At 72.8% G+C, this 54,742-nt stretch carries 57 protein-coding genes, 5 tRNA genes, 1 other RNA gene and 1 pseudogene; 24 read left to right on the top strand and 40 right to left on the bottom strand.

Translation table 11 applies throughout. From position 1 onward, the window contains the following. Positions 1–940: 940 nt before the first annotated feature. The 3 genes from AB0Q96_RS32760 (at position 941) to AB0Q96_RS32770 (ending at position 3,764) form a co-directional block, all read left to right on the top strand. Positions 941–1,645 carry a DNA alkylation repair protein gene (locus AB0Q96_RS32760; RefSeq protein WP_365331900.1) on the top strand — a complete coding sequence of 235 codons (705 nt, stop codon included), beginning with the start codon at positions 941–943 and terminating at the stop codon, positions 1,643–1,645. A gap of 123 nt (positions 1,646–1,768) precedes the next feature. Next, positions 1,769–3,301, top strand: coding sequence for an MFS transporter (locus AB0Q96_RS32765; RefSeq protein ID WP_365331902.1), 1,533 nt, complete (start codon positions 1,769–1,771; stop codon positions 3,299–3,301). Between the two features lie 121 nt (positions 3,302–3,422). After that, the gene (locus AB0Q96_RS32770) at positions 3,423–3,764 is read left to right on the top strand and encodes a DoxX family protein (protein WP_046911660.1); all 342 of its coding nucleotides are present in this window, start codon (positions 3,423–3,425) and stop codon (positions 3,762–3,764) included. Between the two features lie 4 nt (positions 3,765–3,768). Here AB0Q96_RS32770 and AB0Q96_RS32775 read toward each other — a convergent pair whose 3' ends face one another. From AB0Q96_RS32775 to AB0Q96_RS32790, 4 genes and pseudogenes are all read right to left on the bottom strand, one after another. Beyond that, positions 3,769–3,933, bottom strand: coding sequence for a DUF397 domain-containing protein (locus tag AB0Q96_RS32775; protein WP_365331904.1), 165 nt, complete (start codon positions 3,931–3,933; stop codon positions 3,769–3,771). A gap of 20 nt (positions 3,934–3,953) precedes the next feature. Next, positions 3,954–4,148 carry a DUF397 domain-containing protein gene (locus AB0Q96_RS32780; protein ID WP_365331906.1) on the bottom strand — a complete coding sequence of 65 codons (195 nt, stop codon included), beginning with the start codon at positions 4,146–4,148 and terminating at the stop codon, positions 3,954–3,956. An 11-nt stretch (positions 4,149–4,159) separates the two neighbouring features. Further along, positions 4,160–4,270 (bottom strand): annotated as a pseudogene (locus AB0Q96_RS32785) (DUF397 domain-containing protein); the annotation flags it as partial. Beyond that, entirely contained in the window at positions 4,239–5,189 is a 951-nt protein-coding gene (locus AB0Q96_RS32790) for a helix-turn-helix transcriptional regulator (RefSeq protein ID WP_365331908.1), read from the bottom strand. The gene AB0Q96_RS32790 and the pseudogene AB0Q96_RS32785, both read right to left, overlap by 32 nt. Before the next feature lie 127 nt (positions 5,190–5,316). Between AB0Q96_RS32790 and AB0Q96_RS32795 the strand changes: the two genes are divergently transcribed. From AB0Q96_RS32795 to AB0Q96_RS32810, 4 genes are all read left to right on the top strand, one after another. Continuing rightward, positions 5,317–5,688 carry a hypothetical protein gene (locus tag AB0Q96_RS32795; RefSeq protein WP_365331910.1) on the top strand — a complete coding sequence of 124 codons (372 nt, stop codon included), beginning with the start codon at positions 5,317–5,319 and terminating at the stop codon, positions 5,686–5,688. Between the two features lie 12 nt (positions 5,689–5,700). Then, entirely contained in the window at positions 5,701–5,958 is a 258-nt protein-coding gene (locus AB0Q96_RS32800; protein WP_365331912.1) for a hypothetical protein, read from the top strand. Positions 5,959–6,022: 64 nt separating this feature from the next. Further along, entirely contained in the window at positions 6,023–6,586 is a 564-nt protein-coding gene (locus AB0Q96_RS32805; protein WP_365331914.1) for a WHG domain-containing protein, read from the top strand. After that, the gene (locus AB0Q96_RS32810) at positions 6,583–7,422 is read left to right on the top strand and encodes an alpha/beta hydrolase (RefSeq protein ID WP_365331916.1); all 840 of its coding nucleotides are present in this window, start codon (positions 6,583–6,585) and stop codon (positions 7,420–7,422) included. Before AB0Q96_RS32805 ends, AB0Q96_RS32810 begins: the two co-directional genes overlap by 4 nt. Here the strand turns inward: AB0Q96_RS32810 and AB0Q96_RS32815 are convergent. The 9 genes from AB0Q96_RS32815 to AB0Q96_RS32855 form a co-directional block, all read right to left on the bottom strand. Continuing rightward, positions 7,403–8,194, bottom strand: a complete 792-nt coding sequence (locus AB0Q96_RS32815; RefSeq protein WP_365331918.1) for a hypothetical protein — start codon at positions 8,192–8,194, stop codon at positions 7,403–7,405. The two genes, AB0Q96_RS32810 and AB0Q96_RS32815, sit on opposite strands and share 20 nt — an antisense overlap. Before the next feature lie 51 nt (positions 8,195–8,245). After that, positions 8,246–9,229, bottom strand: a complete 984-nt coding sequence (locus tag AB0Q96_RS32820) for a SigB/SigF/SigG family RNA polymerase sigma factor (RefSeq protein WP_365331920.1) — start codon at positions 9,227–9,229, stop codon at positions 8,246–8,248. A gap of 235 nt (positions 9,230–9,464) precedes the next feature. Beyond that, positions 9,465–10,310, bottom strand: a complete 846-nt coding sequence (locus tag AB0Q96_RS32825) for an RNA polymerase sigma factor SigF (RefSeq protein WP_365331922.1) — start codon at positions 10,308–10,310, stop codon at positions 9,465–9,467. 189 nt (positions 10,311–10,499) lie between these two features. After that, on the bottom strand, positions 10,500–10,799 hold the full coding sequence (locus AB0Q96_RS32830) for a Dabb family protein (RefSeq protein ID WP_329422435.1): 300 nt from the start codon (positions 10,797–10,799) through the stop codon (positions 10,500–10,502). Between the two features lie 11 nt (positions 10,800–10,810). Next, positions 10,811–10,975 carry a hypothetical protein gene (locus AB0Q96_RS32835; RefSeq protein ID WP_164986384.1) on the bottom strand — a complete coding sequence of 55 codons (165 nt, stop codon included), beginning with the start codon at positions 10,973–10,975 and terminating at the stop codon, positions 10,811–10,813. Positions 10,976–11,371: 396 nt separating this feature from the next. Beyond that, a tRNA-Ser gene (locus AB0Q96_RS32840) sits at positions 11,372–11,459 on the bottom strand. 67 nt (positions 11,460–11,526) lie between these two features. Next, complete coding sequence (gene tadA, locus AB0Q96_RS32845; protein ID WP_365332061.1) at positions 11,527–11,955, bottom strand: tRNA adenosine(34) deaminase TadA; 429 nt, start codon at positions 11,953–11,955, stop codon at positions 11,527–11,529. 65 nt (positions 11,956–12,020) lie between these two features. Then, a complete protein-coding gene (locus AB0Q96_RS32850) occupies positions 12,021–12,548 on the bottom strand; it encodes a hypothetical protein (protein ID WP_365331924.1) in 528 nt (175 codons plus the stop codon). A gap of 259 nt (positions 12,549–12,807) precedes the next feature. After that, complete coding sequence (locus AB0Q96_RS32855; RefSeq protein ID WP_361168009.1) at positions 12,808–13,011, bottom strand: hypothetical protein; 204 nt, start codon at positions 13,009–13,011, stop codon at positions 12,808–12,810. 93 nt (positions 13,012–13,104) lie between these two features. Between AB0Q96_RS32855 and upp the strand changes: the two genes are divergently transcribed. After that, entirely contained in the window at positions 13,105–13,740 is a 636-nt protein-coding gene (upp, locus tag AB0Q96_RS32860; RefSeq protein WP_365331926.1) for a uracil phosphoribosyltransferase, read from the top strand. 77 nt (positions 13,741–13,817) lie between these two features. Here the strand turns inward: upp and AB0Q96_RS32865 are convergent, their stop codons facing one another. Then, a complete protein-coding gene (locus AB0Q96_RS32865; RefSeq protein WP_365331928.1) occupies positions 13,818–14,450 on the bottom strand; it encodes a LytR C-terminal domain-containing protein in 633 nt (210 codons plus the stop codon). 131 nt (positions 14,451–14,581) lie between these two features. Further along, entirely contained in the window at positions 14,582–14,878 is a 297-nt protein-coding gene (locus AB0Q96_RS32870) for a type II toxin-antitoxin system VapB family antitoxin (protein WP_017240525.1), read from the bottom strand. Positions 14,879–14,984: 106 nt separating this feature from the next. On the opposite strand from AB0Q96_RS32870, the gene AB0Q96_RS32875 reads away from it, so the two are divergent. After that, complete coding sequence (locus AB0Q96_RS32875) at positions 14,985–16,652, top strand: helicase HerA-like domain-containing protein (RefSeq protein ID WP_365331930.1); 1,668 nt, start codon at positions 14,985–14,987, stop codon at positions 16,650–16,652. Positions 16,653–16,714: 62 nt separating this feature from the next. Here AB0Q96_RS32875 and AB0Q96_RS32880 read toward each other — a convergent pair whose 3' ends face one another. The 5 genes from AB0Q96_RS32880 to AB0Q96_RS32900 form a co-directional block, all read right to left on the bottom strand. Continuing rightward, on the bottom strand, positions 16,715–18,268 hold the full coding sequence (locus AB0Q96_RS32880; protein WP_365331932.1) for a M28 family metallopeptidase: 1,554 nt from the start codon (positions 18,266–18,268) through the stop codon (positions 16,715–16,717). A 115-nt stretch (positions 18,269–18,383) separates the two neighbouring features. Beyond that, positions 18,384–19,052 carry an HhH-GPD-type base excision DNA repair protein gene (locus AB0Q96_RS32885; RefSeq protein ID WP_365331934.1) on the bottom strand — a complete coding sequence of 223 codons (669 nt, stop codon included), beginning with the start codon at positions 19,050–19,052 and terminating at the stop codon, positions 18,384–18,386. Between the two features lie 41 nt (positions 19,053–19,093). Continuing rightward, on the bottom strand, positions 19,094–20,059 hold the full coding sequence (gene pip / locus AB0Q96_RS32890) for a prolyl aminopeptidase (protein ID WP_365331936.1): 966 nt from the start codon (positions 20,057–20,059) through the stop codon (positions 19,094–19,096). Positions 20,060–20,069: 10 nt separating this feature from the next. Continuing rightward, the gene (locus tag AB0Q96_RS32895) at positions 20,070–20,645 is read right to left on the bottom strand and encodes an alpha/beta hydrolase (RefSeq protein ID WP_365331938.1); all 576 of its coding nucleotides are present in this window, start codon (positions 20,643–20,645) and stop codon (positions 20,070–20,072) included. Positions 20,646–20,765: 120 nt separating this feature from the next. Beyond that, a complete protein-coding gene (locus AB0Q96_RS32900; protein WP_365331940.1) occupies positions 20,766–21,413 on the bottom strand; it encodes a helix-turn-helix domain-containing protein in 648 nt (215 codons plus the stop codon). Between the two features lie 149 nt (positions 21,414–21,562). Here AB0Q96_RS32900 and wrbA point away from each other — a divergent pair, with 149 nt between their 5' ends. Then, complete coding sequence (gene wrbA, locus AB0Q96_RS32905) at positions 21,563–22,171, top strand: NAD(P)H:quinone oxidoreductase (protein WP_365331942.1); 609 nt, start codon at positions 21,563–21,565, stop codon at positions 22,169–22,171. Positions 22,172–22,271: 100 nt separating this feature from the next. Here wrbA and AB0Q96_RS32910 read toward each other — a convergent pair whose 3' ends face one another. The 11 genes from AB0Q96_RS32910 to AB0Q96_RS32960 form a co-directional block, all read right to left on the bottom strand. Next, a complete protein-coding gene (locus AB0Q96_RS32910; RefSeq protein ID WP_365331944.1) occupies positions 22,272–22,559 on the bottom strand; it encodes a metal-sensitive transcriptional regulator in 288 nt (95 codons plus the stop codon). Between the two features lie 174 nt (positions 22,560–22,733). Continuing rightward, positions 22,734–23,927 (bottom strand): sigma-70 family RNA polymerase sigma factor, encoded by a 1,194-nt coding sequence (locus tag AB0Q96_RS32915; RefSeq protein ID WP_365332063.1) that lies wholly within the window; start codon positions 23,925–23,927, stop codon positions 22,734–22,736. 83 nt (positions 23,928–24,010) lie between these two features. Then, positions 24,011–24,445, bottom strand: coding sequence for a YciI family protein (locus AB0Q96_RS32920; protein WP_365331946.1), 435 nt, complete (start codon positions 24,443–24,445; stop codon positions 24,011–24,013). A gap of 194 nt (positions 24,446–24,639) precedes the next feature. Continuing rightward, positions 24,640–25,845, bottom strand: a complete 1,206-nt coding sequence (locus AB0Q96_RS32925) for a winged helix DNA-binding domain-containing protein (RefSeq protein ID WP_365331948.1) — start codon at positions 25,843–25,845, stop codon at positions 24,640–24,642. A gap of 172 nt (positions 25,846–26,017) precedes the next feature. Next, positions 26,018–27,079, bottom strand: coding sequence for an aldo/keto reductase (locus AB0Q96_RS32930; protein WP_365331950.1), 1,062 nt, complete (start codon positions 27,077–27,079; stop codon positions 26,018–26,020). Positions 27,080–27,189: 110 nt separating this feature from the next. Then, positions 27,190–28,071 (bottom strand): alpha/beta hydrolase, encoded by an 882-nt coding sequence (locus AB0Q96_RS32935; protein WP_365331952.1) that lies wholly within the window; start codon positions 28,069–28,071, stop codon positions 27,190–27,192. Between the two features lie 27 nt (positions 28,072–28,098). After that, positions 28,099–28,311: a DUF4287 domain-containing protein gene (locus AB0Q96_RS32940; protein ID WP_365331954.1), complete on the bottom strand. Its 213-nt coding sequence runs from the start codon at positions 28,309–28,311 to the stop codon at positions 28,099–28,101. Positions 28,312–28,495: 184 nt separating this feature from the next. Further along, complete coding sequence (locus AB0Q96_RS32945) at positions 28,496–30,775, bottom strand: FtsX-like permease family protein (protein WP_365331956.1); 2,280 nt, start codon at positions 30,773–30,775, stop codon at positions 28,496–28,498. After that, the gene (locus AB0Q96_RS32950) at positions 30,772–31,431 is read right to left on the bottom strand and encodes an ABC transporter ATP-binding protein (RefSeq protein WP_365331958.1); all 660 of its coding nucleotides are present in this window, start codon (positions 31,429–31,431) and stop codon (positions 30,772–30,774) included. Before AB0Q96_RS32950 ends, AB0Q96_RS32945 begins: the two co-directional genes overlap by 4 nt. A 21-nt stretch (positions 31,432–31,452) precedes the next feature. Continuing rightward, on the bottom strand, positions 31,453–31,869 hold the full coding sequence (locus tag AB0Q96_RS32955) for a hypothetical protein (RefSeq protein ID WP_365331960.1): 417 nt from the start codon (positions 31,867–31,869) through the stop codon (positions 31,453–31,455). A 182-nt stretch (positions 31,870–32,051) separates the two neighbouring features. Then, positions 32,052–32,645, bottom strand: coding sequence for a dienelactone hydrolase family protein (locus AB0Q96_RS32960; protein WP_365331962.1), 594 nt, complete (start codon positions 32,643–32,645; stop codon positions 32,052–32,054). Positions 32,646–32,926: 281 nt separating this feature from the next. Between AB0Q96_RS32960 and AB0Q96_RS32965 the strand changes: the two genes are divergently transcribed. From AB0Q96_RS32965 to AB0Q96_RS32975, 3 genes are all read left to right on the top strand, one after another. Continuing rightward, positions 32,927–33,247 carry a hypothetical protein gene (locus AB0Q96_RS32965; RefSeq protein ID WP_365331964.1) on the top strand — a complete coding sequence of 107 codons (321 nt, stop codon included), beginning with the start codon at positions 32,927–32,929 and terminating at the stop codon, positions 33,245–33,247. A gap of 359 nt (positions 33,248–33,606) precedes the next feature. Further along, positions 33,607–35,466 (top strand): hypothetical protein, encoded by a 1,860-nt coding sequence (locus AB0Q96_RS32970; protein ID WP_365331966.1) that lies wholly within the window; start codon positions 33,607–33,609, stop codon positions 35,464–35,466. Positions 35,467–35,537: 71 nt separating this feature from the next. After that, entirely contained in the window at positions 35,538–36,098 is a 561-nt protein-coding gene (locus AB0Q96_RS32975) for a hypothetical protein (protein ID WP_365331968.1), read from the top strand. 41 nt (positions 36,099–36,139) lie between these two features. On the opposite strand, the gene AB0Q96_RS32980 is transcribed toward AB0Q96_RS32975, so the two are convergent. Together AB0Q96_RS32980 and AB0Q96_RS32985 are read right to left on the bottom strand one after the other, a co-directional pair. After that, complete coding sequence (locus AB0Q96_RS32980) at positions 36,140–36,907, bottom strand: hypothetical protein (RefSeq protein WP_365331970.1); 768 nt, start codon at positions 36,905–36,907, stop codon at positions 36,140–36,142. 197 nt (positions 36,908–37,104) lie between these two features. Continuing rightward, a tRNA-Ser gene (locus AB0Q96_RS32985) sits at positions 37,105–37,192 on the bottom strand. A gap of 117 nt (positions 37,193–37,309) precedes the next feature. On the opposite strand from AB0Q96_RS32985, the gene ffs reads away from it, so the two are divergent. The 6 genes from ffs (at position 37,310) to AB0Q96_RS33015 (ending at position 46,009) form a co-directional block, all read left to right on the top strand. After that, positions 37,310–37,408, top strand: an RNA gene (ffs, locus tag AB0Q96_RS32990) — signal recognition particle sRNA small type. 137 nt (positions 37,409–37,545) lie between these two features. Beyond that, positions 37,546–39,681, top strand: a complete 2,136-nt coding sequence (locus tag AB0Q96_RS32995) for a DNA polymerase III subunit gamma and tau (RefSeq protein WP_365331972.1) — start codon at positions 37,546–37,548, stop codon at positions 39,679–39,681. 61 nt (positions 39,682–39,742) lie between these two features. Continuing rightward, a complete protein-coding gene (purD, locus tag AB0Q96_RS33000; RefSeq protein ID WP_365331974.1) occupies positions 39,743–40,993 on the top strand; it encodes a phosphoribosylamine--glycine ligase in 1,251 nt (416 codons plus the stop codon). Positions 40,994–41,293: 300 nt separating this feature from the next. Further along, positions 41,294–43,159: a hypothetical protein gene (locus AB0Q96_RS33005; RefSeq protein WP_365331976.1), complete on the top strand. Its 1,866-nt coding sequence runs from the start codon at positions 41,294–41,296 to the stop codon at positions 43,157–43,159. A 404-nt stretch (positions 43,160–43,563) separates the two neighbouring features. After that, positions 43,564–45,024, top strand: a complete 1,461-nt coding sequence (locus AB0Q96_RS33010) for a N,N-dimethylformamidase beta subunit family domain-containing protein (RefSeq protein WP_365331978.1) — start codon at positions 43,564–43,566, stop codon at positions 45,022–45,024. Between the two features lie 88 nt (positions 45,025–45,112). Further along, positions 45,113–46,009, top strand: a complete 897-nt coding sequence (locus AB0Q96_RS33015; protein WP_365331980.1) for a phosphoribosylaminoimidazolesuccinocarboxamide synthase — start codon at positions 45,113–45,115, stop codon at positions 46,007–46,009. Between the two features lie 52 nt (positions 46,010–46,061). On the opposite strand, the gene AB0Q96_RS33020 is transcribed toward AB0Q96_RS33015, so the two are convergent. The 4 genes from AB0Q96_RS33020 to AB0Q96_RS33035 all read right to left on the bottom strand — a co-directional run bounded on the left by AB0Q96_RS33020 (position 46,062) and on the right by AB0Q96_RS33035 (position 46,980). After that, positions 46,062–46,137: transfer RNA gene (locus AB0Q96_RS33020), tRNA-Gly, on the bottom strand. 171 nt (positions 46,138–46,308) lie between these two features. Then, a tRNA-Gly gene (locus AB0Q96_RS33025) sits at positions 46,309–46,381 on the bottom strand. Between the two features lie 80 nt (positions 46,382–46,461). Beyond that, positions 46,462–46,533 (bottom strand) — tRNA-Gly (locus AB0Q96_RS33030). Between the two features lie 102 nt (positions 46,534–46,635). Next, positions 46,636–46,980, bottom strand: a complete 345-nt coding sequence (locus AB0Q96_RS33035) for an Lsr2 family protein (protein WP_365331982.1) — start codon at positions 46,978–46,980, stop codon at positions 46,636–46,638. Positions 46,981–47,341: 361 nt separating this feature from the next. Here AB0Q96_RS33035 and purS point away from each other — a divergent pair, with 361 nt between their 5' ends. The 3 genes from purS to purL are packed head-to-tail and all read left to right on the top strand — an operon-like array spanning position 47,342 to position 50,513. Beyond that, positions 47,342–47,587, top strand: coding sequence for a phosphoribosylformylglycinamidine synthase subunit PurS (purS, locus tag AB0Q96_RS33040; protein ID WP_362467710.1), 246 nt, complete (start codon positions 47,342–47,344; stop codon positions 47,585–47,587). Beyond that, positions 47,584–48,264, top strand: a complete 681-nt coding sequence (gene purQ, locus AB0Q96_RS33045) for a phosphoribosylformylglycinamidine synthase subunit PurQ (RefSeq protein ID WP_365331985.1) — start codon at positions 47,584–47,586, stop codon at positions 48,262–48,264. The genes purS and purQ overlap by 4 nt, the downstream gene beginning before the upstream one ends. After that, positions 48,264–50,513, top strand: a complete 2,250-nt coding sequence (purL, locus tag AB0Q96_RS33050; RefSeq protein WP_365331987.1) for a phosphoribosylformylglycinamidine synthase subunit PurL — start codon at positions 48,264–48,266, stop codon at positions 50,511–50,513. Before purQ ends, purL begins: the two co-directional genes overlap by 1 nt. A 113-nt stretch (positions 50,514–50,626) precedes the next feature. Here purL and AB0Q96_RS33055 read toward each other — a convergent pair whose 3' ends face one another. Further along, complete coding sequence (locus AB0Q96_RS33055; RefSeq protein WP_365331989.1) at positions 50,627–51,037, bottom strand: nuclear transport factor 2 family protein; 411 nt, start codon at positions 51,035–51,037, stop codon at positions 50,627–50,629. A 65-nt stretch (positions 51,038–51,102) separates the two neighbouring features. Here AB0Q96_RS33055 and AB0Q96_RS33060 point away from each other — a divergent pair, with 65 nt between their 5' ends. Continuing rightward, positions 51,103–51,891, top strand: coding sequence for a sterol carrier family protein (locus AB0Q96_RS33060; protein ID WP_365331991.1), 789 nt, complete (start codon positions 51,103–51,105; stop codon positions 51,889–51,891). Positions 51,892–51,952: 61 nt separating this feature from the next. Continuing rightward, entirely contained in the window at positions 51,953–52,783 is an 831-nt protein-coding gene (locus AB0Q96_RS33065; protein WP_365331993.1) for an META domain-containing protein, read from the top strand. A gap of 22 nt (positions 52,784–52,805) precedes the next feature. On the opposite strand, the gene AB0Q96_RS33070 is transcribed toward AB0Q96_RS33065, so the two are convergent. Then, complete coding sequence (locus AB0Q96_RS33070; RefSeq protein ID WP_365331995.1) at positions 52,806–54,212, bottom strand: sulfatase-like hydrolase/transferase; 1,407 nt, start codon at positions 54,210–54,212, stop codon at positions 52,806–52,808. 157 nt (positions 54,213–54,369) lie between these two features. Further along, on the bottom strand, positions 54,370–54,462 hold the full coding sequence (locus AB0Q96_RS33075) for a putative leader peptide (RefSeq protein ID WP_365331997.1): 93 nt from the start codon (positions 54,460–54,462) through the stop codon (positions 54,370–54,372). Positions 54,463–54,742 lie beyond the last annotated feature (280 nt).

Raw genomic sequence — 54,742 nt, forward strand, 5'->3', positions numbered from 1 at the left:
GTGTGTCGGCTGGGTGGGTGGGGGCTGGGTTTGTGGCCGGGGCCGGTGGGGCGGGCTTGGGTCGGTTCGGGGTGCGCGGGAGTGGAGTGGGGCGGCTGGGCTCGGCTCAGCGGCGGATGGGTTGGCGATGGGCGGGGCTTCAGGCCCCGCTGGTCATTGCCGGAGGGGGGATCGCCTTCGGGGAGGGCGGGCGGTCGAGGGTTCCGGGCCCGAGCCGACCAACGCCGCTCACTTCCCGCCCGAGAGCACCGCCGACCACCTCCCACGTCACACGAGTCCCTCCCCGCCCCATCGAGGGCGGGAAGAGCGGACTTTGCATGACCGGAGGACCGGATGCCTGGATGGCCGGGGCAGGGGAGGGGAGGGAGTCACCTCTCCCGTCACACCAGCCGCCTCCCGTCCCATCGAGGGCAGGGAGGGCGGGGAGAGCGGGCCGTGCACGCCCGTACGGGGTGGAGCGCCATGCAAAGTCCCCCCAACTCGCACGCCCTACGACCGACCTTCGCCTCTCCCGCCACACGAGTCCTCACCCGTCCCATCCCGGCCCGGAATCGCGGACTTTGCATCCCACAGTCCCAGAGTGACCAGCCGGGCCTGAAGCCCAGCCCATCGCCAACCCTTCCGCCGCTGAGCCGAGCCCGACCGCCCCATTCCACTGCCGCGCACCCAGGACAGACCGACGTCCGCCCACCGGCCCCGGCCACAAGCCAAGCCCCCACCCACCCAGCCGACACACACCAAACAAGGCCCGTCGATACCCGGCCCCACCCCCACCGGCCTGACGGCCGCGCACCCACGCCAGCGACTCCCCTACCCCCCGCGTGGCCGGGCCCGCGGCGCTGGAAGGTGCGACTCTCGGAAAGAGGGCGGCCGCACCAGAAGCCCACCCGCACCCCCACCCCGACGAACCCGAGTGACCAGCGCGACCAGGAGAACACCGATGCCCGAGACGCCCGTACCCGCCGCATCCTCCGTACCCGCCGTCCCCGACGTACCCCACGTCCTGGCCGAGCTGGCCGCGTTGGAGGACCCGAAGGCGCGGGCCGTGAACGAGCGGCACGGTGACGACCACGGGGTGAACCTCGGCAAGCTGCGTGCGCTCGCCAAGCGGCTCAAGACGCAGCAGGAGCTCGCGCGCGGGCTCTGGGCCACGGACGACACGGCCGCGATGCTCCTCGCGCTCCTGATCTGCCGCCCCAAGGCGTTCGAGCGCGACGAGCTCGACGCGATGCTGCGGCAGGCCCGTACGCCCAAGGTGCACGACTGGCTCGTCAACTACGTCGTCAAGAAGAGCCCGCACACCGAGGAGCTCCGCGTGGCCTGGTCCGCCGACCCGGACCCCGCCGTCGCCAGTGCCGGCTGGGCCCTCACCACCGAGCGCGTCGCCAAGAAGCCCGACGGGCTCGACCTCCCCGCCCTCCTCGACGTCATCGAGGCAGACATGAAGGACGCCCCCGACCGCCTCCAGTGGGCCATGAACCACTGCCTCGCCCAGATCGGGATCGAGCACCCCGAGTACCGCACCCGCGCGATCGGCATCGGCGAGCGCCTCGAAGTCCTGAAGGACTACCCGACCTCCCCGGGCTGCACGTCCCCCTTCGCGCCCGTCTGGATCGCCGAGATGGTCCGCCGCCAGACGGCGTGACGCGGCCGTCCGGGTGGACGCCGTCCTCCGAACGGCGGGGTGGGCGTAGCGGGCTCGGCCCCGGTCCTACGGTGCTCGCGTCCGCATCGGTGTGATCATGTGTCGAATCCGGAGTGAGTGCCCATGGTGGAATCCGGCCCCCCGACAGCGTCGTCAGCGTCGGCAGCGGCGGCTGCGTCGTCCAAGGCACCCTCCGGGGTCCTCGCGGCGACGTGCGTCTCCGCCTTCGTCGTCAACGCGAACACCTCTGCCGTCAGCATCCTTCTGCCCGCCATCAGCGAGGACACCGGCGCCTCCCTCGCCACCCTCCAATGGGCGGTGACCGGCTACTCCCTCGTCGGCGCGGCCGTGATCGTCACCTCGGGCGCGCTCGGTGACATCTTCGGGCGCCGGCGGATCTTCCTCTGCGGCCTGCTGCTGTTCGTCGTCTCCTGCGTGCTGATCGCCCTCGGCGACAGCGGTGCCACCGTGATCGTCGGCCGCGCGATCCAGGGCGCGGCGGGTTCGACGATCCTGGCGTGCGGGCTCAGCCTCCTCTCGGCGGGTACGTCGGGCGACGCGCAGATGCGGGCGGTGTCGCTGTGGGGAGCGGCCTCGGCCGCCGGTGCGGCGGCCGGGCCGCTGCTCGGCGGCGTCCTGGTCGACGTCACCGGCTGGCAGGGCCTGTTCTGGATCGACGCGGGCATCGCCGCCGCCTGCGTACCGCTGACGCTGCGCGCCGTGCCGGAGTCCCGCGACCCGTCGCGGCCCCGTTCCGTCGACCTGGCGGGTACGGTCCTGATCGCCGCCGTGCTCGTCCCGTTCGTGTTCGCCGTGACCGAAGGCGCGGACTGGGGCTGGCTCAGTGCCCCGACCCTGGTGTGCTTCGTGATCTCGGCCGTGGCCCTGGTCGGCTTCGTCCTGGTCGAGCAGCGGGTCAGCACCCCGCTGCTCGACCTGGCGCTCCTCAGGAACCGGATCCTGGTCGGTTCGAGCGTCGCCATCCTCGTGGTCGCGGGCTGCATCAACGCGATCATGTACGTCTGCAGCCTGTACTTCCAGAACCCCGACGGCCTGGGCATGAGCCCCTTGGAGGCCGGCGTGGCCACCTTGCCCGCGGCGGCCGGCATCGTCGTGACCGCGCCCCTGATCACCCGCTTCGTCGACCGGCTGGGCGCCCGTACGGTCATCGCCGGGGGCTTCGGGATCGCGACCGCCGCGTTCGTCGTCTTCGCCTTCGTCAGCGCGTCCTGGCAGTACGCCACGTTCGCCGTCCCGCTCGTCGTGCTCGCCGTCGGCCTCGGGCTCGCGAACGGCCCGTCGTCCTCCGTCGCCACGGCCTGCGTCACCAAGGACCAGGTCGGGGCCGCCTCCGGCATCTCCAACATGGGCCGGTACGTCGGCGCGGCGGTCCTCACCGCCGTCACCGCGGCCCTCTTCGGCTCCGTCTACACCCGCCACCACGCGGCCGGCTCCGCGACGGCGGACGCCCTCGCGGCCGGCTTCTCCCGCGCGGCCATCGGGCTCGCCCTCTTCTGCGCGTTCGGCATCGCGCTGGCCCTCCTGGTCGGCCGCTTCCGTCAGGCGGGCCCGCCGACCGCCGCCCACTACGCCGCCGCGGCGGCCGCGAGCGCCCATACCGTTCCGATCCGGCCGACGAACGGAGCGGGCTCCTGAGACGGCCGGAAAAACGCTCGGAAAAAAACTTCGGCCGACCGGTCACACGTCCGTCGGGGGCGGTGTCAGAGGGATAGAGCGAGCGAGAAGCGCCCGCCAACGCCCCTCCGAGGAGCCTCCGATGTCCACCACCGCCATCGTCGTCACCGCCGTCGCCGCCTTCATGGCCGGGTTCTCGGGTGCCTCGATCTTCTTCAAGGCGAAGTTCACCGTCGAGCCGCTCGCCGAGTACGGCGTCCCGCGCGCCTGGTGGAACTGGCTGGGCGCCGCCAAGGCGGCCGGCGCGGTCGGTCTGCTCGTCGGCTATGCGATCCCCGCGATCGGGATCGCCGCCGCGATCGGCCTGGTCCTGTACTTCCTCGGCGCCGTGATCACGGTCCTCCGCGCCAAGGCGTACGCCCACGCGGCCTTCCCGCTCGTCTACATGGCCCCGGCGGTCGCGGTCCTGGCCCTGGCGGCGTGACCCGTCAGAGACTCCGCACGAACGAGTCCCACACGGACCGCCCGAAGACGACAGCAGGGCCCTCAGGGGCCTTGCTGTCACGTACGGGGACGAGGCCGGGGAATCCGGGGGCGATTTCGAGGCAGTTTCCGCCGTTGTCCCCGCTGTAGCTGCTCTTGATCCAGATCACGGTGTCCGGCCTTTCGGCAGTCAGCCCCGAAGGGCCCCGATGAATGCGGCCCAAGCGGGGGCGGATGCTTTGAGTACCGGCCCGGTGGGCGCCTTGCTGTCACGTACGGGCACCCAGCCCGCGAACCCGGCAGCGATCTCCACGCAGTTGCCGCCGTCGTTCCCGCTGTAGCTGCTCTTGATCCAGGACGCGTTGTTCAGATCGGGCTGGCGCACGGCGGGGCTCCTCAGTTCCGGATCGACTCGACGAACGTCGCCCAAGCCCGCGCGGACACGGGCAGCACCGGTCCGGTGGGGCGCTTGCTGTCACGTACGGGGACGAGGCCGGGGAATCCGGGGGCGACTTCGAGGCAGTCTCCGCCGTTGGCCCCGCTGTAGCTGCTCTTGATCCAGGTCGCCACGGTCAGATCGCGCCTCTGCATGGTGCCCGTACCCTTCCATCATGTCGCTGATCAGAGCGGCGGACTCGCGGCCCGACAAGCAATCGGCTCTCAGCACATCATAGGTCTGGCTGTGCCGGGCGATGATGGCCGGATCATCGCTGAAGTGGCCGCCGTCGAGCGATTCCGAGTACACCCATTGGTGCCCGTCAGGCAGCAGGATCAGGGACATCGACGCGTCCGGGCGGTCGATGCCGGGCTGGCTGAACGGTGCAACCTGGACACGGACGTTGGGGAGCTGGCCCACGTCCAGCAAGTGAGCACACTGCTCGCGCATCACATCCGCGCCTCCCATCATGTTGCGGAGGCAGCTCTCGTCCAGCACCGCGATGTACGCCGGACCGCCGGGGGAGAGGAAGCGCTGCTGGCGGCTCAGTCGGGCGCGGACCCGGTCTTCCACTTCCTCTGGGTCTTCCAGCCGTTGCGCGTAGAGAGCGTGGGCGTATGCCGGGGTCTGCAAGAGGCCCGGCACTACCTGGATCTGATACGCACGGATCTGAGCGGCCTGCGCGTCCATCTCCGCCCGCCGCTCGAACCAGTCCGGGTGTTCCACCTGCGGGTACCAGTCGATCCTCCCCCACAGCCGCAGCAGCACCCCGCCCGTGCCCAGGATCCTGTCGCAGGCGCGGGCGAACGACTCCGTGGGCACCCGTTTCGCCGCCTCCACCCTCGCGACCTGTGAGCGGTCACAGGGGATGACGGCGGCCAGGGCTGCCTGGGTCAGGCCCGCTGACTCGCGGTAGTGGCGGAGGAGTTCGCCGAAGACTTCCGCCGTCGTGGCGGCCGACTCGGGTACTGCGATGTGTCTCCTGGTCACTCCGAACCCCCTCGTGACAGCACTCCTTGGCACGCCGCAAGCGTTGTCGTCGCCCCCTCCATTGAGCAACGCTTGGCGCACAGAGAGTAGTCGCCCGATCGGGTGACCGTGAGGTGGAGGAGTGGGCATGGCAGGGCACGAGGAGTGCGGCGCGTACCTGTACGACCCGGCGGCGAGGAAGGTCGGCGAGTACCGGGGGCAGGCCGGGCCGTACGCCATGCTGCGGCCGCTCGGGGGTGGGCGGGAGTGGCAGGCGGATCCGGAGCGGGTGCGGCCGGCGACGCCCGAGGAGCGGCTGAGTGCGGGGGTGCGGGCGGCCAACACGCTGTCGACGGCCTCGTACGAGGTGAGCCGCCCGCCCGTTCCCGTGCCGCACTGTGTGGAGTGCGGCGACCTCGCGCGCTGCCGGGCGGAGGCCCGGGCCCGGTACGACTGGAGTGCCGAGACGGATGCGAACGTCCTGCTGCGGCGGCACCTCCAGGTGGGTCATCCCGAGTGACGGGCGGGGCGCGTGGTCGTTGGCCGCGTCGTGAACATGAAGAAGCCGGCCGTCGCGGCCGCCCTCGTCCTCGCCGCCGTCTCGGTCGCGGTGCCCGCCCATGCCGACGAGGACGGTGATGTCGGCGGAGGCGGCCGTACCTCCGTCGGTGACTGTCTCCAGGAGCTGGTGGACCTGCCGATGTTCGGTGAGGGGTCGGGCAACTACCAGCGGAACTGCTCCAGCGGGAACGTCGTCGCCCACCTCGACCAGTCGGGTGCGGGCAGGTAATTGCCCGCAGGAGCTTTCCTGGGGGTGCTAGGTTCAAAGCTAGAGCCCCTAGGAAGGAGCCCGCATGGTCCGCGCCGGCATCACCGTCGACCGTCTCGTCGAAGCCGCGGCCGAGCTCGCCGATACGGACGGCCTCGACAAGGTCACCGTCTCCGCCCTCGCCCGCCGCTTCGGCGTGAAGGACGCGAGCCTCTACTCGCACATCAAGAACCTGCGCGACCTGCGCGTCCGCCTCGCCCTCCGCGCCTCCGGCGAGATGAACGAGGCCATCGGGGCGGCCGTCGCCGGGCGCTCCGGCAAGGACGCGCTCGTCGCCTTCGCCGACGCCTACCGCGGCTACGCGCTGGCCCACCCCGGCCGCTACGCCGCCACCCAGCAGCGGATCGAGCCGGAGGAGATCGGCGACCCCGCCGTCCTGCTCCGCGCCGTCGAGCTGACGTACGGGATGCTGCGCGGCTACGGGCTCGCCGAGCCCGACCTCACCGACGCGGGGCGGCTGCTCCGGGCGACCTTCCACGGCTACATCCATCTGGAGCTGAGCGGCGGGTTCCACGCCGCCCGGCCCGTCACCGACTCCTGGGCGCGCTCGCTCGACGCCCTGCACACCACCCTGGAGAGCTGGTCATGAACGCCGCCGCCCATGTCCTGCGCGTGCCCGGAGCGACCCTTCGCTACGAGACGCGCGGCTCCGGTCCCGTCCTCCTGCTGATACCCGGTGGCGCGGGGGACGCCGGGCTGTACCAGGGGATGGCGGACCTGCTCGCCGCCGCCGGGTACACGGTCGTCTCCTACGACCAGCGCGGCCTCTCCCGCAGCCCGCTCGACGGGCCGCTCGCCGACCAGCGGGTGGGGGAGTGGGCCGAGGACGCCCGCGCGGTCCTCGACGCGGTCGTGCCGGACGGCGAAGCCGCCTACGTCTACGGCGGCAGCTCCGGCGCGATCGTCGCCCTGGCCCTGCTCGCCGCCCACCCGGGGCGTCTGCGCCGCGTCGTCGCCCACGAGCCGCCCCTGGTGGAACTGCTCGCCGACCCCGGCCCGTACCGCGCCCACTTCGCCGAGGTCCGCGAGCTGCACCGTACGCGGGGGCTCGGGCCCGCGATGGCCCGGTTCGCGGAGACGCCCGACGGGCGGCGGCCGCCGCAGGAGGAGCGGCACGCCGAACTGCCGCCCGCCCTCCGCCCGATGGCCTCCCGCATGGCCGCCAACATGCCCGTCTTCCTGGAGCACGTCCTGTGCCCCTTCTCCTCCTCCGCGCCCGATCTCGACGGGCTGCGCGCCGCCGCCGGGAAGCTGGTCCTGGGGGTCGGCCGGGAGTCGGGCGGTCAGGAGGCGCTGGTGGGGCCGGCCCGGCGGCTCGTGGAGGTGACCGGGGCGGCCGAGCTGGTGTTCCCGGGCGGGCACCTCGGGTGCGTCGAGCGGCCGGAGGAGTTCGCCGAGGTGCTGCTCACCGCCATGCGGCCGTGACGGTCCTGGTGTCCACGCGCATGCCGAGCGGGACCCGCCAGGACTCCACGCACACCGTGTAGGTCCTGGTGCGGGTCTCCCCGGCGGCGATCGGGGCGGGCAGGGGCTGGCTGGAGCCGATGGTGGCCCAGTCGACGCCGAGGGCGCCGATGATGTGCGTCGCGAAGGTGACCGTGCCCGAACGGGTCGCCGTTCCACCGGTGTTGCGGAAGGTGACCGTCACGTTCTCGCACCAGCGCTTGTCCGTGTCGGCGAGCGTCGGCGCGGAGAGGGTGAGCGCGGCGGGCGCGGGCGGGGCCGTGGTGCCCGGGGGTGTGGTGGGGCGGGTAGGGCTGGTGGGGCTCGTTGGCTTCGTACCGGGAGTGCCAGGGGTGCCGGGGGCCGAGGACGGGGGCTTGGGGGCCGGTGTCCCGGGGCCGGGTGCCGCCGGTGCTCCGCCGGTACGGGTCGGGGGCGGTGCCGTGGCCGTACGCCCGGTGCCAGGGGTGCCGGGAGCGTCGGGGGGCGTGCCGTCCGGGATTCCGGCGCCCGTACCGCCCGGTGGGCGGGGTGACGGGGACGAGTTTCCGGAGGTGTCTCCGGTGTTCCCGGGGTCCAGTGGGACGAGGGTCACCGATCCGCTGGGCGCGGCCGCGTCCTTGGGGGAGGTGCCGGCGCCCACCGCCGCGTACCCCTCGCCGTCGTCGCCCGATCCGCAGGCGGTGAGCGCTCCGCCGAGGCAGAGCGCGACCACCACGAGTCCCGGACGTTTCCTTCGCCACGAGCTCACCATGGCCGCCAGTGTGGCTGACGGAGCGTCAGGAAGGAAGCGGGGCGGGAGGGTTCAGTCCGCGATCAAGCCCTCCCGCAGCTGTGCCAGCGTGCGGGTGAGGAGGCGGGAGACGTGCATCTGGGAGATGCCGACCTCTTCGCCGATCTGGGACTGGGTCATGTTCGCGAAGAAGCGGAGCATGATGATCTGCCGCTCGCGGGGCGGGAGTTTGGCGAGCAGCGGCTTCAGCGACTCGCGGTACTCGACGCCCTCCAGGGCGGTGTCCTCGTAGCCGAGGCGGTCCGCGAGGGAGCCCTCGCCGCCGTCGTCCTCGGGGGACGGGGAGTCGAGCGAGGAGGCCGTGTACGCGTTGCCGACGGCGAGGCCGTCGACGACGTCCTCCTCCGACACCCCGAGCACCGCGGCGAGTTCGGGCACGGTGGGGGAGCGGTCCAGCTTCTGCGCGAGCTCGTCGCTGGCCTTGGTGAGGGCGAGGCGGAGCTCCTGGAGGCGGCGCGGGACGCGGACGGACCAGGAGGTGTCGCGGAAGAAGCGCTTGATCTCGCCCACGACGGTCGGCATCGCGAAGGTCGGGAACTCCACGCCCCGTTCGCAGTCGAAGCGGTCGATCGCCTTGATCAGGCCGATGGTGCCGACCTGGACGATGTCCTCCATGGGCTCGTTGCGGGAGCGGAAGCGGGCCGCCGCGTACCGCACGAGGGGGAGGTTGAGCTGGATGAGGGTGTCGCGGACGTAGGTCCGCTCCGGGCTGTCCGCGGCGACGCCGCCGTCGTCCAGGGCGCGCAGCCGCAGGAAGAGGGAGCGCGAGAGGGTGCGGGTGTCGAGGGCCTCGGGGGTGACGGCCGGCGGGGCGACGAGGGTCTCGTCGGGCACGGTCGCCGTGTCCGCGGCGTCCGGCGCCGTCGTCTGGGCGGGCACGCCCGTCGGCGGGGCCGTCTGCGCCATGGCGGCCGCCGGCACGGAGACGGGCGTCTGCACGGACGCGGGCATGGGCGTGAGCGTGAGCACCTTCGAGCTGCCCTGATCTGCGGACATGCCACCCCCTTGAGGTCGCGGACGGTCGTGGCGGCCACGACCAACTGAGGAACGCAGCCTCCACCTGAATACCGGAGGCGGGGCCGCGGCAAACTCGGTTTCGGCAGAATGTCACATGTCGGCAACACGCTGTAGTGACTTGTCGACAAGCCGAGGGCGAATATCCGCAGGAAACAAGGGGTGTGCGGCATTTGGGGTGTCGAAAAACTGCTCCGAAACGGTCTACCCGTCTCAGCTACGCCTCGATCCGATTTGCGGATCTCAGCCGGGCGAAGCTGCGGGCGAGGAGCCTTGACACGTGCATCTGCGAGACCCCGAGCTCCTGACTGATCTGGGACTGGGTCAGGTTGCTGTAGTAACGCAGCATCAGGATCCGCTGCTCGCGCTCGGGCAGCTGGACGAGCAGGTGACGTACGAGGTCGCGGTGTTCGACGCCGGCGAGGGCCGGGTCCTCGTAGCCGAGCCGGTCGAGCAGGCCGGGCAGGCCGTCGCCCTCCTGGGCCGCCTCCAGGGAGGTGGCGTGGTAGGAGCGGCCGGCCTCGATGCAGGCCAGCACCTCGTCCTCGCCGATCTTGAGGCGTTCGGCGATCTCGGCGGTGGTGGGGGAGCGGCCGTGAGCCGTGGTCAGGTCCTCGGTGGCGCCGTTGACCTGGACCCACAGCTCGTGGAGCCGGCGGGGCACGTGGACCGTGCGCACGTTGTCGCGGAAGTAGCGCTTGATCTCGCCGACGACGGTCGGCATCGCGAAGGTCGGGAACTGCACGCCCCGGTCGGGGTCGAAGCGGTCGATGGCGTTGATCAGGCCGATCGTGCCGACCTGGACCACGTCCTCCATCGGCTCGTTGCGGCTGCGGAAGCGGGCGGCCGCGTACCGGACGAGGGGCAGGTTGGCCTCGATCAGGGCCCCGCGCACGCGGTGGTGCTCGGGGGTGCCCGGTTGCAGGTTCTTGAGCTGCCCGAAGAGCACCTGGGTCAGGGCGCGGGTGTCGGCGCCGCGGGTGCTCTGGGGGCGGGGGCGCGGGGTCTCGGGCACCCCGGCCTCGTTCTGGGGCGGGACTTGAGGCGCTGTACTGGCCGGCACGTTCACGCCACCCCTTCATGTCAACTTCGGTCGACTCGTCCGTCAAAAGCGGTCATAGCATCACAAGACATGTCCACTGTGTGCAAGCACCGCATAACCACGTGTTGAGGGCACGTTGGGCGGGTAAACCTTCGGGCCCCCCGCCGAAGGTCGGCGAGGGGCCCGGAAGAAGGGAGGGGTGGAGGGGGCTCAGCCCTCGAACGGGTAGTCGGCGATCACCCAGGTCGCGAACTCGCGCCACTGACCCACGCCCGCCTGGTGCGCCGGGTGCTCCAGGTAGCGCTTGAGCGCGTCCGCGTCCTCGACGGCCGAGTTGATGGCGAAGTCGTACGCGATCGGGCGGTCCGAGATGTTCCAGTCGCACTCCCAGAAGCGCAGCTCCGGGATCTGGGACCCGAGGGCGCGGAAGGCCTCGACGCCCGCCACCACGCGGGGCTCGTCGCGCTGCACGCCGTCGTTGAGCTTGAAGAGGACCAGATGGCGGATCACGGGCGGTACTCCTAGTTGACGAGCTCGGTCATGAACTGGCCGACGCCTTGAGCGGCGCTCGATATGCCTTCGAACCCTACCTGGACGAGATCCGCCGCCCGGGCCGGGGACGTGATGATCGTGTACAGCACGAAAACCACGACCGCATAGAGAGCGATCTTCTTCGCCTGCGCCATTGCTCCGCCCTCCCCTGGCCCGCCTCCGCTGGGCGGTCGCCGAGTCTAGCCCAGGCCCTCCTCACGGGTCCTTTATGGACCAAGGGCCCGGCGATCGGGGCCTTTTGCCGCCTGCCGGACAGGTGGCGGAGGAGCAGTATTGATCTCGAGCCCGGCGGATCTGGCAGGAATTCGCAGGGTTCGAGGAACCGGCCCTCACTGCGGGGTCCGCGCCGCGAGCTTCCCCCCTGACTGCGGCGCAGGACTTGCAGGACCGGTTCTCATCGGGGGGAGCGGCTTGTCCCCCCGATGCCGCTCCCCCCGTCCTACGCCTTCAAGAGCCACCAAGATTGTCATGCCCATGACTTATCTGGCCCATGAAAAAACCTCCCCCGGCCGAAGCCGGGAGAGGTTCTCTGGCGGTAGCGGAGGGATTTGAACCCTCGGTGAGTTTCCCCACACTCGCTTTCGAGGCGAGCTCCTTCGGCCGCTCGGACACGCTACCGAGAGAGAGCTTAGCCCAAAGGCGCCCGTGGATGAAATCCGTATGTCTCCGCAGGTGGGCAACGGCCTCAGCGGTCGCGGAAGAAGGCCGTCAGCTGACGGGAGCACTCCTCCTCCAGCACCCCCTGGACGACCTCGGGACGGTGGTTGAGCCGCCGGTCCCGTACGAGGTCCCAGAGCGAGCCGGTCGCGCCGGCCTTCTCGTCCCAGGCGCCGAAGACCACCCGTTCGACCCGCGACTGGACGAGTGCGCCGGCGCACATCACGCACGGCTCCAGGGTCACCACGAGCGTGCAGCCGGTCAGCCGCCACTCGCCGGTCGCCGCGGCCGCCCGCCGCAGGGCGAGGACCTCGGCGTGGGCCGTCGGATCGCCGGTCGCCTCCCGCTCGTTGTGGCCGAGCGAGAGGACCGTGCCGTCCGGGGAGAGCACGACCGCGCCGACCGGTACGTCACCGGCCAGCGCGGCCTTGTCCGCCTCGGCGAGGGCCTGTCGCATCGGGTCCCGCCAGGGGTCCCGTACGGGGTCGGGGCCCACGCCGGGGCCAGGTACCGCCGGGGGCACTAGCGCACGGCCTCCAGGACGGAGGAGGCGCCGAGGGCCTCCGCGATCTCCCCGAGGGCGTCGCTGTCGAGCGCGAGCAGCTCCCGCTCGGAGACGCCCAGGTCGGCCAGGATGTACCGGTCGCCGACGGGGGCGGCGGGCACGCCCGTCTCCTCGTCGTCCTCGCCGGCCGAGGCGTCGACGGGCTCGCCGTCCTCGGTGCCGTCCAGGTCCAGTGCGTCCACATCGGTGTCAGCGTCGCGCGGGTCGTCGCCGAGGACCTCCGAGGTGAGGATCTCCCCGTACGAGGAGCGGGCCGCCGCGGCCGCGTTCGAGACGAAGACCCGGGGGTCGTCCTCGCCGTCGACGCGGACGACGCCGAACCACGCGTCCTCCTGCTCGATGAACACGATCACGGTCTCGCTGTCGTCCGCCGCGGCCTCCCGGGCCAGATCGGCGATGTCCGACAGGGTCTCCACACTGTCGAGCTCTGTATCGCTCGCTTCCCACCCGTCTTCGGTGCGCGCGAGCAGTGCGGCGAAGTACACCTGACTCTCCCACTGATCAGAGGTGTGATGATCCGGCGGCGCGCTCCTGAAGGCCCCGCCCAATCGGCATCGTGGCAGAAACGGAGCCCTCAGGAGAGGTCTTCGGCTCTTGCGTCGTGCATCAGTCTGAACGACACCGCGATCGGGCGGGCGTGCGACCCCGGCGCACACGGGGGGCGCACGGCAGGCGGGTCAACGGTGCTTCACCCGTGCGTCACCGGGGGAGCAGGCGGCGGGCCACCGGGCGGTCACCGGCGCGTCACCAGCGGAAGGTGCGCATGCGCATGGCCTGCCGCATCCGGGCCGCCCGGGCGCGCCGGGGCTGGACGCGGTCGCGCAGCGCCTTGGCCTCGTTCAGTTCGCGCAGGAACTGGGCGCGGCGCCTGCGGCGCTCCGCGTCGGTCTCCGGGCGGCGCTCCTCGTCGGGAGCCGGTCCGCCGGGCTTGCCTTCCAGGTCGGGCATGGGCCGCATCACCCCAGGACTCGGGTCCGGTACCTGTCCTCCCACCTTCCCTCGACGGCGTGGTTCGACGCCAGTCCCGGCTACTGTGGAGGCATGCGTCTCCACGTCGTCGATCACCCGCTGGTCGCTCACAAGCTCACCACGCTGCGCGACAAGCGCACGGACTCCCCGACCTTCCGCCGGCTCGCCGACGAGCTGGTCACGCTGCTCGCCTACGAGGCGACCAGGGACGTGCGCACCGAGCAGGTCGACATCGAGACCCCCGTGACGCCGACGACCGGTGTGAAGCTGTCGTACCCGCGTCCGCTGGTGGTCCCGATCCTGCGGGCCGGCCTCGGCATGCTCGACGGCATGGTGCGGCTGCTGCCGACGGCCGAGGTGGGCTTCCTCGGCATGATCCGTGACGAGGAGACGCTGGAGGCGTCCACGTACGCCTCGCGGATGCCGGAGGACCTGTCCGGCCGCCAGGTGTACGTCCTGGACCCGATGCTCGCGACCGGCGGCACGCTGGTGGCGGCGATCCAGGAGCTCATCAAGCGCGGGGCCGACGACGTGACCGCGGTCGTGCTGCTCGCCGCCCCGGAGGGCGTCGAGGTCATGGAGCGCGAGCTGGCGGGCACGCCGGTGACCGTCGTGACGGCCTCGGTCGACGAGCGCCTCAACGAGAACGGCTACATCGTCCCGGGCCTGGGCGACGCGGGCGACCGCATGTACGGGTCCGCCGACTAGTCCGCGGCTTCGTGGACCGGCCGGCCGGTGGACCGGCCGGACCGTAGACCGGTCGGCCCCTGGACCGGCCCGGGTGTCTAACAGTGGCCGGGCAGCGGCTGCTTGGGCTTGTTCAGGGCCACGAGCGCCGCGTCCGCCGCGGCCTTCGGGTCGAGGGTCTTGAAGGCCGTACCGATGATCAGGTCGACGTCCGCCGTGGTGCGGGCGTCGACCTTCGTCGTCGCGGCCTTCAACTGGGTGCCGAGCACGGAGAAGCTGCCCTTGGTGGCGGCGGGGGCGCCGAGCAGCATCCCGGAGCCGGGGACCTTCTTGTCGTACGCGGCCGGGGCGTTGCCCACCTTGCCGATGGCGAAGCCGCGCTTCTTCAGCTCGTCCGCGGTCGTCTTGGCGAGCCCGGCGCGCGGGGTCGCGTTGTAGACGTTGACCGTGATCTGGCCGGGCTTGGGCAGGGCGGTGGCGGGCGGTGCGCTCGCCTTGGCGACGGGCTTGCAGTCGGCCTGCTTCCCGGCGGCCGTGGTGGTCTTCCCGTCGCCTCCGGTGAAGACCTCGACCAGCTGCAGCGTCCCCCAGCCCGCCGCACCGAGCACGAGCGCTCCGGCCGCGGCTGTGAGGATGATCCTGCGCCGGCGGTGGGGGCGCCGCATGCGCGGGTAGACATCGCCCGTGATGCGGTACTTTCCGCCCATTCCGGGGGGAGTGAGCATGCTCATGAACGCAGCGTAATGCCGCCCGTGGGCGATGCCTACTGGATGATCATGTGATCGCGTCCGGATGGGGTCGAAGAGGCCCCGAAAGGATCAGTGGGGGAGCGCCCGGGGGGTGCCGGCGGAGCGGCCGACGGTCAGTCCATCTCCAGCACGCGGGCGTGCAGCACCTGGCGCTGCTGGAGCGCGGCGCGGACCGCGCGGTGCAGGCCGTCCTCCAGGTAGAGATCGCCCCGCCACTTCACGACGTGCGCGAAGAGGTCGCCGTAGAAGGTCGAGTCCTCGGCGAGGAGGGTCTCCAGGTCCAGCTGGCCCTTGGTCGTCACGAGCTGGTCGAGGCGGACCGGGCGCGGGGCGACGTCCGCCCACTGCCGGGTGCTTTCCCGGCCGTGGTCGGGATACGGCTTTCCGTTACCGATGCGCTTGAAGATCACACGGAAAGCCTACCGGGCGACCGGCTCCCGGCGCAGCCACGCGAGCCCGGTGCGATGCTGGGACAAACCGTGATCAACCCGTACACGCGTGGGACAGGGGTCCGCCATGAGTGGGAGCGACCAGCCGTCGACGGGCGCCGCGGCGCAGACAGGCTCAGGGGAGCGGACGGGCTCCGCGGCGGGGACAGTCTCCGCGGCGGGGACGGGCGCCGAGCCCTGGGGGCCGATCGCCGCCGGGTACGCCTTCGACGGAGCGGCACTCGAACTGGGGGCCCTGCTCTGGGACGGGGAGTGTCACCCGGACGCGCCCGTCCGCATCCCGTTGCCCATGCTCAACCGGCACGGCCTGGTCGCCGGCGCGACCGGCACCGGCAAGACGAAGACGCTCCAGCTGATCGCCGAGCAGCTGTCCGCGAACGGCGTGCCCGTCTTCCTCGCCGACATCAAGGGCGACGTGTCGGGCGTCGCCGCGCCCGGCGTGGACGGCGAGAAGGTCCGGGAGCGGGCCGCGCAGGTCGGGCAGGAGTGGACGGCGACGGGCTTCCCCTGCGAGTTCTACGGGCTCGGCGGCATCGGCCCCGGCATCCCGGTCCGCGCCACGGTGACCAGTTTCGGCCCGGTGCTGCTCTCCAAGGTGCTCCAGCTCAACCAGACGCAGGAGCAGTCGCTCGGCCTGATCTTCCACTACGCCGACGCCAAGGGCCTGGAGCTGGTGGACCTGAAGGACCTGCGGGCGGTGGTCGCCTTCCTCGTGTCGGACGTGGGCAAGGCGGAGTTGAAGGGGATCGGGGGGCTCTCGACGGCGACGGCCGGGGTGATCCTGCGCGCGATCACCGCGTTCGAGCAGCAGGGCGCGGGCGGCTTCTTCGGGGAGCCGGAGTTCGACACGAGCGAGTTCCTGCGCACGGCGGCGGACGGCCGCGGCGTGGTGTCCGTACTGGAGCTGCCGGCGGTGCAGGACAAGCCGCAGCTGTTCTCGACGTTCCTGATGTGGCTGCTCGCGGACCTGTACGGGGATCTGCCGGAGGTCGGCGACGTCGACAAGCCGAAGCTGGTGTTCTTCTTCGACGAGGCGCACCTGCTGTTCAACGGGGCCTCGAAGGCGTTCCTGGAGTCGGTCACGCAGACCGTGCGGCTGATCCGTTCCAAGGGCGTGGGGGTGTTCTTCGTGACGCAGACCCCCAAGGACGTGCCCTCGGACGTGCTCGCGCAGCTGGGCAACCGGGTGCAGCACGCGCTGCGCGCGTTCACGCCGGACGACGCCAAGGCGCTCAAGGCGACGGTGCGGACCTTCCCGAACTCGGCGTACGACCTGGAGGAGGTGCTGACCGGGCTGGGTACGGGCGAGGCCGTGATCACCGTGCTGAGCGAGAAGGGCGCCCCGACCCCGGTGGCGGCGACCCGGCTGCGGGCGCCGCAGTCGCTGATGGGCCCGGTCCCGGCGGCCGACCTGGAGGCGGCGGTGAAGGGCTCGCCGCTGTACGGGCGGTACGCGGAGGCGGTGGACCGCGAGTCGGCGTACGAGAAGCTGACGGCCGAGCAGCGGGCGGCGGAGGCGGCGGCGCTGCGGGCGGCGGAGGAGAAGCGGGCCGCCGGGGCGGCGGCGCGGGACGCGAAGGAGGCGGCGAGGGCTCCTCGCGGCAAGGAGGAGCCCTCGCTGGCCGAACAGGTCGTCGGCAGTGGGATCTTCAAGTCCCTCGCGCGCTCGGTCGGGACCCAGCTGGGCCGGGAGATCTCCCGTTCGCTGTTCGGGACGGCGCGCCGGAAGCGCTAGCCAGCGGCGCCGGACGGGCGGGGTGACCCGCCCGTCCGGCACTGCTCGGGGACTACCAGGGACTACGCGGTGGCCTCGTCGTGGTCGGCGTGCAGGCCGCCGCCGCTGCCCGCGTCGCCGGTGGTCGGGACGGAGACGACCGGGCGCTTCAGGGAGCTGATGTCGTGGGCGTAGGTGCCCACGGCGTTGGCGATGACGTCGATGTTGATGTCGAAGGCCGTCATGTTGATGTTCGAGAGGTCGTCGCCCTTGGCGTGGTAGTTCACGTCGTAGGCGACGCCCGCCTGGCCGCCGAACTTGGCGGCCTGGCCGGCGGTCTTGATGCCCTCGGCACCGGTGAAGGTGCCGCCGGAGGCGATGCCGGCGTCGACGAACGGGCCGTAGTCGGAGCGGCCGGTGAAGTCGGTTCCCTCGTGCGGGGTGCCGCGCCCGTCGAGGAAGTCGTTGATGTCGCGCTCCAGCTGGGCGGAGCCCTCGGGGCCCGCGCCCGCGCCGACGCCGTCGGAGTCGTCGCCGTCGTAGACGAAGAGCCCGTAGTTCGGCGAGGCGATCATGTCGAAGTTCAGGTAGAGCTTGATCTCCTTCTTGCCGAGCTCGCTGAGGTTGGCGACGTAGTGCTCGGAGCCGAGCAGGCCGTTCTCCTCGGCCGACCACCAGGCGAAGCGGACCTTGTTGCGGACCTTGTCCTTGGACTTGGCGAGCTCCAGGGCGGTCTGGAGGAGGCCGGCGGAGCCGGAGCCGTTGTCGTTGATGCCGGGGCCCGCGGTGACGGAGTCGAGGTGCGAGCCGAGCATCACGGTGTTGGCGGCGTTGCCGCCGACGGTCTCCGCGATGACGTTGTTGGTGGAACGCTTCTCCTGGAGCTGGCGGATCTCGAAGGAGAGGTTCACCGGGCCCTTGGCGAGGTCGGCGACGAGCGCCTCGCCCTCGGCCTTGGTGATGCCGCCGGTCGGGACGCCCCCGGCGGACGGTGCGCCCAGGGTGCCGGAGAGCACGCCCTCGGCGTTGTTGTAGACGATCGCGCCGACGGCGCCGGCCGCGCCCGCGTTCTGCTGCTTGACCGAGAAGTTGCAGCCGCCGCGCTTGATGAGCGCGATCTTGCCGGTGAAGGCGCCGGCGGCGAAGTCGCCGGGCTCGCAGCCGGTGGTGCCGTCCGCGTCGACCGGGACCGCGGCGAGCGCGGCCGTCACGCCGCCGACCGGGCTCGACTTGGTGTAGGTCATCGCCTTGATGTCGAGGTCGCGGGCGGCGGGGGAGACGACGGACGCCTTCTCGGCGAGCGTCTGGGTGTAGATGAAGTCGAACTTCTGGTAGGTGACGGCGTAGCCGGCCTTCTTCAGCTGCGTGTACACGTAGGCGGCCGAGGCGTCGTGGCCGAGGCTGCCGGCGGCGCGGTTGCCGCCGGCCGAGTCGGCTATGGCCTGGAACTTCTGGAGGTGCTTGTAGGCGTCCTTCCCGGACGTCTCACGGACCAGCTTCTTCGCCAGCTTGGCGGCGTCGCGGGCGGCCGCTGCCCCGGGGTCGGGGGTGGCGGTGGCGGGCGCGGCGAGCACCAGCGGGGTGGCGAGTGCGGCAGCGGCCAGAACGGCGGCGGCTCTGCGCTGGGTTGCGTTCACAGAAGTCCTTCCCGATTCGTACGAGGTGGAAGGGAAGTTAGCGACGTGTGGTGGATTTTGTGAACACATCTGGCGCAATTCCTGTCAGGTTGAACAGGATTGAAATCTGGAGTTATCAATTCCGGGTTGTTTTGCGGGATTTGGGCGTGCCGCCGCCGGTGGTGCCCGCCGCGCCGCCGGCCGCCTTGCCGTCGGTCTTCGGCACCTTGGCCGCCTTGGCCGCCGCCTTCATCTCCTGCTTGTGGGCGCGCACCTTCGCCAGCGACTCCGGCCCGGTGATGTCGGCGGCCGAGCGGTAGCAGCTCGCCTCGCCGTACGCGCCCGCCGCCTCCCGCCAGCCCTTGGGCCGCACGCCGTACCGCTTGCCGAGCAGGGCCAGGAAGATCCGCGCCTTCTGCTCGCCGAACCCGGGCAGCGCCTTGAGCCGGGTGAAGAGCTCCGCCCCGGTCGCCGCGTCCCGCCAGACGGCCTCGGCGTCGCCGCCGTACTCGTCGACGAGGAACCGGCACAGCTGCTGGATCCGTTTGGCCATGGAGCCCGGGTAGCGGTGCACGGCCGGCTTCTCGGAGAGCAGCGCGGCGAAGACCTCCGGGTCCTGGGCGGCGATCTCGTGCGCGTCCAGGTCGTCGTGGCCCATCCGGGTCGCGATCGTGTACGGGCCGGAGAACGCCCACTCCATCGGCACCTGCTGGTCGAGCAGCATGCCGACGAGCGCGGCGAGCGGGGAGCGGCCGAGCAGCTCGTCGGCCTCGGGCTGCTGGGCGAGGTGGATCTCGGGGCTCATGACCGGATCATCGCGCCACCGCGCCCCGCCCGCGCGGTGGGTCACCCCTTCGCGAAGCGTTCGAGGGCGGTGAGCAGGTGCGTACGGGTCTCCTCGCCGCCCAGGTGCCCGGCGTCCTCCACGACGTGCAGCTCGGCGTCCGGCCAGGCCCGGGACAGCTCCCAGGCGGTGGTGAGCGGCCCGGCCATGTCGAGCCGGCCGTGCACGAGGACGCCGGGGATGCCGGCCAGCCGGTGCGCGTCCCTGATCAGGACGCCCTCGTCCAGGAAGGCGCCGTGGGCGAAGTAGTGGGAGCAGATGCGCACGAACGCGAGCCGGGTGGCGTCGACCCGGTCGGTGTACGGGGTGCCCTGCCCCTCCATCGAGAGGACGGCGTCCTCCCAGGCGCACCAGTCGGCCGCGGCCTTCTCCCGTACGGCGGGGTCGGGGTGGTTCAGCAGGGCGGCGTAGGCGCCGACGAGCTCCGCGGCCGTGCCGGTCCCGCCCGCCGCGCCCGCTCCCGCGCGGAAGCGGTCGTGGGCCTCGGGGAAGAAGTGGCCGGCGCCCTCGTACAGCCAGGCGGTCTCGGAGCGGCGGGTGGTCGTGACGGCGGCGATGACGATCTCGCTCACGCGCTCGGGGTGGGCCTGCGCGTAGGCCAGGATCAGGGTGGAGCCCCAGGAGCCGCCGTACAGCAGCCAGCGGTCGACGCCGAGGTGGATCCGGAGCCGTTCCATGTCGGCGACCAGGTGGGCGGTGGTGTTGACCGACAGGTCGGCGGCCGGGTCGCTCGCGTGCGGGGTGGAGCGCCCGCAGCCGCGCTGGTCGAACTGGACGATCCGGTACCGCTCGGGGTCGAAGAGCCGCCGTGAGCCGGGAGAGGAGCCGGAGCCCGGCCCGCCGTGCACGACGAGCGCGGGCTTGCCCTCCGGGTTGCCGGCGGCGGACCAGTACACGTGGTTGCCGTCGCCGACGTCGAGGAGCCCTTCGGCGTACGGGGGGACGGGGAGGTCGTTGTGGGCGCGCATCCGCCCGACGCTAGCGGTTGGGGCCCACCCGGACCGAGGGGTTTTCGCACCACTCCAGGACCGAGGGCCAGGCCCCGTAGCCGGAGTCCGGGGTCAGGTGCACGCCGCCGGGCACCTCGTCCGAGGTGAGGCCGAGCGGGGTGCCGTAGTGGAGGGCGGCGCCCTCGGGGCAGTACGGGTCGGCGGCGGCCCAGACGAGCCGGGCGGGCGCCTTCAGGGGGACGGCGTCGAGGTCGAGCCCCTCGGCGAAGCCGGCGATCTCGGGGATGGCGGCGGTGACGCCGGGGGAGGGCGGGGCGACGAGGAGCACCCGGTCCGCGTCCGGCACCCGGCCGGCCGCCGCGGCCCGCAGCCACAGCAGCACGCCCAGACTGTGCGCGACGACGACGAACTCCCCCTCGTCGGGCCGCCGCCCGTGCTCCTCCAGGGCGTCCAGCCAGTCGGCGAGCACCGGCGCGTCCGGCTCGGGCAACTGCGGGTAGCGGACCTCGTGCCCGCGCTCGCGCAACGCGCCGGCCAGCCAGTGGTGCCAGTGGCCGGGCGGACGGTGGTTCTCGTAGCCGTGCAGGATCAGATACGTCGTCATGACGCCGATCGTGCGTCCTCGGCGCGCGATCGGTCCACCGGCGTCCAGGGGGCGGATCGTCGGAGGGGCGCGGGCAGATGGATGGGGGGCTTGGGGACGGGCTCCGGGCGGGCGTCGGGCTCAGTGGGTGACAGGCGTCTGGAGCCGTATCAACTGCCGCATGCCCGACTTGAGTTCGCCCGCGGAGAGTTCCTTCTCCACCGAGAGGTGGTGGATCAGGCTCGGCGAGAACGGCGCGAGCAGCAGGTGCGCGAGGAGCGCGGCGTTGAACTCGGGGCGGGCCTGGCCGATCAGCAGCGTCAGGTGCAGGTGCATGGCGAGGTAGGCGCCGTTGCCGTAGCGGGCCACGGGCCCGGCGGTCTGGGCGGCGAGCAGGATCTCGCGCTGCTCGACGGACCGGTCGACGAGCGCGTCGAGGAAGGCGTCGAGCCGCTCGTCGGCGGGGGCGCCCGGACCGAGCGGCGGCGGGCCGTTCAGGTACGCCTCCTGGAACTGCCGCTCGCGGTCGTCGAGGAGCGCCAGGAGCAGCTGGGCGACGTCGCCGAAGCGGCGGTAGACGGTGCCGACGCCTATGCAGCTGGCGTGGGCGACCTGGTTCATGGTGACGGCCTCGGGGCCCTCCTCGGCGACGATCCGGGCGGCGGCGTCGAGGATCTTGCGCCGGTTCCGGGCGGCGTCGGCACGTTCGGGCGGCGGGCCTCCCGCGATCGGCAGCAGGTTGAGCATCGGCGCCGACCCAGCTCTGGCCTGCGGATTCTTCGTGCTCATCTGCGACTGCCTCCCTTGTGGCGCACTTCCCCCTCGGTCCGTTCCAGGCCACGAGCATAACGTTCCCCTTGCGAATCGGATAGCTGTCCGCTTAACCTCGGAGAGTCGAATCGGAAAGCAATCCGCTTAGCTCGATCGAGGAGCCCGCCATGCCCGTCAAGGTCGCCGTCGTCTACTACTCGTCCACGGGGAACGTGCACCAGCTCGCCCAGGCCGTCGCCGAGGGCGCCGAGAAGGCCGGTGCCGAGGTCCGCCTCCGCCGGGTCCCCGAGCTCGCCCCCGACGCGGCCATCGACGCGAACCCGGCCTGGCGCGCGCACATCGAGGCGACCGGTGACGTCGAGATCGCCACCCTTGAGGACCTGGAGTGGGCGGACGCGTACGCGCTCGGCTCGCCGACCCGCTTCGGCAACGTGGCGGCCCAGCTCAAGCAGTACATCGACACCGCCGGCGGCCTGTGGCAGCAGGGCGTCCTGGCCGACAAGCCGGCCACCGGCTTCACCAGCGCGTACAACACGCACGGCGGCAACGAGTCGACGCTGCTCGCGCTCTACAACACGTTCCACCACTGGGGCTCGGTCATCGTCGCCCCCGGCTTCACCGACCCGTCCGTGTACGCGGCCGGCGGCAACCCCTACGGCACCTCGCACGCGAGCACCAACGGCGCCCCCGAGGAGAACGTCCTCGCGGCCGCCCGCCATCAGGGCGAGCGCCTCGCGAAGATCGCCAAGCGCCTGAAGGGCCTCGCGGACGCCTGACGCCCGCGGCGCCCGTAGCGCCAGACGTGGACGTACCCCCGGGGTGACACCTCCGGGGGTACGTCCACGTCTGGGGGGCTTACGCCAGGGATCTGGGGGCTTACGCCAGGGAGAGGAAGAGCTTCTCCAGGCGGGCGCGCATCTGGTCGCGGTCCTCGCCCGTCCTGCGCCCGTCCTCGATGTCGGTCAGGCACTGCTGGAGCCCGGTCGCGATGATGGCGAACCCGGCCCGGTCGAGCGCCCGGGAGGCGGCGGCGAGCTGCGTCACGACCTCCTCGCAGTCCCGCCCCTCCTCGATCATCCGGATCACACCGGCGATCTGCCCCTGGGCCCGGCGCAGCCGGTTCAGTACGGCCTTGAGCTCGGCGCCCGCGAGATCCAGTTCCACGACCAACTCCTCCATGGATACCCCAGGGGGTACATTTCTCCCCGCCTCGGGGCCCTGTCGAAGACCAAGGATGGCATCTGCGGATTTATTGCCGAGGCGCGTACCGTCCCGGGAACACTTCGGCACCGGCGCCGGCGCGCACTTCGGGCGGCGGTTCGCGGGCGACCGCTCGCGTCACGGATCGAGGCGGGCCGCGCGGGTCTGGAGGTAGCGGCGTTCCGGGAGGCTGAGGGTGCGGTGGGCGGCGGTGCGGTAGGCGTCGGCGGCGGCTCGGTGGGCGCCGGTGCGTTCGAGGAGGTGGGCGCGGACGGCGGGCAGGCGGTGCGACTCGGGCAGCCGGGGTTCCAGGGCGGTCAGGGCCGCGAGGCCCGCCTCCGGGCCCTCGACCATCGCGAGGGCGACCACCCGGCCCAGCTTCGCCATCGGGTCGGGCGTCTTCGTCACCAGGACGTCGTAGAGGGCGAGGATCTGCGGCCAGTCCGTGGCCCCGGGCGTGGTCGCCTCGTCGTGGAGGGCGGCGATGGCGGCCTGGAGCTGGTACGGCCCCGGCGGGCCCTCGGACAGGGCCTCCGCCACCAGCGCGGTGCCCTCGGCGATGGCCGCGCGGTCCCAGCGGCCGCGGTCCTGCTCGTCCAGCGGGACCAGCTCGCCGTCCGGCCCCGTACGCGCCGCGCTGCGCGCCTCGGTGAGCAGCATCAACGCCAGCAGGCCCGTCACCGCGCCCTCCCGGGGCAGCAGGCGTCTGGCGGCCCGGGTCAGCCGGATCGCCTCGCGGGCCAGGTCGGCGCGGTGCAGGGCGGGGCCCGAGGTGGCGGTGTAGCCCTCGTTGAAGATCAGGTACAGCACCTTGAGCACGGAGGCCAGCCGCGCGTCCCGGTCCTTCGGGGCGGGCGGCCGGAACGGGTGGTCGGCGCCCGTCGCCCGCAGTCTCGACTTCGCCCGGCTGATCCGCTGCGCGACGGTCGCCTCCGGTACGAGGTGGGCCCGGGCGATCTCCGCCGTCGTCAGGCCGCCCACCGCCCGCAGCGTCAGCGCGATCCGCGCGGCCGGCGTCAGCACCGGGTCGCAGCACAGGAAGAGCAGGGTGAGCGTGTCGTCCTCGGCGGGCGCCGCCCTCGGGTCGCGCGGTTCGAGCCGCAGCGCGGTCTCCTCCCGCCGGGCCCGCGCCTCCTCGGCCCGCAGCGCGTCCGTCAGGCGCCGGGACGCCACCCGGATCAGCCAGCCGCGCGGATTGCCCGGCACCCCGTCCGCGGGCCACTGCCGGGCCGCCGCGAGCAGCGCCTCCTGTACGGCGTCCTCGGCGGCGGCGAAGTGCCCGTACCGGCGCACGAGCGCGCCGAGGACCTGCGGCGCGTGCAGGCGCAGCAGGTCCTCGACGTCGGGGGAGGGGGAGCGGGTGGGGCTGGAAGGGCCCGTGGCTTCGTCCGGGGGCGGGTCCTCGGGTGGCGGGGTCAAGCCGTTCCGTCCCCGCCGAGGTCCGCCCCGCCGGCCTCGTCGATCTGGCGGATGACCACCGGGTAGACGGGCGAGCCGACCGGCGCGGGGCACTGGGTCACCCGGGCCGCGATCTCGGTCACGCGCTCCAGGCTCGCGCAGTCCAGCACCCAGTAGCCGGCGAGCACCTCCTTCGTCTCCCCGTAGGGGCCGTCGGTGACGACCGGCCGGCCGTCGTCGTCGGCGGTCACGAAACGGGTCCTGGCCGGCTCGACCAGGCCCTGCGCGTCGACGAGCTCGCCCGACTCGGACAGGTCGTCGCTGACCGCGTTCATGTAGGCGAACATCGCCCTGAGGTCCTGCTCGCTCCAGGCCGGGCTGCGGTCGCTCGCCGTCCCCTTCATGGCGTCGTAGTCGGCCTGTGCGCCTTGCACCATCACCAGGTACTTCATGACGTCTCCTCGGTTCGGGGCTTTCCCGGGGCTTCCCGGGGCTCTTCGGAGCTCCGGGGGCTTCTCACAGGAGACGTCGGAGCCGGGGCGGGTTTCTCGACACCTCGCCGGGGCTCACCTGTACGGGTTCCCCCGTACGGGCGAGCCGCGCCGCCCGGCCCCCGCCGCTCGCCCCGCCGCCAGCCCTCCCGCCGCTAGCCTCCGGCCACCAGCTCCCGCTCCAGCGGCGTACGGAAGCGCGGCGTGATCCGGACCTCGCCCACCCAGGAGGCGAGCCGCGCGGCCTCCGCCTCGACCGCGCGGACCGCGTCGGCGCCGACGTCCGTGAGGAACCGGAGCGCGATCCCGCCGTCCGGACGCTGCGCCCAGCCGCCGACGATCCGCCCGTTCCACCACACCGTCGGCCCGATGTTGCCGCTGCGGTCGAACAGCGCGGGCCGGTGCGCCGGGTCCAGGTACCAGTCGCGGGACTGCCAGCCCATCGGCGTCGGGTCGAGCGCGGGCAGCAGGGCCGCCCACGGGGCGACGGCGTCGGGCCGTACGGGATCGAGGTCGTCGGGGAGGAGATGGGCGACCGTCCCGGCCTCGTCCAGGGCGACCGGCTCGGCGCCGAGCGCGGTCAGGGCGCGGCGGACGTCGGTGACCTTCCAGCCCGTCCACCACTTCAGATCGGCCTCGGTCGCCGGACCGTACGCGGCGAGCCAGCGCCGTACGAGCTCCGACCGGGCCTCGGCGGCGGGGAGTTCACCGTGGGGCGGGGTCAGCGCCCAGCGGAAGCGGCTCGACGTCCAGGACCCCTGCGGACGGCCCCGCGCGATCCGGCCCTCCATGCCGAGGACCCGCAGCACCCGGCTGGACACCGACTGCGGCCCCTCCTGGGCGGTGCCGACGCCGTACACGTACTGCTCGCGCAACCTCGGTACGGCGGTGCCGAGTTCGGCCCCCGTCGCCTCGCCGCGTTCCGCCAGCTCGGCGAGGACCAGGCGCTCGGTCTCGGCGAGCCAGGCCGCGTCCAGGTCGCTGCCGGCCGCCAACTGCTTGAGGAGACTGGTGCGTTCGCGGACCGCGGCGGCGGTGGAGGTGGAGGAGTGGACGGCGGTGGCGAGACCGGTGGGCACGACGAAGACCGTGTGCCGCATGCCGTGCATCCGGGCCAGCGTCCGCTCCTCGTACAGCGCCCGCTCCACCTCCGCCACGGGATCCCGGCCCTCCGCGAGCCGCGCCCCCGCCGCCAGGAACACCGTCGCCGGGTCGGTCGCGTGCAGCGCCACCAGCGCTCCGGCGACCTCCTCGGCGGTCTTCGCCCGCGCCGCCCCGGCCAGCCGGTGCCGCAGCGCCAGCCGGGCCCTGCGCTCCTCGGGGCCGACGACCCTGCCGTGCTTCTTCTCGCCTCTGCTCATGGCCTCAGCATGGCTTCGAATCGTGCCCGGCACCGTTCACAGGGGCAGGAAATCCGGCACCGTCCTCCCGCACGCGTACGTGTGCCCGCCGAGGTCCGCCGCCGGCTCGCTGCGGTTCTCTGTCTCCCCCCCCCGCACGGTGGTCGCGCCCTGGATCGCCCCCGGCCGGGGCTCAGTCGGCCGCGGCCCGCTCGCCCACCGGCCGGCGCCGGAGCGAGGCGTCGGTGAGGGCGGCCGGGCGCCAGACGCCGTCGGGCCGGTAGAGGTCGGTCCCGGGCGGCACGATCGCGTCGATCCGGTCCATGGCCTCGTCGGTCAGGACCACGGACGCCCCCTTCAGCAGCCCCTCCAGCTGGTCCATCGTCCGGGGCCCGAGGATGACGGAGGTCACCGCCGGGTGGGCGGCGGCGAACGCGACGGCCAGCTCGGGCAGCGTGCAGCCGAGGGAGTCGGCGACGCCGACCAGCTCCTCGACGGCGTCCAGCTTGGCCTGGTTGCCGGGGAGGGCGGGGTCGAAGCGGTGCGGGGTGAGCGCGGCGCGCCCGCGCGTGAGGTCGACCGGCAGCCCCCGGCGGTAGCCGCCGCTGAGGAACCCGGACGCCAGCGGGCTCCACGTCAGCACCCCCATCCCGTACCGCTGGGCGACGGGCAGCACGGACGCCTCGATGCCGCGGGCGAGCAGCGAGTACGGGGGCTGTTCGGTGCGGAAGCGACGCAGCCCGCGCCGTTCGGCGACGGCGTGCGCCTCGACGATCTCCTCGGCGGGGAAGGTCGAGCAGCCGAAGGCGCGGATCTTGCCCTGGGAGACCAGGTCGCCGAGGACGTCCAGGGTCTCCTCGACGTCGGTGCGGTGGTCGGGCCGATGCACCTGGTAGAGGTCGATCCAGTCGGTGCCGAGCCGCGTCAGGCTGTTCTCCACGGCGCGGGTGATCCAACGGCGTGAGCTGCCGCCCCGGTTGGGGCCCTCACCGCCGACCGGGAAGTACACCTTGGTGGCGAGGACGGTGTCGTCCCGCCGGCGCGGGTCGCGGAGCGCCTTGCCGACGATCTCCTCGGACTCGCCCGCCGAGTACATGTCGGCGGTGTCGACGAAGTTGACGCCCCGGTCGAGGGCGGCGTGGATGACCCGTACGGACTCCTGGTGATCCGCGTTGCCGACCGCCCCGAACATCATCGTGCCGAGGCAGTAGGTGCTGACTTCGATCCCGGTCCCGCCGAGTACCCGATAGCGCATGCGCCGCACCCTAGGGGCTGGAGCGCGCTCGAAGGCAAGGGGGAGGGGCGGGCGTGGAGCCGAGGGGGAGGGGCGGGTGCGGAGCGAACAGGGCGGACCGGGCGCGGAGTTCAGCGCGGGAGCTCGTCCACGAACCGGGCCACGAGCTCGTGCAGCGCGTCCGGCCGTTCCAGGTGCAGGTCATGTCCCGTGCCGGGGACGCAGGCGCCCCGCAGGCCGGGCTGGAGCCGGGCCATCCCGTCGTACTCGGCCCCCTCAAGGAACCCCTTCTCGCCGACGACGGAGAGCAGCGGAACGCCGATCGAGGCCCACTCCTCCCACCAGTCGCGCCCGGTGTTCTCGGCGAGCGAGGCGACCATCACCTCGGGGTCGAACCGGGGCCACCAGCCCCCGTCGCGCTCCTCCAGACCACCGGCCCAGCCGTCCCCCAGGGGACCGCCACCGAAGTACTCGGCGGCCGCCTCGCGGGACGGGAAGGGCACGGGCCAGGCCCTGAGCCAGCCCCCGATCTCCTCGGGGTTCCCGGGATCGGCCGGTCCGGGTCCGGCCTCGACGAGGACGGCTCCGGCGAGGCGCGCGGGGTGCGCGGCGGCGGCGAGGAAGGCGGCGTGCCCGCCGTACGACTGCCCGACGAGCACGGGCGGCCGGCCCCCGGGACCGTACGCGGGCCCGAGGCGGGGATCGTCGAGTACGGCGATGATGTCGGCGACGTACGCGGCGCGCGAGGTGTCGGCGGGGTGCCGTTCACTCGCGCCGTGCCCGCGCTGGTCGAGCGCGACGACCCGGTGCCCGTCGGCGCGCAGGAGCCGGGCGAGCGCGTCCCATTCGCCGACCTGCCCGGCGAGCCCGTGCAGGAGGAGGAACGCCCGACCGGAGCCGCCGCCTGAGCCGTCGCCGGGGGTGCCCCAGTCACGGTAGGAGAGCCGCACTCCGTCCCGTACGAGGACGTGCTCGGTCCATGCGCCGGGCACTTCCCGCTGCTTCACGTTCATACGGCTTTCTCCGAGGGGCAGAACAGGCTACTTGGCGCCGGCGAGGGCGTGGGCGACGAGCGCGTTGGCGTGACCGTGACCGATCCCGTGCTCGGACTTGAGCCAGGCGACGAGCTCCATGTGCTTGGTGAGCGGGGAGCTCTCGATGAGCCCGAGCCACTCGGACACGGGGCGGCCGTACTTCTTCTCGATGGAGGGGAAGTAGCTGGCGGGGCCCTTGGCGGGGGGAGTGGCGGACATGGGCTGGCCTCTTCTCTGCGGGGCGCGGATGACGGGGTGACTGCCGTGAGCTGTCTGAGTCGTCTGAGCTGTGGTGAACTGCCGTGACTGTCGAGAGTAGAGACCGTGGCCCCGCCGAGAACTCATCGGCGGGGCCACGGTTTTCTTTCGACTCTGCGGGGCGCCCCCTGCGGAGGCGCTCGGTTCAGTCCCGCCGGATGTGCTCGGGATCGACATGCCTCCGCACGAGCGGCAGCGAGGCCAGCCCGCCGACCACCAGCACTCCCAGCGCCGACACCACCAGCAACGGCAACCCGGCCCAGTCCCAGTGCACGGCGCCGCCGCCGGTGATCAGGTAGCTGGACTCGGCCAGCCACCCGGTCACGACAGCCGCCCCGAGGCCCACCCCGAGCGGCAGCACGACCTGCGCACACTGCGCCCACCGCAGGGTCCCGCCCCGCGCCCCCAGCAGGGCCAGCGCGGCCACCTGCCCCCGCCGCTCCATCGCCCGATCGGCCACCGACACGACGAACGCGGCGACCCCGACGACAAGCCCGAGCACCATGCCGGCGGCGAGGAGGCTGCGGATGACGGTGAGCTGGTGCAGCGAGCTGACGACGATGCCGACGGGCTCGACCTCGGCGGTGGGCGCGATGGCGCCGATGGCGTCGAGCGCGGCACGGACGGTGGTGGGGTCGGAGGGGGTGACGAGACTGATGGTGCCGTCGGCGGGGACGGTGCCCGGGGGGAGGAGGGACGGGGGGATGAGGACGTCGATGCCGGAGAACGCCGAAGGCTGCCAGGCGAACACGGTCACCGTCTCCTGCGGAACGACGACGGTGACCTTCCTCCCGCTGTCGAGGAGGAACGGAAAGCCGCGGCCGGGCCGGCCATCCGCATTCCGCAGGGTGTCCGGCTCCTCGACGCGGAGCACCCTGCCGTCGACGCAGCCGCTGCTCGACTTCGTGAAGGAGGCCAGCTGGGCACAGGTCGCGAACGCCGCCGTGATCCGCGGAGTGTCCACGTCGAGGGAGCGGACCCACGAGTCGGCGGTGAGCCCCTGGCCTCGTACGCCTTCCACCTGGCTGAGCCGGGCTCGCTGGTGGGTGTCGAGGGCGTCCACGGGCAAGGCGTACTCCTGGACGGGCGCGGTGCGACGGCTCACCTGGTCCAGCTCGACCAGGACGCCCTGGGTCAGCGAGGCCGCGTACACGAGCAGGACGAGCCCGGTGACGACGCGCAGTGCGCTGCCGGGTTCGACCTCGGCCCGGCGCATCGCGAGGGTGAGCGGCAGCGACCGCACGCGACCGGCCAGCCGACGGGCCAGCCACGCGGTGACGGAGGCGAGCCCGAACACCAGCCCCGCGCCGGTGAGGAGCACCGCCCCGGGAACGAGGACCGCGCCGGCGCTGCCCCCGGACGGGTCCCGCCCGATGACGCTGAGGGCGCAGTAGCCCCCGATGACGCCGAGCCCAGGCACCAGCAGCAGCGCCCCGTACTTCTTCGGCGGCTTGCGCTGAGCGGTCCGGCGCACGTTCAGCGGGGTGAGCGCCGCCTCGCGGGCGGAACGCCGTCCGACGAACCAGGCGAGCGCCGGGCAGAGCACGAGACAGACGGCGAGGGTGGTGGCGTCCGGCCGTCCATCGGCCGGATACCAGTGGAGCCCGGGGAGACCGATCCGGGCCATGACCTCGTTGAGGCCGAGGTATCCGGCGACACCGACGACCGCCCCGAGGAACGCGGCGGCCACCGTCTCGCCCGCGTTGACCCGCAGCGTGTCCTTCACGCTCAGCCCGACCAGCCGCAGCGCGGCCAGCCTGCGGGCCCGCGACTCGGCGGAGAGCCGGGCGCAGACGGAGAGGAACACGGCGAGGGGGAGCAGGACGATACAGGCGAGCGTGAAGCGGAGGATGTCGAGCGTGGACTCTTCCACGACGGGATGAGGATCGAACGAGGAACCGAACGAGCGGAGCCCGGAAGCGTCCGAGGGCAGCTGTTGCCTCGTCCGTCCCACGTACGCGTAGAGGTCGTCCTGACCGGCCAACCCCGCCGGCCCGATGACACCGACCACCTTCCCGGGCAGCAGTCCGGCGATGCCCGGTTCCTCCGCCAGGATCTCGCGCAGCCGAGGAGAGACGATCACCTCGTTCGGCGCGGGGAGCCGGTCCACGCCGGGAGGCAGCGGAGTCGGCCCCGGTCGGGTCCGCGCGACGAACACCCGGTGGAAGGGCTCGGATCCGTACGCGTCCTGACGCGTGGCGTACACGACGGCCGAGGCGGGACGCGAGGGCGCGTCCTGCGCCACCGGCCGGGGATTGCGTTCGCCGGACCGCGCCTCGTGGGCGTCGATGATCCCCGGAATGGTGAGGACGGCGGCCAGGCAGGCCACCCCCAGCGCGCATCCGCCCGTCATCAGCAGGAAGCGGGCCCGCCCCCGCCTCCCGCCGCGCCACAGCAGGTGCAGCCCGAACAGGAAGCCGTTCACTTCAGGACTCCGTCGGACATCGTGTACTGGACGTCGGCCCGCGCGGCCACGCTCTCGTCGTGCGTGACGATGACGACCGCCGTGCCCTGATCGCGCGCCAGCCGCAGGAACTCGTCCAGTACGGAGGTGGCGTTGGCGCTGTCGAGGGCGCCGGTCGGCTCGTCCGCGAACACCACGGCGGGGCGGTGCACCAGGGCCCGCGCGACGGCGACCCGCTGGCTCTGGCCGCCGGACAGCTGGGAGGTCCTGCGCTGGAGCAACTCGGTCATACCGAGCCGCCCCAGCACCTCGCCGGCCGCCGCGTGCGCGGGCGCCTTGCGTTGGCCGGCGAGCCGCAGCGGGAGCGCCGCGTTCTCCTCGACGGTCAGCTCGGGCAGCAGCTCGCCGTACTGGAAGACGAACCCGAACCGCTCCCGGCGCAGCGTGCTCAGCTCGTCGTCGTCGAGGGCCGCGAGGTCGACACCGTCGAAGACGACCCGGCCACCGGTGGGGGCGAGCACCCCGGCCAGGCAGTAGAGCAGGGAGGACTTGCCGGATCCACTGCTCCCCATGACAGCGGCCACTTCACCGCGCCGCAGTGTGAACTCGGCGCCACTGACGGCTTGGTGCGCACCGTAGAAGAGGTCCACGCGCTCAGCGCGGAGAACGGCGTTCATGGTGATGTGCGCTCCGTGCCGTCAGCCCTTCCGGTGGTAGGAGAGCTCGGGGGAGCAGTTGTCCGGCCGCAGCGAGCCCCGGTCACGGCACACCCGGATCGAGGCATCCGTGGAGTACCGGGCCGCGCCGTCGTACACCACCTGGTCCAGGTGGACGGACTGCCGCTGGACGCCGTTGAAACGGTTCCAAGCGTAGCCCTGGACCTTCGCCTGCAGGTAGACGTTGTGGCCGTCGTTGGGGAAGCTGTCGACCAGGTCGCCCTTGAAGTGGAAGCCCCCGTGATTGCTGTCCTTGGGCTCCCAGCGGTACTTCGCGTCGCGGAACTTGGAGCCGTCAGTGGTCCGGGTCCTGATCTCCTGCCACGAATCCGCCACCGCGGCACCCATGCCACCCACGAACAACCCGGCGGCCGCCGCCACCGACACCCACTTCCGCACAACGCCTCCACTCAGAGCACCAAGGAATCTCGTGGCTCTGAGTATTGGGTGCGTTGCTCACCGTAGTGAAATGGTGGATCGTTTCCTTCCCACCTTCTGGTGAATCAGCGGGACCGGATCGTCAACACCCGCACCCCCGAAGCCCGTTCAACGCCGCCCGTTTCCTTCCGCTCCCCGGCCCCTCACTCCCCCAACCCGGCCAGGAACCCCCGCACCCGCCCCATCAGCACGCCCGCCGCCTCCGCGTCGTACCCGTCGAGCCCCGGGTCCGTGAACAGGTGCCGGTCCCCCGGGTAGAGGAACAGCTCGCCGCGCCCCGCCCGGTCGCGCACCCCCGCCACCAGCGCCCGGGCCGCCTCGGCGTCGCCCTGGCCCGCGAAGAACGGATCGGCGTCCATCCCGTGCACCTGGACCGGCACATCGTCCGGCCAGCTCGCGCCGAACTCCTCCACCGGCGCGCACGCCTCGAAGAGCAGCGCCCCCGCCGCGCCCGCCCGGGTCTGGGCCAGCTTCTGGGCGGGGAGGACGCCCAGGGAGAAGCCGGCGTAGACGATCCGTCCGGGGAGCGGGTCCGCCGCGCGGACGCCGCGCTCGACGAGCGTGCCGAAGCCGACCTCCTGCGCGTACCCGGCCCCGGCCTCCAGGCTGTCGAACGTGCGGCCCTCGTACAGGTCGGGCACGTGCACGGTGTGCCCCGCGCGCCGCAGCTCCTCGGCGAAGGCGAGGACGCCGGGGGTGAGCCCGTGAGCGTGGTGGAAGAGCAGTACCTCGGCCATGGCGAGCGGCCCCCGTTTCTCGTTTCGCTTCGCGTTCCTCGATGCCCGCTCATCATCCAGGACTCTTGATGGGGGCGCGCGAACGCGCGTGGCGCGCATCGGTCTTGAGGCCGAGGCGCGCCACGTTCCGGTGCGCGAAGGCGTGCCGGGGGAGCCGGTACGTGGCCTCGGTGTTCCCGCCCGTCCCCGGTCCCGGTCGTCACGTACAGGCCGCAGGCATACAGCGCGGCCGAGGCCGTGTCGCGCGATTTCGGCGCGGGCGGGACTCCTAGGCTCGGTACGTGACGGAGAACGAGATCAAGCTCAAGGCCATCGCCGCTCTGACGGCGCTGCGTGGGGGAGTGGACGAGAGCCTCGTCTCGGACCTGCTCGGCGAGGTGATTCCGCGCGAGTTCTCGGTGCCGGTGGACGCGACCGCCGAGGAGGCCGGGCTCGCCGTCCTCGCCCAGCTCTCGGACCCGCTGAGCGCGCTCGTCAACGGCTTCATCCTCGCCTTCGACGCCGTGGCCGACGCCCACGACGCGGCGGGCGCGGAGCCGGGCACGGAACCGATCCTCCAGGAACTGGCCCTCCGCCTGGCCAGCGACAACTTCGAGGACTGACCCACCTGGCGATCTGCACGGCGATCCGTACGGTGATCCGAACGGCCGACACCTACCCGTACACGCGCCCGGTCAACGACGCGCTCGGCTACCTGCCGACACACGCGTCCCCACGCGGCCCGCGAGTTCCCGCGCGACCTGTAGGCGCCGGCCCACCCACCCGGCCGCGACCCGCGCACTGATCGGGTGAAGGCGAGGTGTCGCTGACGCGTGGGTGCTCCGAGGTGGCCGCATGGTGAGCGCGTCGGCCGGAGGCGTCGGTGAGCCCCGCCGGCGGTCCGGCCCGCCCCGTGAGAGGAGCGCGCATGCCCGCCCTGGACCCCCGGCCCGGACCGACCACACGAAGACCATCCCTCCCGGTGACCACCCCAGCGGTCTCGGCCACCACCCCGATCGCGGCCCGCCCGGTCACCGGCTTGGCCGTCGTCCTCGTCGTCCTCGTCGCCGTCCTGGCCGCAGCCTTCGGCCTGTCCGTCACCTCGTCCCCCGCGCACGCCGACAGCACCGCGCACGCCGACAGCACCGCGCACGCCGACGCCGGGGGCGGACCGAGCGCGGCCCACAGGACCGCCAGGCCCGACGCGGCCGCCCCCCGTGACATCCGCCAGGCTCCCCCCGGCACCGTCCTCGCCTGGGGCGCCAACGGCACCGGTGAGCTGGGCGACGGTACGACGGTCCGCGCAAGCGCCGTCCCCGGGCGGGTCTGCGCGGCGGCGCCGTGTACCGCGCCGCTCGACGAGGTGGTGAAGGTCGCGGCAGCTGACGGGCACACGGTGGCGCTGCTGGCCGACGGTTCCGTGGTCGGCTGGGGCGACAACGGCTTCGGGCAGCTCGGTGACGGGACGCGTACGGACCGGGTGACGCCGGTGCGGGTGTGCGCGGTCGGGGAGAGCGCGCCGTGCGGGGCGTTCCTGACGGGGGCGGTGTCCGTGGCGGCGGGGGACCTGCACAGCTCGGCCGTGCTCGCCGACGGCACGGTCGTGACCTGGGGCAGCAACTCCGGGGGCCGGCTCGGCGACGGTACGGGGACGGACCGGCTCACGCCGGTCCGGGTGTGCGAGCGGTACACGACGGCGCCGTGCACGTCGTTCCTCGGCAACGTCACCGCCGTGGCGTCCGGTTACCAGCACAGCCTGGCGGTACGGACGGACGGCACCGTCGCCGCCTGGGGTTTCAACGGCGACGGGCAGCTCGGCGACGGCACCACCACGACCCGGACGACACCGGTGCAGGTGTCCGGCCTGGCCGACGTCGTGTCCGTGGCCGCGGGCGAGTTCTTCAGCCTGGCCGCCCGCGCCGACGGGACCGTCCGTAGCTGGGGATTCGGCGACGCGCTGGGCGACGGCACCGGCGCACGGACGAGCAGCCCCGTCCAGGTCTGCGCCGTCGGAGGGACCGCGCCGTGCGCCTCGTTCCTGACGGGGGTCGGGTCGGTGGCCGCCGGTTCGAGACACGCGCTGGCGGCGCGTACGGACGGCTCCGTCGTCTCCTGGGGCGCGAACGGCGACGGGCAGCTCGGCGACGGCACCACCACGAACAGGAAGGCCCCCGTGCAGGTCTGCGCGCCCGGCGGCTGCACCACGCATCTGAGCGGGGTGACCGCCGTGGCGGCGGGCGGCACCGGGTTCCACAGTGTGGCGCTGCGCTCCGACGGCACCGTCCGGACCTGGGGCTACGGCGCCGCCGGCCAGCTGGGCGACGGCACGGCGGGCGGGAACGCCCTGACGCCCGTCCGGGTCTGCGCCTTCGGCCAGAAGGCGCCTTGCGCGCGGCTCCTCGAAGGCGTGACCTCGATCGCCGCGGGTGACCACCACACGGTCGCGGTCTCCCGGCCGAGCGCCGACCTGGCCGCGTCGGTCAGCGCGAGCCCCGAACCGGTGACGAACGGGGCGACCCTCACGTACACCGTCCGCGTCCACAACCACGGCCCGACCGCGGCGGAGGACGTCGTCGTCACCGACCACCTCCCGGCGAGCGGCCGGTTCGTCGCCGCCACCCCGTCCACGGGTGGCTGCGACAAGCCGCCGCCGGGTGCCACGGACACGGTGACGTGCTCCTTCGGCACGCTCCCCCGGGGCGGCGACGTCACCGTCACCATCGCGGTGAAGGCGCTGCTGACGTCTCTGCCGCAGATCACGAACACCGCCGAGGTCACCGGCAGCACGCCCGACCCGAGACCGGGCAACAACACCGTCACCATCGACACACGGCTGAACTGACCGGCCCCGCGCGGGTGATCACGCGGCGTGGCTGCGTGAACGGGCCCGGCGCGGTTGTCGAGGATGCGTCCATGCGCCTTTCCTCCTCGTTGCCGCGCCGTGCCCTGCTGCCCTTCGTGGCGGCCGTCGCGCTCCTGACCACCGCCGGGTCCACCACCGCGACCGCGGCGGACGCCTGCGGCTCGATCATCACCGCCCCGCTCGCCCCGCCGGTGGCGGCCGACGACCCCTGTCCCAGCACCGACCCGGTGGTGTGCCGCATCCGCGTCCTGCCGATGGACCAGAAGGTCGAGGCCCAGCGGACCCGCATCCGCTACCACGAGCTCCTGGAGGACATGCACCGCACCGAGGCCGACATGCGGGAGGCGGGCGCCTCCGAGGAGGAGATCGCCCGCGAACTGGTCGACATGCGCAACCAGGCGAAGGAGATCACCCGCGCGGGCATGACCCCCGAGGAGGTCCGCGTCCTGGAGGAGCGCAACCAGGCCAAGTACGGCAACCCCCTCGGCCCCACGGCCGACCAGCTCTACGCGAAGTACGGCTCCTGGGAGAAGGTCACCGACGCCTCCATGCGCACCAGCTACGCCGTCGACCGCGAACTCAGCCTGGAGTACCGCCCCTGCCCGGTGTAGCGCGGGAACCCAGGGACGGGCCGGACTCCTCCCCCCCGGGGTCAGGAGGGGTACGTGATCGAGCCCAGCGGCGGGCAGGCGCCGAGGGTGGTCCCGGCGCCGGGCCGTTCGACGAAGGCGCGGGCCTCGGCGGCCTGCCGGCGCCGGGTCTCCAGCTCGTCGGCGTGCCGGGCGTCGTACAGGGCGCGCGGGTGGTCCCAGGAGCCGTCGATGAGGTCGAGGCTGGTGTTGCCGGCGCTGCGCTGGAACTCCGCCTTCAGGGCGGCCTGTCGGAGCGCGCTCTGGGTCGCGGCGAGGTCGACGCGGGTGATGAGGACGCCGACGGTGTGCGGTTCGCGGGTGGGCATGGGGGCCTGCGGCAGCGAGGACACCCCGGTGTCGAGGCGCCCGATGTTGTCGACGGTGGCGTCCTGGGCGTCCCGTACCGCGGTCCACATCTCCCGGTGCAGCCAGAAGAACTCGTCGAGGTCGCCCTGGGTGACGCGCATCCGCCGGTACAGGGCCTGGAAGCGGGGATCCCGGTGCAGCGGGCGCACCGGTCCCGCGTGCAGCGCCACGCAGTCGTTGTAGCCGGCTTCCACCGCGGCTTCGAGGTGGGAGATCGTCCGGTCCGGCTGCCCCTGCACGAGGGCCGTCCCGCCGAGGCTCACATGGCCCGCGGCGGCGATCCACGCGCCGTCCGGCCCGAGCCCCGCGGCCCGCGCCACGACGTCGTGGACTCCCGCGACCCCCGTGGTGGGCCCTTCCGTCAGCTGCGCCACGAGCAGGTCGTGCAGGCGGGCGATCAGTGAGTGGACGGTGTCGGCCATGGATCTCCTCGGACCTCGACGTACTTCGACGGTGAAGAGCGAAGGGACGGTGCCGCTTCCGCGTCCGTGGAGCTGGACGTGGCGGTCCCGTGGAGATGACGGGCGGACGGGGGCCCCGGTTCCTGCCGGTCCCGGAAAACGTCGAAGGGCCCCACCGCGAACGGTGGGGCCCTTCGACATCGTGCCCGGTGAGGCACTGGCGGAGGATACGAGATTCGAACTCGTGAGGGGTTGCCCCCAACACGCTTTCCAAGCGTGCGCCCTAGGCCACTAGGCGAATCCTCCGGGGAGAACATTACATGACCGGAGGGGGTGCTCGCGCACACGATTCCGGGCGGGGGTCGGTGAAGGTCGCAGGTCGACGGGGGTGGCGGCGGAGGGGCTGGGATCGGGTACTCTGGGCGGAGCCCCTCACGTGGCGCTATCTGACTGAACTCCCCCAGGGCCGGAAGGCAGCAAGGGTAGGTCGGCTCTGGCGGGTGCGTGGGGGGCGCTTGCGTTCCCGGCCCGGTCGTCGTTCCCGGGCCGTCGTGCCCCGGGCCGCTCGTCGCTTCCCGGCCGGTCACTGTTCCCCGGTCGTCGTTCCCGGCCCGGTCGTCGTTCCCGGGTTGTCGGTGGGCGCCTATAACCTCGTATACGTGTCGTCTCTCGCGCTGTACCGCCGCTACCGCCCCGAGTCCTTCGCCGAGGTCATCGGGCAGGAGCATGTCACCGACCCGCTGCAGCAGGCGCTGCGGAACAACCGGGTCAATCACGCGTACCTGTTCAGCGGCCCCCGTGGATGCGGCAAGACGACCAGCGCGCGGATCCTGGCGCGCTGCCTGAACTGCGAGAAGGGCCCGACCCCCACCCCGTGCGGGGAGTGCCAGTCCTGCCTCGACCTCGCGCGCAACGGGCCGGGGTCCATCGACGTCATCGAGATCGACGCGGCGTCGCACGGTGGCGTGGACGACGCCCGTGACCTGCGGGAGAAGGCCTTCTTCGGGCCCGCCTCCAGCCGGTACAAGATCTACATCATCGACGAGGCGCACATGGTCACCTCGGCGGGCTTCAACGCCCTGCTGAAGGTGGTCGAGGAGCCGCCGGAGCACCTCAAGTTCATCTTCGCGACGACCGAGCCCGAGAAGGTCATCGGCACCATCCGGTCGCGCACCCACCACTACCCCTTCCGGCTCGTCCCGCCCGGCACCCTGCGGGAGTACCTGGGCGAGGTCTGCGGCCGCGAGGGCACCCCCGTCGAGGACGGCGTGCTGCCGCTCGTCGTGCGGGCCGGCGCCGGTTCGGTGCGTGACTCGATGTCGGTGATGGACCAGCTCCTCGCGGGCGCCACCGACGCCGGTGTGACGTACGCGATGGCGACCTCCCTGCTCGGCTACACCGACGGGTCCCTGCTCGACTCGGTGGTGGACTCCTTCGCCTCCGGTGACGGCGCCGCCGCCTTCGAGGTCGTCGACCGGGTCATCGAGGGGGGCAACGACCCCCGCCGGTTCGTCGCCGACCTCCTGGAGCGCCTGCGCGACCTGGTGATCCTCGCGGCCGTGCCCGACGCCGCGGAGAAGGGGCTCGTCGACGCCCCGGTGGACGTCATCGAGCGCATGCAGGCGCAGGCGTCCGTCTTCGGCGCCGCCGAGCTGAGCCGGGCCGCCGACCTCGTCAACACCGGTCTGACCGAGATGCGCGGCGCGACCTCGCCGCGGCTCCAGCTGGAGCTGATCTGCGCGCGCGTGCTGCTGCCCGCCGCCTTCGACGACGAGCGGTCGACGCAGGCGCGGCTCGACCGGCTGGAGCGCGGCGCCGCCGCCGCGCCGGCGCCCGTGTTCACGACGCAGTCGCCCGCGCCGCAGATGGGGTACGTGCCGACGGCCGAGGCGCATGTCCCGCCGCCGGTCGCCCCGGTGCCGCAGGCCGCCCCCGCGCAGCCCGCCCCCACTCCCGCGCCGGCCCCCGTCCAGCCCGAGCCCGTCGCGTACCAGCAGGCCCCCGCGCCCCAGCCCGAGGCCGCCGAGGCGCCCCGGCCCGGTGCGTGGCCCGGTGCCGCCAAGCCCGGTGGCGGTGCGCCCGGCGCCTGGCCGGGAGCCGCCGCGGCGGCGTCCGCGCCGCAGGCCCCGGCCGCCGTGCCGCAGGCCGCCGCCCAGCCCGCCGCGCCGGCGGGCGGCGGCGGCATGGCCGCGGGCGCCGCTCAGGTGCGCAACATGTGGCCGCAGATCCTGGAGGCGGTGAAGGGCCGGCGTCGCTTCACCTGGATCCTGCTCTCGCAGAACGCGCAGGTCGCCGGCTTCGACGGCACCACCCTCCAGCTCGGCTTCCTCAACGCGGGCGCCCGGGACAACTTCGCGAGCAGCGGCAGCGAGGACGTGCTGAAGGCCGCCCTCGCCGAGCAGTTCAACGTGAACTGGCGCGTCGAGGCGATCATCGACCCCTCGGGCGGTGCCGCCCCGCCGTCCAACACCGGAGGATTCTCCGGCGGCGGAGCCCCCGCCGGCGGCTTCGGCGGCGGCGGCTTCGGTGGCCGTCCGGCCGCGCCCGCCCCGGCGCAGGCCGCGCCGCCCGCGCCGCAGGCATCGGCTCCGGCCCCCGCCCCCGCGCAGGCCGCGCCGCCCGTGCGGCACGCCCCGGCCCCCGTCCACACGCCGCAGGCGCCGCCGCCCGTGGCGCCCGAGGACGACGTGCCGGAGGAGGACGACCCGGACCTCGTGGACTCCGCGCTCTCGGGCCACGACCTGATCGTGCGCGAGCTCGGCGCGACGGTCCTGGAGGAATACACCAACGAGTAGCGGCGTCTCGCTCGGTGGCCCGCACAAGGGGCACCCGCCGCCGCGGGCTACCCTGGCTGACGTGAAGGTCCTCGTCATCGGCGGCGGCGCCCGCGAACATGCCCTGTGCCGCTCCCTCTCTCTCGATCCCGACGTCACCGCTCTGCACTGCGCGCCCGGCAACGCCGGAATCGCCGAGGTCGCCGAGCTGCACGCCGTCGACCAGCTCGACGGCGACGCCGTCGCCCGCCTGGCCACCGAGCTCGGTGCCGAGCTGGTCGTCGTCGGCCCGGAGGCCCCGCTCGTCGCGGGCGTCGCCGACGCCGTCCGCGCGGCCGGCATTCCCGCCTTCGGCCCGTCCCAGGAGGCGGCGCGGCTGGAGGGCTCCAAGGCGTTCGCCAAGGACGTCATGGCCGGGGCCGGCGTCCCGACCGCCCGCAGCTACGTCTGCACCACCCCCGAGGAGATCGACGAGGCGCTCGACGCCTTCGGCGCTCCGTACGTCGTGAAGGACGACGGCCTCGCCGCCGGCAAGGGCGTCGTCGTCACCGAGGACCTGGCACAGGCCCGGGAGCACGCCCTCGCCTGCGACCGCGTCGTGATCGAGGAGTTCCTGGACGGCCCCGAGGTCTCCCTCTTCGCCATCACCGACGGCACCACCGTCCTCCCGCTCCAGCCCGCGCAGGACTTCAAGCGCGCGCTCGACGGCGACGAGGGCCCGAACACCGGCGGCATGGGCGCCTACTCGCCGCTGCCGTGGGCCGACCCCAAGCTGGTCGACGAGGTCATGGCGAGCGTCCTGCAGCCGACCGTCGACGAGCTGCGCCGCCGCGGCACCCCGTTCTCCGGGCTGCTGTACGCGGGCCTGGCGATCACCGGCCGCGGCGTGCGGGTCATCGAGTTCAACGCGCGCTTCGGCGACCCGGAGACCCAGGTCGTGCTGGCCCGGCTCCGCACCCCGCTCGCGGGCGTCCTCCTGAACTCCGCCAACGGCACCCTCGACGACCAGCCGCCGCTCACCTGGCGCGACGACGCCGCCGTGACCGTGGTCGTGGCCTCGCACAACTACCCGGGCACCCCGCGCACCGGCGACCCGATCGACGGCCTGGACGAGGTCGCCGCCACGGACGCCCCGGAGGCGTACGTGCTGCACGCCGGCACCAAGCGGGACGGCGACGCCGTCGTCAGCGCCGGCGGCCGGGTGCTCTCGGTGACCGCCACCGGTACGGACCTGGCGCAGGCCCGCGAGCGCGCGTACGCGGCAGTCGGCCGCATCCGCCTTGACGGTTCCCAGCACCGTACGGACATCGCCCTCAAGGCCGCCGGCGCCTGAGCGAACCGGAACCGACCGCCACCAGGCGGGACGAAGCAGGATCAAGCAGTGCGAAAGCGCGGCCGTGCAGTGAACAGCACGGCCGCGCTGTCGTCATCACCTTTACCCAAAGCCATTCCATCGAGTGACGGTTCGCCCGTCTGGATGACGCCCGCCGAAGCCCCAACTAGGGTGCGGCGAAGGCGTTCCGGCGGTGTTCCGGCACTTGGCCCACCGGCATTGCGATGTCAGCCGCGGATGCCACAGTGGGGGAGTGAGCAAGACCGCCACGGGTGGTCCCGACGAGGGCAGGAGGGGGTGATGGACGGCGTGTCCGGTACCGGTTCGGTGATCGGCGAGGAGCTCGGCGCGCGGGCCGCGCGGGTCCGCGCCCTGGCCGTGCTCCGCGTCCGCGGCAGGGCCCTGGGGGCCGCGGTGCTCCCCGCGGCCGTCGCCGTCGTCCTCTACGCGGGCGGCGCCACCGAGCACTTCACGGGCCCCGCCTGGGACACCGCCCGCTGGGTGGTCTCCGTCGTCGCGGTGTGCGTCCTCCTCGTCGCGGCCGCCGTCGCCCTGGTCGTCGCGCGGGCCCGCCCCGCCGTGACCCCGACGGTGGAGCTCGCCGAGACCTCCGCCCCCGACCTCTACCGGATGGTCCGCGAGCTCGCCGACCGCCTCGGGGTCCCCGCGCCCTCCGCGATAGCCCTGACGCCGGACTGCGACAGCTGGCTGGAGGACCGCTCGCACCCGGCCCACGGCCGGCACCGCGGCGGCGACGCGCCCGTCCTCGTCATCGGCTCCCCCTTCCTGTGGTGGATGCGCGTCGGAGAGCTCCGCGCGGTCCTCGCCCCCGTCGTCGCCGGTACGGGACCGGCCGCCCACCCCGACATAGCCGCCGCCCGCCGTTTCGTACGGGGCCTGGACGCGGCGGTCGCCGTGCCCCGGCGCCCCGGCCTCGACCCGGTCCGCAAGCTGGGCGCGCTCGGCGTCGGCCGGCTGGCCCGGATCATGCTCGTGGGCTGTCGCACGCACGCCGCCGAGATGGAGCGGGGCGTGGCCGCGGCCGGCTCCGAGCGCGCGCAGGCCGTGGACTACGGGGTACGGATCGTCGCCCAGGAACAGGTCGGCCTCGCCTACGCGGGCTGGGACCGGCTGCTGACCCGGGTCGCGCTGCCCGCCTGGCGGATGGGCCGCTGGCCCGCGCGCCTGGACGCGGGCGTGGTCTCCGCCCTCACCGAGCTCTCCCGCCGCGACCGCCTCGCCGAGGGCTACACCTCCCGGCTCGGCGAGCGCCCCGCCTGCGACCTCCTGGAGGAGCCCGGCGCGGTCGACGCGGCCACCTCGCTGCTCGCCGCCCGCCTTTTCCACGGCGGCCCCGCCGAACCGGGCCCGGACTGGGCGCCGGTCGAGTGGAGCGAGTATCCGGAGGAGGTCGTCGACCGCAAATGGCGCGCCGACGCGGCCCGCCTCCACCAGGTCCTCGACCGCCTGGGCCCGCCCGACGGGCCGCACCCCACGGAGGCCCGCGCGTCCACCGGGACGCCCGACGGCCCCGAGGACGCCCCCGACGACGGCCCCACCCTGTCCCGCGTCATGGCCCGCCTCGCCACCCCCGGACCCCACCCGGGGACCCCGGCCGCAGAAGCGGACATCGCCGCCGGAGACGACGCCGCCACGGGAGACGACGCCGAAATCGAAGCCGCTCGCCTCGACCCGGAGCCGGCCCCCGACGCCGACCTCGATCCCGACTCGGACGCCGACCCGGACTCCGACCTGGACGTCGACCCGGACGTCGACGCCGACCCCGTAGGAAACCCCGCCGCCGACGTGCTCGCCGCCGCGCTCACCGCGCAGGCGGCCCGCGAGGAGGGGCTGCGCCCGGTGGTGCCCGTCGTGGAGGGGCCCGACGGGGGGCTGCCGCTGGTCCCGCTCCAGCCGCCCCGCACCGGGCGGGACCTGCTCGCCGACCACGTGGCGGCCATGGTCTGCTGCGCCGCCGTGGACACGGCGGAGGCGGCCCCGGGGCTGGACTGGCTCGACGGGCCCGCACTGCTCGTCGCCGGAGTGCGCAGCACCGATCTGAACGGCGTGGTCCTCGCCCTGGTGGAGGACGGCGACCCGGAGCCGTTGCGCGCCTGGCTGGCGAGGACGGGCGTACGCCCGGAGAAGCCGGTCCGGCTGGTCTGACCGGGCCCCGCGCGAAGCCTCGACGAAGGCCCGCGCAAGCCACACGAAGGCCCCGCGCGAAGCCGGACCAAGCCCCTCGGAGACCCTTCCCGAAGGCCCCCGCGCGAAGCCGGACCAAGCCCCTCGGGGACGCCTCCCGAAGGCGCTCCGCGCTGCCCTCCCCCGGCCCTCCCGAAGGCGCTCCGCGACGCCCTCCCCCGGCCCTCCCCGGGCCCTCCACGAGACCCCCGATGGAGGCTCGTGCGCAGCTCAGCACACCGGAGTGGCTGGTTCCACTCTCGTCAATTCACGACGAACGGTGACGGACCGCGTGCGTTATGTGATGTGCTGGAGACCGGCACTGACAGAGGCAGTATCCAGAGGCACTGACCGGACGGCCGGGGGAGTCGAGGGAGGGGCGCACGATGGGGGCGGAGCACATCAGGCGGTGGGAGTCGGGCGCGCTCGCCCACGCCGTGTCGGATCCTTTCGGTCAGGGCCCGCTGCCCTGGCTGCGTCATTCCGAGAACTACGTCGACGACAACGGGCAGACGGTGCCCTGGTACGCCGACGAGACGCTGGCCCGTGGCGGTGTCGGCGGGCCGCGGACCGCCGACGACGTGCACGGTCAGATCAAGGGCTTCGTCTCCAGCGGGGCCGTCGCGCCCGGCGAGGCGATCGACTTCCACATCACGGTGGACCCGCCGCAGCAGTTCTCGGTCGACATCTACCGGATCGGGCACTACGGCGGCGACGGAGCCGCGAAGATCACCACCAGTCCGCGGCTCTCCGGGATCGTGCAGCCGGCCCCGCTGACCGCCGACCGGACCGTCTCCTGTCACCACTGGTGGCAGTCCTGGCGGCTGCAGATCCCGTCGTACTGGTCGATCGGCGCGTACGTCGCCGTGCTGACCACCGTCGGCGGCTATCGCTCGCACATCCCGTTCACGGTCCGCGACAGCCACCCGGCGGACCTGCTGCTCGTGCTGCCGGACGTGACCTGGCAGGCGTACAACCTCTATCCGGAGGACGGCCGGACGGGCGCCAGCCTCTACCACGCCTGGGACGAGGAGGGCCGGCTGCTCGGCGAGGAGGAGGCGGCCGTCACGGTCTCCTTCGACCGCCCGTACGCGGGCGCGGGCCTGCCGCTGCACGTGGGCCACGCCTACGACTTCATCCGCTGGGCCGAGCGCTACGGCTACGACCTCGCGTACGCCGAGACCCGCGACCTGCACGCGGGCCGGGTGGACCCGAGCCGCTACCGGGGCCTGGTCTTCCCGGGCCACGACGAGTACTGGTCGGCGCCCATGCGCCGGACCGCCGAGCTCGCCCGCGACCAGGGCACCTCGCTGGTCTTCCTCTCCGCCAACACCATGTACTGGCAGGTGGAGCTGGGCCCGTCGCCGTCCGGCGCCCCGGACCGGCTGCTCACCTGCCGCAAGCGCCGCGGCCCCGGCCGCCCGGCGCTGTGGCGGGAGGTCGACCGGCCGGAGCAGCAGCTGCTCGGCATCCAGTACGCGGGGCGGGTGCCCGAACCGTATCCGCTGGTCGTACGGAACGCGGAGCACTGGCTGTGGGAGGCCACCGGCGCGGGCGAGGGCGACGAGCTGCCGGGCCTGGTCGCGGGGGAGGCGGACCGCTACTTCCCGCGCACCGCGCTCCCCGAGCACCAGGGCCGCATCCTGCTGGCCCACTCGCCCTACCGGGACAGCGAGGGGGCGCTCCGGCACCAGGAGACGAGTCTCTACCGGGCCCCGTCGGGCGCCTGGGTCTTCGCGGCCGGCACCTTCGCCTGGTCGCCGGCCCTCGACCGGCCGGGCCATGTGGACGCCCGGGTCCAGCGGGCCACGGCGAACCTGCTCGACCGGATCTGCAAGAGGGACTGAGCGGGGGGTCACAGGGCCTGGCGGCGGGTTCCGCCCGGATGTGCGAGAGAATCGGACACGCTCCTGGATCAACCTACGCGGAGGAACCGTGTCCGGATTCGTAGAAAAGCCCGAGCCTGTCCAGGTACCGGGCCTGACCCATCTCCACACGGGCAAGGTCCGCGACCTGTACCGGAACGAGGCGGGCGAGCTCGTGATGGTGGCGAGCGACCGCCTGTCCGCGTACGACTGGGTGCTGCCGACCGAGATCCCCGACAAGGGCCGGGTCCTCACCAGGCTGTCCCTGTGGTGGTTCGACCTGCTCGCCGACCTGGTCCCGAACCACGTGCTCTCCACCGAGCTGCCAGCCGGCGCCCCCGCCGACTGGGAGGGCCGCACGCTGATCTGCACCTCGCTGGAGATGGTCCCGGTCGAGTGCGTGGCCCGCGGCTACCTCACCGGTTCCGGCCTCGTCGAGTACGACGCGTCCCGCACGGTCTGCGGTCTCGCGCTGCCCGAGGGCCTGTCCGACGGCTCCGAGCTGCCCGCCCCGATCTTCACCCCGGCGACCAAGGCCGCGGTCGGCGACCACGACGAGAACGTCTCGTACGAGGAGGTCGCCCGGCAGGTCGGCGCCGAGACGGCGGCGCTGCTGCGCCGGACGACGCTCGACGTGTACGGCCGGGCCCGTGACATCGCGCGCGAGCGGGGCGTCATCCTCGCCGACACCAAGTTCGAGTTCGGCTTCGCGGGGGAGCGGCTGGTCCTCGCCGACGAGGTCCTCACCCCGGACTCGTCCCGGTTCTGGCCGGCCGCCGAGTGGCAGCCGGGCCGCACCCAGCCCTCGTACGACAAGCAGTTCGTGCGGGACTGGCTGACCTCGCCGGCCTCCGGCTGGGACCGCAAGAGCGAGCAGCCGCCGCCGGCGCTTCCGCAGGAGGTCGTGGACGCGACCCGCGCCAAGTACATCGAGGCGTACGAGCGCCTGACCGGGACCACCTGGTAAGGAACGCGGGGAACGAGAAAGCCCCCGGTCGATTCGACCGGGGGCTTCTTCATGGAGCGGACGACGAGATTCGAACTCGCGACCCTCACCTTGGCAAGGTGATGCTCTACCAACTGAGCCACGTCCGCATGCGCCGAAGCGCGCTGCTAACTATACCCAATGTTCCGGGTGCCGATGACAGGGTTTTCCGGGGCCGTGGTTGTGGCGGTCGACACAGATCCACAAGGGTGCGGGGGGATGGAAAGGCGGCGCGCACGACGAAGGCCCCGGTTCTGATGAACCGGGGCCTTCGTTCCCTGAGCGGACGACGAGATTCGAACTCGCGACCCTCACCTTGGCAAGGTGATGCTCTACCAACTGAGCCACGTCCGCATTGCCTCCGCTCGGCTTTCACCGGGCGGCGCGAGCACCACTCTACCTGATGCACCGGAGTGCTCGGTAACGCGATGCAGAGCGGGTGACAGGGATTGCACACTGCGCCTTCCCCCTGGAAGGGGGCTGTTCTGCTACTGAACTACACCCGCACGCTGCTTGAGGTCCGGGGCCTTTCGGCCTCGCCCCTCGGCGTGTTCCAGACTCTAGCGGATCATGGGGGGTGGGATGCAAATCCGGGGTCGGACGCGGGGTCAGCTCGCGGCGCGGAAGGCCTCATAGACCCGCTTCGGGATGCGCCCGCGGGCGGGCACGTCCATCTTGTTGGACTGCGCCCAGGCGCGGACCGCGGCCGGGGCGGGGGCGAGCGCGGTGTGCTTGTAGCCGCCCTCGGGCAGCGTGCGCGCGGCGCCGGCGGACCGGGCGCTCAGCTTGCGGCCCGCGGCCAGGTAGGGCGCGAGCGCCTTGCGCAGTTTCTTTGCATTGGCGGGATTCAGGTCGATCTCGTACGTCTTCCCGTCCAGACCGAACGCGACTGTTTCCGCCGCTACTCCGCCGTCGATGTCGTCGGAGAGGGTGACCACCACACGCTGAGCCACGGATATCGGTCCTTTCCTGCGGATCGCCGGCCCTTCTCGACGATCGTGCCGCTCTGACGTGCGGCGATGCCGATGTGGCAGCTCTCCAAGGGGCAATACTGCGCTGGTCTGGTGCTCGTTCGCGCCCGGTCGCGCACGTCGGGTTTTTGCTCTGCATTCCCTTTGTACAGTGACGGGTGGCGCATTGTGAAGCCCACTCAATTGTTTCCGCGTGTCCCGGTCGGCGGGCGATATTCCACTTGAATTCATCGGGGCGCCGTGCTGGGGCCCTTTGTAGGATCCTTCAGACTTCTACCCGCGTAGAATTTGGAGGCAGGTACGCTGAGGGAACCGCCCACGCAACACACCACCGGGAGTGCCAGTGGCACGCGTCGTAGTCGACGTCATGCTCAAGCCGGAGATCCTCGACCCCCAGGGACAGGCGGTGCAACGCGCACTGCCCCGCCTTGGATTCGAGGGCATCGCCGACGTCCGCCAGGGAAAGCGCTTCGAGCTGGAGGTGGAGGGACCGGTCGACGAGGCCGCCCTCGCCCGCATCCATGAGATGGCCGAAACGTTCCTTGCCAACACCGTGATCGAAGACTTCATCGTGAAGGTGGAGTCGTGACCGCACGCATCGGCGTCGTCACGTTCCCCGGAACGCTCGACGACCAGGACGCGCTGCGCGCAGCCCGCCTCGCGGGCGCCGAGCCCGTCTCGCTCTGGCACCGCGACAAGGACCTCAAGCAGGTCGACGCCGTGGTCCTGGCCGGTGGCTTCTCCTACGGCGACTACCTGCGGGCCGGCGCCATCTCCCGGTTCTCGCCGGTGATGGAGTCGATCATCGAGCAGGCGAAGGCGGGCATGCCCGTCCTCGGCATCTGCAACGGCTTCCAGATCCTCACCGAGGCCCACCTGCTGCCGGGCGCCATGCTGCGCAACAACCACCTCCACTTCATCTGCCGCGACCAGAAGCTGCGGGTGGAGAACGCGGAGACTGCCTGGACCTCGGACTACACCGAGGGCCAGGAGATCGAGGTCCCGCTCAAGAACATGGACGGCCGCTACGTCGCCGACGAGCACACGCTCGACGAGCTCGAGGCCGAGGGGCGGGTGGCCTTCCGCTACCTGGACATGAACCCCAACGGCTCGCTGCGCGACATCGCGGGCATCACCAACGCCGCGGGCAACGTGGTCGGCCTCATGCCGCACCCGGAGCACGCCGTGGAGCCGCTCGTCGGCACCGGCAAGACCGACGGCCTCGGATTCTTCACCTCGATCCTCAAGAAGCTGGTCAACGCCTGATGACTCTGGACACGGTCGAGCACGCGACCGAGACGCCCGACGTCGAGCAGCCCTGGAAGGAACTCGGCCTCAAGCAGGACGAGTACGAGCGGATCCGCGAGATCCTCGGCCGCCGTCCCACCGGCGCCGAGCTCGCCATGTACTCCGTCATGTGGTCCGAGCACTGCTCCTACAAGAGCAGCAAGGTCCACCTGAAGCAGTTCGGCGAGAAGGTCCCCGAGAACGACGCCATGCTCGTCGGCATCGGTGAGAACGCCGGCGTCGTCGACGTCGGCCAGGGGTACGCGGTCACCTTCAAGGTCGAGTCGCACAACCACCCCAGCTACATCGAGCCCTACCAGGGCGCGGCCACCGGCGTCGGCGGCATCGTCCGCGACATCCTCGCCATGGGCGCCCGCCCGGTCGCCGTCGTCGACCCGCTGCGCTTCGGCGCCGCGGACCACCCCGACACCCGGCGCGTGCTGCCCGGCGTGGTCGCGGGCATCGGCGGCTACGGCAACTGCCTGGGCCTGCCGAACATCGGCGGCGAGGTCGTCTTCGACTCCTGCTACCAGGGCAACCCGCTGGTCAACGCCGGCTGCATCGGCGTGATGAAGCACGAGGACATCCACCTGGCCAAGGCCTCCGGCCCCGGCAACAAGGTGATTCTCTACGGTGCCCGCACCGGTGGCGACGGCATCGGCGGCGTGTCCGTGCTGGCCTCGGAGACCTTCGACGACAGCAAGCCGACGAAGCGCCCCGCGGTCCAGGTCGGCGACCCGTTCCAGGAGAAGCTGCTCATCGAGTGCACCCTGGAGATCTTCCGGGAGAAGCTCGTCGCGGGCATCCAGGACCTCGGCGGCGCCGGCCTGTCCTGCGCCACCTCCGAGCTGGCCTCGGCCGGTTCCGGCGGCATGCGCGTGGAGCTCGACCGGGTCCACCTGCGCGACGCGACGCTCTCGCCCGAGGAGATCCTCATGAGCGAGTCGCAGGAGCGCATGTGCGCGATCGTCGAGCCCGAGCACGTCGACCGCTTCCTGGAGATCTGCGAGAAGTGGGACGTCATCGCGGTCGTCATCGGTGAGGTGACCGAGGGCGAGCGCCTGGAGATCTTCTGGCACGGCGAGCAGATCGTCGACGTCCCGCCGCGCACCGTCGCGCACGAGGGCCCGGTCTACCACCGGCCCTACGCGCGCCCGGAGTGGCAGGACGCCCTCCAGGCCGACGACGCCGGCAAGCTGCCCCGGCCGCAGGACGGCGCCGCGCTGAAGGACCAGGTCCTGAAGCTGGTGTCCTCCCCGAACCAGGCCTCCAAGTCCTGGATCACGGACCAGTACGACCGGTTCGTGCAGGGCAACACGGTGCTGGCGCAGCCCGAGGACGCGGGCATGGTCCGGATCGACGAGGAGACCAACCTCGGCGTGGCCATGGCGACCGACGGCAACGGCCGGTACGCCAAGCTCGACCCGTACACGGGCGCGCAGCTCGCGCTGGCGGAGGCGTACCGCAACGTCGCCGCCTCCGGTGCGAAGCCCCTCGCCATCTCGGACTGCCTGAACTTCGGTTCGCCCGAGGACCCGGCCGTGATGTGGCAGTTCGCCGAGGCCACCCGTGGTCTCGCGGACGGCTGCCTGCAGCTGGGCACCCCGGTCACCGGCGGCAACGTGTCGCTGTACAACCAGACCGGTGAGGTCGCGATCCACCCGACGCCCGTCGTGGCCGTCCTCGGTGTGATCGACGACGTCAACCGCCGCACCCCGATCGCCTTCGCGGAAGAGGGCCAGCTCCTCTACCTGCTGGGCGACACCAAGGAGGAGTTCGGCGGTTCGGCCTGGTCCGAGGTGATCCACCAGCACCTCGGCGGTCTGCCGCCGGCCGTGGACCTCGACCGGGAGAAGCTGCTCGGCGAGATCCTGATCTCGGCCTCCCGCGACGGCATGATCGACGCGGCCCACGACCTGTCCGACGGCGGTCTGGTCCAGGCGGTCGTCGAGTCCTGCCTGCGCGGCGGCAACGGCGCGCGCCTGGTCGTGCCCGAGGGCCTGGACGCGTTCACCTTCCTCTTCAGCGAGTCGGCCGGCCGTGCGGTCGTCGCCGTCCCGCGCAGCGAGGAGCTCCGCTTCACCGACATGTGCGGTGCGCGGGGCCTGCCGGCCGCCCGGATCGGCGTGGTCGACGGCGACGCGGTCGACGTCCAGGGCGAGTTCAGCCTCTCCCTGGAGGAGCTGCGCACGGCCCACGAGGCGACGATCCCGGCTCTGCTGGCCTGATCTGTCCCGTACCGGTCCCGCACCGGTACGGACAGGAGCCCCCGTCCGACACCGGGCGGGGGCTTCGTCGTGCGCTCGGTCGCCCAGGGAGTACTCGGTCGCCCCAGGAGTACTCAGTCGCCCAGGGAGTAGAAGGCGTCGAGTTCCGCGATGTCCTCGACGCATTCGTCGATGTCCGAGACCTTGCCTCCGATGATCGTGAAGAAGAGGGCGCCGGGCATCTCGATGCCCCGGTCGCCGTGCTCGGCGAACCACTTGTGGCTCGCGATGGCGTGGCCGCGCCCGTCGACGGTGATGGTGCCGAGTTCGATGCGCAGGGTGCCGCCGGTGTACTCGGCCAGCGACCCGTACATGGCGATGACGTTGTCGCGGCCCTTGACGTGGCCGCCGAACCGGGTGGAGCCCGGCGCGTGGTGGGTGCAGTCGCTGGTCATCAGGGAGGACAGCGCCTCCATGTCACCTTTCATGAACGCTTCGTAGCCCTGCCGCACCAGGGCGGCGTCGGGGTGCTCGTGGTGGGTCATGGTCCCGGCGTGCCTTTCGGTGAGGGGATGTCCCCCTCTTCAAGTCTCGGGGCTAGCCTCGGCCCATGCCACCCGCCAAGAAGCGCGCCCGCAGCTACGACTCCGCCAAGACCCGAGCCGCCGTCCTCGCCCAGTTCGGGCACGTACGGGACGCGGTGCTCGCGCTGCCCCCGGAGGCGCTCGACGGGCCGACCCGGCTGGGGTCGTGGACGGTGCGGGAACTGGCCGGGCACCTCGCGTGGATGGTCGACTCGGTGCCCGCGCTGCTCGCCGCGCCCGAGCCGGCGAAGCAGGAACTCGCGCTCCTGGACTGGCCGTCCGTGACCGCCTCGGCCGCCGAGCGGATCGACGAGCGCACCCGGGGCGTCGACACCGCCGACCTGGCCGGTCTGTACGAGCGGACGGCGGAGGCGTACGGGACGGCGGTGGCGGCGGCCCCGGACTCCCGGCTGCTCCCGGTGAGTTTCGGGGCGATGACGCTCGCCGACTTCCTCGTCACCCGGACCGTCGAGCTCGTCGTCCACACCGACGACCTCAGCGCGGCGACCGGGGTCGGCATCCCGTACGACCGGCAGGCGCTCGCCGCCTGCACCCGGCTGCTCGCCGACACCCTCGCGGCGCGGGCGCCGGGCGGTGCGGTGGAGGTGCGCGTCCCGCCGTACGCGGTGGTGCAGTGCGTCGAGGGGCCGCGGCACACCCGGGGCACCCCGCCGAACGTCGTCGAGACGGACCCGCTGACCTGGATCCGGCTGGCGACCGGGCGGGCCCGGTGGGCGGTGGAGCTGGACGCGGCGCGGGTCAGCGCGAGCGGGGAGCGGGCGGATCTGGCGGGGCTGCTGCCGCTGATGGGCTGAGGGGCCGGCCGGTACGGGGCGGCGCCCGGAACCGTAAGGGGAGCCGGCCCGTCCCATCGGCATGAAGAAGCCGCGCGTGTTCGCCGCCCTGGTCCCGCTGCTCTTCCTCGCCGCCTGCGGTACGCAGCAGGGGGCAGGTTCCGGAGCCGGCACCGTCACCCCCGACCTGCCCGTCGAGGGCACCGACTGGACGATCGGCGCGGTCACGGTCGACGGCGCCCGGTCGGCGGCCCCACCCGGGGCGCGGGTGGCGTTCACGGAGAACGGGCGGGCCCGGGGGAACAGCGGCTGCAACACCTTCGGCGCCGACGTCGCCGTGGACGGCGGCACGCTCACCGTCTCCCCGAGCGAGGTCACCGAGATCGGCTGCCCCGCCGACCTGCACCGTTTCGAGACGGCCCTGCTGAAGGCCCTCGACGGGCGGCTCAAGGGCGAGTGGAAGGGGAAGGCGCTCACGCTGACCTCGCCGGACGGGCGCCGGGTCGTGGAGCTGTCCGCCGAGCCCGACGCCCCGTTCCTCGGCACCACCTGGACGGTGGACGGGCTGCTCTCCGGGAAGACCGCCGCGTCGCTGCCGGCCGGCTCCGAGGGCAAGGCGCAGCTGACCTTCGGCAAGGACGGGCGGCTCACCGGCAGTCTCGGCTGCAACCGGGTCACCGCGCCCGCGCGGATCAGCGGCGGGTCGGTCACGCTCGGCGCGATCGCGACCACCCGGATGATCTGCACGGGCCCGCAGATGGACCTGGAGACGAAGCTGTACGAGGCCCTCGACGGGCCCCTCGGCTACCGGGTCGACCACCGCACCCTGACGGTCACCGACGCGGACGGCCAGGGCTTCACGGCGACGGCGACCGAGCCGGCGTCCGCGACCGCGCCCGCGCCCGCGGGCTGAGCCGGGAGCGGCGGCCCGGGGATCAGCCCGGGTACGGCAGCAGTCCCGCGTCCACCCGCTCCCAGGCGGCCCGCAGCTCGGCCAGCCGCTCCCGCTCGAAGGGGGCCCGGTCGGCCTGCTCGCGGGCGTCCTCGGTGAGGTGGAAGAGCTGGTCGCGCCCGCCCTTGCCCCGGTAGTACTTCCACTCGCCGCGGCGCAGCGCCCGCTCCCCGCGGACCCGCCAGAACAGGTCGCGCTCGGCGGGTTCGTGGCCGCGCAGCAGATGCCCGGCGAGGCTGGTGCCGTCCAGCGGGTACGCGGGGTGGGGGCGGGCGCCGCCTATCTCCAGGAGGGTCGCGGTCCAGTCGGGGGAGAACACCGGGAGGTCGCTGACCTGGCCGCCGTCGATGGCGGCGGGCCAGCGCAGGACGGACGGGACGCGGATGCCGCCCTCCTGGAGGGAGCCCTTGTTGCCGGCGAGCGGCCAGTTGTAGGAGAAGCGTTCGCCGCCGTTGTCGCTGCCGAAGAAGACGAGGGTGTCGCGCTCGCGGCCGGCGCGGCGGAGGGCGGCGAGCACCTGGCCGACGGAGCGGTCGAGGTCCTCGACCATCTCCTTGTACTTCTCGACGGAGCCGCCGTCCTGGTGCCAGAGGGCGGAGCGGTCGCCGGCCTTGATCCGCCGGACGATCTCGGCGCTGGTCTCCTCGTCGCCGTCGGCGATCCAGGGCCAGTGCGGGGTGGTGAAGTTGAGGTTCAGGAGGAAGGGCCGGTCGTGGTCGCGGGCGACGTACTCGGAGGCCCGCTCGGTGAGGATCCGGGTGTAGTAGCGCAGGTCCTTGTACGCGGCGTCGCCCTCGTAGAGGTCGTACTCGCCGCCGAGGCCCAGCTTCGAGTAGTACTCCAGGGCGCCGCCGAAGTTGCCGAAGAACTCGTCCCAGCCGGAGCGGGTGGGGGAGTAGTCGGGCAGGTAGCCGCAGTGCCACTTGCCGATGAGCGCGGTGGAGTAGCCGGCCCCGCGCAGGAGCGAGGCGAGCGTGGGGTGGGTGGGGTCGAGGCCGACCGACGTGTCGGCGATGGGCTCGGCCAGTCCGCCCTTGGTGCGGCCGGGGTAGCGGCCCGTGTAGAGGCTGAAGCGGGTCGGGGAGCAGGTCGCGGAGCCGGAGTACGCGTCGGTGAAGCGGACGCCCTGGCGGGCGAGCCGGTCCAGGTGCGGGGTGCGGATGTGCGGGGAGCCGTACGAGGAGAGGTCGGCCCAGCCGAGGTCGTCGCCCAGGATGAACAGGATGTTGGGGCGCTTCGGGTGGCGTCCGGGCGCCGCGCGGAACGGGCGCTCCGCCGCGGACGGGGCCTGCGCGGCCTGGGCGGCGGGGGCCTGGGCGCCGAGTGCGACGGCGGCGGCCGTGCCGACGGCCGCCCCGCCGAGGGCGCGGCGGGACAGGGACGAGGACATACGGGTCTCCAGGGGGAAGCCGCGCGGAGGCGCGCGGAGCGGGACGAAGGGCGCGTGCGGGCGCGCGGGAGCGAGCGCGGGGTGCGCCGGTCCCGGAAGGGAGGGAGGAGAGGAGAAAGAGGGGGGTGAGGAGCGAAGAGAGGGGGAGCCGAGGGGCTCAGGCGCAGCGACAGATCGCGCTCGCGACACGGACCAGGTCCACGTGCCGGCGCTCCACGAGCGTGACCGAGCGGTCACGGGAAGGCTGCATGATCGCCGAGCCTGGCGGAGGGCGGGCGGGGTGTCAACGCCTGTCCCGCACCGTGGACTCCGGGGGCGGTGGGGGGCCTCGGGAGGTCTCGGGCTGCGTCCTGCGTCACATCCCGACCGTTCGGCCCGTGCCGTACGAGCGTCCGCTTCGGGGGCTCGTGTCATCGGCTGTCGGGTGGGAGCCCTTGCGCCCCTTGCTTTGTGGGCTCCGACAAGGATCGAAGGATCAGTTCGTGGGATCGTACGAGCAGCTCAGGGGCCCTACCACGACCCGTTCGCCA

The organism is Streptomyces sp. NPDC093111 (genome assembly GCF_040683955.1).
Taxonomy (GTDB): Bacteria; Actinomycetota; Actinomycetes; order Streptomycetales; family Streptomycetaceae; genus Streptomyces.

Coding starts and splice junctions, on each gene's coding strand:
- AB0Q96_RS32760 (WP_365331900.1), top strand. CDS start 941: ATGCCCGAGACGCCCGTACCCGCCGCATCCTCCGTACCCGCCGTCCCC.
- AB0Q96_RS32765 (WP_365331902.1), top strand. CDS start 1,769: ATGGTGGAATCCGGCCCCCCGACAGCGTCGTCAGCGTCGGCAGCGGCG.
- AB0Q96_RS32770 (WP_046911660.1), top strand. CDS start 3,423: ATGTCCACCACCGCCATCGTCGTCACCGCCGTCGCCGCCTTCATGGCC.
- AB0Q96_RS32795 (WP_365331910.1), top strand. CDS start 5,317: ATGGCAGGGCACGAGGAGTGCGGCGCGTACCTGTACGACCCGGCGGCG.
- AB0Q96_RS32805 (WP_365331914.1), top strand. CDS start 6,023: ATGGTCCGCGCCGGCATCACCGTCGACCGTCTCGTCGAAGCCGCGGCC.
- AB0Q96_RS32810 (WP_365331916.1), top strand. CDS start 6,583: ATGAACGCCGCCGCCCATGTCCTGCGCGTGCCCGGAGCGACCCTTCGC.
- AB0Q96_RS32815 (WP_365331918.1), bottom strand. CDS start 8,194: ATGGTGAGCTCGTGGCGAAGGAAACGTCCGGGACTCGTGGTGGTCGCG.
- AB0Q96_RS32820 (WP_365331920.1), bottom strand. CDS start 9,229: ATGTCCGCAGATCAGGGCAGCTCGAAGGTGCTCACGCTCACGCCCATG.
- AB0Q96_RS32835 (WP_164986384.1), bottom strand. CDS start 10,975: ATGGCGCAGGCGAAGAAGATCGCTCTCTATGCGGTCGTGGTTTTCGTG.
- tadA (WP_365332061.1), bottom strand. CDS start 11,955: ATGCGACAGGCCCTCGCCGAGGCGGACAAGGCCGCGCTGGCCGGTGAC.
- AB0Q96_RS32855 (WP_361168009.1), bottom strand. CDS start 13,011: ATGCCCGACCTGGAAGGCAAGCCCGGCGGACCGGCTCCCGACGAGGAG.
- upp (WP_365331926.1), top strand. CDS start 13,105: ATGCGTCTCCACGTCGTCGATCACCCGCTGGTCGCTCACAAGCTCACC.
- AB0Q96_RS32865 (WP_365331928.1), bottom strand. CDS start 14,450: ATGAGCATGCTCACTCCCCCCGGAATGGGCGGAAAGTACCGCATCACG.
- AB0Q96_RS32875 (WP_365331930.1), top strand. CDS start 14,985: ATGAGTGGGAGCGACCAGCCGTCGACGGGCGCCGCGGCGCAGACAGGC.
- AB0Q96_RS32885 (WP_365331934.1), bottom strand. CDS start 19,052: ATGAGCCCCGAGATCCACCTCGCCCAGCAGCCCGAGGCCGACGAGCTG.
- pip (WP_365331936.1), bottom strand. CDS start 20,059: ATGCGCGCCCACAACGACCTCCCCGTCCCCCCGTACGCCGAAGGGCTC.
- AB0Q96_RS32895 (WP_365331938.1), bottom strand. CDS start 20,645: ATGACGACGTATCTGATCCTGCACGGCTACGAGAACCACCGTCCGCCC.
- AB0Q96_RS32900 (WP_365331940.1), bottom strand. CDS start 21,413: ATGAGCACGAAGAATCCGCAGGCCAGAGCTGGGTCGGCGCCGATGCTC.
- wrbA (WP_365331942.1), top strand. CDS start 21,563: ATGCCCGTCAAGGTCGCCGTCGTCTACTACTCGTCCACGGGGAACGTG.
- AB0Q96_RS32920 (WP_365331946.1), bottom strand. CDS start 24,445: ATGAAGTACCTGGTGATGGTGCAAGGCGCACAGGCCGACTACGACGCC.
- AB0Q96_RS32925 (WP_365331948.1), bottom strand. CDS start 25,845: ATGAGCAGAGGCGAGAAGAAGCACGGCAGGGTCGTCGGCCCCGAGGAG.
- AB0Q96_RS32930 (WP_365331950.1), bottom strand. CDS start 27,079: ATGCGCTATCGGGTACTCGGCGGGACCGGGATCGAAGTCAGCACCTAC.
- AB0Q96_RS32935 (WP_365331952.1), bottom strand. CDS start 28,071: ATGAACGTGAAGCAGCGGGAAGTGCCCGGCGCATGGACCGAGCACGTC.
- AB0Q96_RS32940 (WP_365331954.1), bottom strand. CDS start 28,311: ATGTCCGCCACTCCCCCCGCCAAGGGCCCCGCCAGCTACTTCCCCTCC.
- AB0Q96_RS32950 (WP_365331958.1), bottom strand. CDS start 31,431: ATGAACGCCGTTCTCCGCGCTGAGCGCGTGGACCTCTTCTACGGTGCG.
- AB0Q96_RS32960 (WP_365331962.1), bottom strand. CDS start 32,645: ATGGCCGAGGTACTGCTCTTCCACCACGCTCACGGGCTCACCCCCGGC.
- AB0Q96_RS32975 (WP_365331968.1), top strand. CDS start 35,538: ATGCGCCTTTCCTCCTCGTTGCCGCGCCGTGCCCTGCTGCCCTTCGTG.
- AB0Q96_RS32980 (WP_365331970.1), bottom strand. CDS start 36,907: ATGGCCGACACCGTCCACTCACTGATCGCCCGCCTGCACGACCTGCTC.
- AB0Q96_RS33005 (WP_365331976.1), top strand. CDS start 41,294: ATGGACGGCGTGTCCGGTACCGGTTCGGTGATCGGCGAGGAGCTCGGC.
- AB0Q96_RS33010 (WP_365331978.1), top strand. CDS start 43,564: ATGGGGGCGGAGCACATCAGGCGGTGGGAGTCGGGCGCGCTCGCCCAC.
- purL (WP_365331987.1), top strand. CDS start 48,264: ATGACTCTGGACACGGTCGAGCACGCGACCGAGACGCCCGACGTCGAG.
- AB0Q96_RS33055 (WP_365331989.1), bottom strand. CDS start 51,037: ATGACCCACCACGAGCACCCCGACGCCGCCCTGGTGCGGCAGGGCTAC.
- AB0Q96_RS33060 (WP_365331991.1), top strand. CDS start 51,103: ATGCCACCCGCCAAGAAGCGCGCCCGCAGCTACGACTCCGCCAAGACC.
- AB0Q96_RS33065 (WP_365331993.1), top strand. CDS start 51,953: ATGAAGAAGCCGCGCGTGTTCGCCGCCCTGGTCCCGCTGCTCTTCCTC.
- AB0Q96_RS33070 (WP_365331995.1), bottom strand. CDS start 54,212: ATGTCCTCGTCCCTGTCCCGCCGCGCCCTCGGCGGGGCGGCCGTCGGC.
- AB0Q96_RS33075 (WP_365331997.1), bottom strand. CDS start 54,462: ATGCAGCCTTCCCGTGACCGCTCGGTCACGCTCGTGGAGCGCCGGCAC.